The sequence below is a fragment of the Streptomyces sp. NPDC048182 genome, from assembly GCF_043202555.1.
GTDB lineage: Bacteria > Actinomycetota > Actinomycetes > Streptomycetales > Streptomycetaceae > Streptomyces.
The window spans coordinates 54791-111747 of the sequence record NZ_JBIDAQ010000016.1 but is presented as its reverse complement, the minus strand read 5'-3'; the positions used below and the strand labels follow the sequence as shown (position 1 = coordinate 111747).

Here is a 56957-nt window from a genome sequence, read left to right as displayed (position 1 = left end):
GAGAAGTGCAGGTTGACCCAGCCGTGCGCCGGCACGTCGAGGGCGACCCGGGGCAGCAGCGCCCCGTAGGCGACCACGGGGCAGCAGTCGGGCGCGATGGCGCGCAGCCGCTCCAGGAACTCCGGATCGCGCGGCTTGGCCGGCTTCAGCACCTCGATGCCGGCCTCCTCGGCCCGCTCGGCCACGGGAGAGGCGACCAGCCGGCGCCCCCGCCCGGCCGGCGCGTCGGGCCGGGTGACGACGGCGGCCACCTCGTGCCGCCCGGAGGCGATCAGGGCGTCCAGGGCGGGAACGGCGACCTCGGGGGTACCGGCGAAGACCAGCTTCATGTGCGGCGGGGGCCTCTCGGACGGGGAGGGGAGAAGAACAGCGGTTCAGTCTAGAACTCCGCTCCCCGCCCCGGTCCGCCGCAGGGAGCGTCAGGTGGCGAGGGCGGCCACCGGCGCGCGCTCTGGGACTGCGGCTGCTGGACATCCCGATGCCGCTGCCGCCGCTGAGGATCGGCATGGCCTGGCATCCGCGCCACGACGCCGCCGGGGCCCACGAGTGGCTGCGCGGCACCGTGCGGCGGGTGCTGCGCTCGGCCCGGGAGCGGTAGCGCTCCGCCGTCACCACCGGGGCGCACGTCCGAACCCGCACGCCCCCCACCCCGTGACCAGCGGAGCGTTACCGCGTTGACAAGGACGAGTTGATCCCTGCCCACGCCGGTTCGAGAGGCTTGCCCATGGCCGACCACGCAACCCATGACGCCCAGGCACGGGCCAGCCTGCACCTCCTGGTGCGGGACATCGAGCGGGTCCGCCGGCAGGTGGACGCACTGCGCACGCTCACCGCCCAGCTGGGCAACGTCTACCGCCCCCGGCGCACCGGCCCCGCCGCGGGCTTCGTCGTCTACGGGCGCGCCCCCGCCCCGACCGTGCGCCTCGCGCAGGAGCTGCGGGACAGCGTCGAGACGCTGGTCACCGCCGCCGTGGACTTCGACCGCTCGCTCGGCTTCTCGTGGGACGCGGTGGGCTCAGCGCTCGGCGTCACCAAGCAGGCCGTGCACCGCCGCTACGGCGCCCGCCGGGCCGCCGCCGCGAGCGCCACGGAGGTCGCCGAACACGCCTCGGCGCCGACGCCGACGGTGCCCGCGGCCCGCTCGATGCCGACGCAGCCGACGGCGGGCAGTCCGGTCCTGCGCGACGACATCAGACCGACGTCCTTTCCCGGCCCGCGCAACGGCTGACCGCGGGCCCCGGGAGGCACAGGTCGGCAGCCGGGCCGCCGGTCACCCGATGTCGGCCGGGTCGATCCGCACCCAGACCGCCGACCCCTCACTCCCCCGCGCCGTCCGTGCCATGCGCGCGGCCTGCGCCGCCTTCAGCGCCCCGGCCAGCGCCGCCCCGCTGCCGGGCGGCACCCGCACCAGCGCCCGCTCCCAGTGCTCACCGGCGGGCGGCGCCCCCACCCGCCGGGGCCGCCCGGGCTCCGTGACCGGCAGCGGCACCGGGCCAAGGACCTCGGCCTCCCGCGGCAGCTCGACCGCGCCGAGGAAGCCGGCCACCGCCTCGGGCGGCCCGGAGACGGCCGCCATCCGCGACACCGGCGGGAAGCCCAGCTCGGCCCGCTCCGCCAGCTCGCGCAGGGCGTGCCCGGAAGGGTCCCAGCGCACCAGCGCCTGCACCGGGCGCAGCGTCGGCTCGGCCACCACGACCACGGTGCCGCCGTCGCTCTGCGGCCTGACCAGGGCGGCGGCCGCCAGCCAGCGGCGCAGCGCGTCCTCCCCGGCCCGCAGGTCGGGCCGGCCGAGCATGGCCCAGCCGTCGAGCAGCAGGGCCGCCGCGTACCCGCCCTCGGCCACCGGTTCGGCGCCCGGGGTGCTGACGACGAGCGCCGGCGCGTCCGGCACGGTGTCGAGGACGTGCTCCCGGCCCGAGGTGCGTACCGGCACCGCGGGGAAGGCCCGCCCCAGTTCTTCGGCGGTACGGCGGGCCCCGACGACCTGGGCGCGCAGCCGGAAGCCGCCGCACTCCGGGCAGTGCCAGCCGGGCTCCTCCCGCCCGCACCAGCCGCAGCGCGGAGCAGGACCGGCCTCCTGGCCCTCCAGTGGACCGGAGCAGTGCCGGCACCGCGCGGGCGTCCGGCAGGCGGCGCACGCCATCCGGGGCACGTAGCCGCGCCGGGGCACCTGTACCAGGACAGGACCGTGCCGCAGCCCGTCCCGGGCCGCCTGCCAGGCGAGGGTCGGCAGCCGCGCCGCCCGGGCGGCCTCGTCCCGCGCGAGGTCGCCGTCGCCGACGGTGCGCACCAGCGGGGCGGCGGCCCGCACCCGGCCCCTGGTGGCGACCAGGGGCCGGGCCCAGCCAGTCTCCACCAGCTGGGCGGCCTCCACGGTGCAGTTCCAGCCGCCCACCAGGAAGGCGCACCGGTCCTGGGCAGCGCGCAGCAGCAGCACCTCGCGGGCGTGCGGCTGCGGGGCGTGCGGCTCGCCGTGGCTGTCGTCGCCGTCGTCCCAGAGGGCGACCAGGCCGAGGTCGCGCACCGGGGCGAACATGGCCGCGCGGGTCCCGACGACCGCGCGCACGGCGCCCCGCCGCACCGCGAGCCACTGCGCGTACCGCTTCTCGGGCCCGGCGTCGGCGGTGAGCACCGCGTGCCGCCCGGCCCCCAGCAGCGCGGTCAGCGCGGCGTCGGCCCGTGCGACGGCCCGCCCGTCGGGCAGCACGACCAGCGCGCCCCGCCCGGAGGCCAGCGTCGCCGCCACGGCCCGGGCCAGTTCGTCGCTCCACCCGGGCCCCGGCAGGGCGTTCCACACCGCGCGCGGCGCCCCGCCCGCGGCGAGGGAGGCGAGGAAGGCGGCCCCTTGCTCGTACCGCTCCCAGGACCCCGCCTCGGGAACCGGCGGCGGGGGCAGCGGAGCCGCCGACGCGCGCTTCTCCGCCCGGGCGTTGCGCGGCGGCACGGCGATCTGGAGGACGTCGGCGAGGCTGCCGGCGTACCGGTCGGCGACCGCCCGCGCGAGGCCGAGCAGCTCCTCGTCCAGGACCCGCTCCGGGGAGACGACCTGCGCCAGCGCCGCCAGCGGCCCGCTGTAGTCGGACTCGGCGAGCCGCTCCACGAGGAAGCCGTCCACCAGCCCGCCGCCCTCGCGCCGCCCTCCCCGCACCCGCGACCGCCCGGCCCCGAACCGCACCCGCACCCGCACGCCGGGCTGCGCGTCGGCGTCCAGCTCCTCGGGCACCGCGTAGTCGAAGTACCGGTCGAGGTGCAGCACCCCCTTGTCCACCAGCACCCGCGCCACCGGCAGCTCCGGCGCCAGCGCGGCCCCCCGCCAGGTACGCGGCTTCGCCCGCGGCGCCTTGGCCTCCCGCACACTCTCCCGAATCAGCGCGAGCTGCTCCGGCGGCGCCCCCTGCGCGTCGCCGTCCCCGGATCCGTCCTCGCTGCTCACGCCTGCATTCTTACCAAACCCCGCCGACATCGCCGTCGCCCTCTCCCGCGCAGCGACAGCCGTTCGATGGCCGGAACTGCCTTCTCGACGCGGGGGGCATCGTTCGGTTTCCCTCGCGGATGTGGAAACGGGAAACGCCCGTTTCGCCTTGTCCGGCTCACGCCGTCCGGCGCACGCTGAGTCCGCGTCGCGCTCCGGCTGCCGGCTGGAGAGCAACGGAGGTCGATGTGCTGGAGCAGTCGTACGACTTCGGGCGCGAGCTGCGCAGACGGCGCCTCGTGGCCCGGCTCTCCCTGCTGCAACTGGGGCAGCGGGTGCATTACAGCAAGGGCCACTTGAGCAAGGTGGAGCGGGGACTCAAGCGTCCCACTCTCGAACTGGCACGACTGTGCGACGCGGAGCTGGGCGCCGGAGGTGAACTGTCCAGCTTGGTCGCTCTTCCGCACGGACGACCGTGCTTACCCGTTCCCGGCAACGACGAAGAGGTGTGGCTGATGCAACTCCGCAAGGACGGTTCGAGCTCGTTCGAGCCCGTCACACGTCGTGACCTCATCGCGGCCGGTGCGGCGACGGCACTGAGCCTGCAGATCGGCACCCCATTGGTGCCCGGCCCGGTTCTCGAAGGTGCGGCGACCCTGGTCGACGCCTCACGATCGATTTTCGAACAACTCCGCAGACTGGGACAGGCCTCGGGGCCCTCCTATGTCCTGCCGCCGCTGATAGCCCAGACGCACAGCCTCGAGCAGTTGGCGGTGAGCAGCGGCCCCCGGACCCGTACGGCACTGCTGGTGCTGGCCTCTCGCTATGCCGAATACACGGGCTGGATGGCACAGGAAACGGGAGATGACGCGGCCGCCCTGTGGTGGACGGATCGCGCGGTCCGTCTCGCGACGGCGGGCACGGACAGCGGGCTCGCGGTCTACGCCCAGGTGCGACGGTCCCTCGTGAGCCTCTACCGCGGAGACATCGCGGAATCCATGGAACTGGCCACACTCGCTCTGCGGAGCACCGCACCGGATCGGATACGTGGCCTCGCCGCCCAGCACCTGGCCCAGGGCAGGGCGGTGGCGGGCGATCATGCAGGCTGTCTGCGGAGCCTCGACCGGGCAAGAGAGCTGCTGGAGAGGGACGGAGCGGATCCCTCGCAGCCCGTGCTCGGCGCCTCCCACCTGCCGGACGTCGTCTCGATGTTCACCGGCTGGTGCCTGTTCGACCTGGGACGGCCCCGGCAGGCCGCCGCGATCCTCGACAAGGAACTGGCCCGGGTCCCCGGGCACGCCCTGCGGACCCGGACGCGCTACGGGGTCCGTGGGGCACTGGCACACGCCACGGCCGGTGACATCGACCAGGCATGCCGGCTCATCGCGGAGTTCCTCCCCTCGCTGCGTCTCATCTCCTCCGCGACGGTCTCGGCGGACGTACGGCGCCTCTCCCGCGTCCTCGGCAGGCGCAGCCGGTCCTCGGCCGTGCGGGAGCTGCTGCCGGAGCTGACGGCCACTGCCGCTCGCACACGCCGTTCCTAGTGCGGCACAACGCGTCGCATCGAGAAGGGATCCGTACATGCACGAGATCTTCGTCAACTACCGGACCGAGGGCGGGAAGCCCCTCGCCCACATGTGCCACGGAATGCTCGAGGACCGATTCGGTGAGGGCAGTGTCTTCCTCGCGCGGAGGTCGATCGATGTGGGGGCCGACTTCGCCGACGCCCTGATTCGCGGAGCACGCGGGTGCCGGGTGCTGTTGGCCCTGATCGACGACAAGTGGCTGGACGCCCCGGATCGGCGGCGTCCCGGGAGACGGGCCCTGGACAACCCCGACGACTGGGTGCGCCGCGAGATCGAAGAGGCCCTGAAGTCGGGCGCACTGGTCGTCCCACTCTTCGTGAGCCGGAAGGTGGAGCAGTTGGATGCACGCCGTCTGCCGCGGACGCTCGCCGAACTGGCGGAGTGCCAGTACCTCCGCGTGGGGCTGGACACCCTGGAGGCGGATCTGAGGCGGCTGGCGGACAGCCTCGCACGCCGGGTCCCCGCGCTCGCGGCCCTGGACCGTACTCCTCCGCGAGCAGGCGCCGAGGACGCCCGGCAGGACCCGCGTACTCACACCCAGTACCAAAGCGGCGGTATCGGAAGCGTCGGCGGCTCGGTGGGAACGTACGTGCAGGAGGCACACGCCCCCTTCCACTCCGGCCGCGGCGACATCCACAGCGGCCCGCGCATAGAGGGAGACGGAACCAACTATGTGGCGGGCGACAACCATGGAGGGATCCGACAGGGGTTCGGGACCCGTGCCCCACGCGGAGGCGAGAACCGGTGACGGAGACCATCGGCTCCTTCGTGGGAGAGGCCTACGGGTCCGTCCACAGCGGTGACGGCAACCAGTACAACTTCTACTTCGAGAAAGCCGCGCACTGGCTCCGGAGCGAGGCGCGAAAGCGCCCTCGCTCGATCGCCGAGCAGGACCGGCGACATCTTGCCGAACGCTTCGTGCCCCCACCGGGCCTCCAGCGCGCCCGGGCGCGCCTGCACGTCGAACGCACGGTTCTGGTCGACGGCCTTTCGGGCAGCGGGCGTCGGGCGGCGGCTCTGATGCTGCTGCACGAGCTGCCTGCCGGCGAGGGCACTCTCCACGAGTTGCCGGACACCTCGGACGACGACACCGGACCGGCGCTCGACGCCCGGTACATCGGCCGGGACGACCGGTTGCTGCTCGATCTCTCCGAGACGGACGAGGCCAGGTATCTGGCGGTGCAGAACGCCCTGTCGGACTTCAGGAGCGCCGTGGTCGCCAGAGACGCCCATCTCGTGGTGATCGGGCCGCATCACCTCAACTACCTCCTTCGCGAGGAGTTGCGGCACCTCACGACAGAGCTGGGGCGCCCGGGTGCCGGACGGGTCCTGGCCGTGCACCTCAAGTGTGCGGGCATCCAGCCCGACGAGGCGGCACTCGGCGGCACGGAACTCGCCGGCTTCCTGACGCGGGCGCCCCTGCGGGACGTGGCGGCGCTGGCCGACCGCATCAGGCGGTTCAGGGACACGTCGTCGGCCGACCGCGGGCTTGCGGACTGGCTCAGGCGGTCGCTCGAAGATCAGCACGACCAGAGCGGACGAGTGGCCGCCGACTTCGCCGCAGCACACAGCGGACGCCATCGAGCGCTACAACTGGCCGTCGCCATGTTCCACGGGGCCACTCCGGACATGGTCCTCCAAGCGGCGAACGCGCTGCTGGAACTGCTCAGCCATCCGCCCGACCCCACCCCTCGCCTGGACCAGGCGGACCTGGCGGCGGAGCTTGCGGCCGTGCAAGCCGCAGGTGACCCGGACGGCCGGGTCCGCTTCACCATCGCCGGTTACGGCCGTGCCGTGCGACAGCACTTCTGGACGTTTCTCCCGGACATCCGGCGACAGCTGCGTGACTGGCTCATGCGGCAGGCGGCCGACCCTGCGCTGGATCCAGAGGTCAGGCGCGTCGCCGTCGGCCATTTCGTCCAGCAGACGTTGCGCGTGGCGCACCCCGAGGACCTCGCCTGGGTGGTGGAACGCTGGACGTCGTCGGGGGCCCCGGCGCGTCTCATTCCCGAGGCCGCCCGCGTCCTCGCGCTGGGGCTCGACAACGAGCACCACGGCCGCTTCTTCCGGCAGCGCGTCTACGACTGGGCGACGTCCGCGGACACCAGTGTGCACTGCAGCAGAGTGCTGGTCATGGTGTGTGAGCAGACCATGGCCGGTTCACATCCCGATCAGGCTCTCGTCCGTCTGCATCACCTGGCTCGCGGTCGCGACGACGGTGTGCGGTCGGCGGCCCGGCAAGCGGTGCTCAGGCTGACGGCCTGCGACGACCGGCTGTACCAGCTGATGCTGAAGCGGCTCGAGACCGGTATCACATACCGATTGTCGGCCGCTGACCTCGGCCTTTTCGTTGAGCTTGCCGACCCCGGTCGTCTCCTCGGCCGCCACAGCGTACGCGCCTCGCTGGCCGCCTGCTGGGCGGGCGTGCTCCGCGGCCGGGCCGACTGGACGACGCTCGTAGGCCTCTGGCTCGACGCCGGCCGCACCGGCCGGGGCCGGGACCTGGTCGCGGATGTGCTGGTGACGGCCTGTGCCAGGGACCCTCGCCTACTCGGCCGGCTGTATCGAGTGACCCGCGACTGGCTCGGCCTCCGGCCGGATGCTGACAGGACCGACATGGTGTCCAGGCTCTTGCGGACGATCAACGCCGCTCAGGGTCTCGAGGACTACGACCGGACGGGTTGACTCCGCTCTCCGGCACCCTTGATCTCGACAGGAGCTACTCATGAGTTCCGGCCACAGGGCCATGACCTTCTTCGTCGCCCTCCTCCTCGGCCTCGTACTCGTCATACTCGGGCTGGCCATGAGCTGGCCCGGATGGGCCTGGCCTGCCGCGGGCGGGGTGCTGCTGCTCGCGGCGGTGGCGGTCGGCAAGCTGCTCATCCCCAGGCACCCGGCGCGTGTCCCCGAGCTGCTCGCACATCCCGATCTGCCGCTGCCGCAGGCGCAGCGCCAGGAGTACCGGATCACGCATGTGGCACTGCCGAGCTGCGTGCCGGACTACGACTTCTCGTTCTCCGCCACCGTGCAGTGGCAGGTGCTAGACATGCCCGACGACGCGCCGGTGATCAATCCGGCGGGGCTCGCGGTCGACGCCGTACTGGAGCGGGCCCGTGTCGTCACCGCGCTCCAGCCGCCTCATCGCAGCAGCCTGGCCCAGCACCAGCTCGACGGTGCCCTGGCGACGATGTACGCGGATGACACGGGGCGGGTGACGGCTATGGCGCACAGCGTCGAACTCGGCCTCCCCCAGCAGGACCGGGAGCGGCTCTCCCGCCTGTCGAACGTACGCAAGGACGAGGACGTCTGGGAGCACGAGCGCCATTACGAACGGAACAAGCGGGCATACCTGGGCGACGACGTCCTCAAGGACACGGGCAGTGCGGTCGTCTGGTGGCTCTCACGCAACGACGAGGAGATCGAGGGCGCGGTCGAGCGCATCGGCATGCTCGCGCAGTTGTCGGCAGCGGCGCGGAACGAACCGGTGGCGCCACTCTTCGAGCACCTGGCATATCCGCAGGACAGCCCGGTGTCCGGAAGTGGCGAAGGCCACGAGACCGGAACGGGGTCGGAGGGCCCGGATGCCGGGCAGGACGGCCCTGCTTTCGAACCGCTCTTCGCGACGGACACGTTGTTGTCCTGGTTCGGCGTCGCGCCCGACGATCCCGACCGGGACCTGTTCGCCACCCGGCTCGCCGACGTGGCGAGGGCGCACGGCAAGACGCATGCCGAGGAAACTCTGATGAAGAGCAGCGCGACGGCTGAGCCGCCCGTGGACGACAGCGAGGACCGCGCGGGCCCCCAGCCTCCCGACGCCGCTGAACCGTCCCCCTAGGCACGCCGAGGCCCGGCGCCCCCGGACAGGGGACACCGGGCCTCGGTGCGGTGTGGGTTACAGGCCCGTCGCCTCGCGCAGGGCGTCCACGCGGTCCGTGCGCTCCCACGTGAAGTCGGGGAGTTCGCGGCCGAAGTGGCCGTACGCCGCGGTCTGGGCGTAGATCGGGCGGAGCAGGTCGAGGTCGCGGATGATGGCGGCCGGGCGGAGGTCGAAGACCTCGTCGATGGCCTTCTCGATCTTCTCCGGGTCGACGGTCGCCGTGCCGAAGGTCTCCACGAAGAGGCCGACCGGCTCGGCCTTGCCGATGGCGTAGGCCACCTGGACCTCGCAGCGGGAGGCGAGGCCCGCGGCGACGACGTTCTTCGCGACCCAGCGCATCGCGTAGGCGGCGGAGCGGTCGACCTTGGACGGGTCCTTGCCGGAGAAGGCGCCGCCGCCGTGGCGGGCCATGCCGCCGTAGGTGTCGATGATGATCTTGCGGCCGGTGAGGCCGGCGTCGCCCATCGGGCCGCCGATCTCGAAGCGGCCGGTCGGGTTGACCAGGAGGCGGTAGTTCTCGGTGTCGAGCTTGATGCCGTCGTCGAGCAGCGCCTTCAGCTCCGGCTCCACGACGAACTCGCGGATGTCGGGGGCGAGCAGCGACTCCAGGTCGATGTCGCTGGCGTGCTGGGAGGAGACGACGACGGTGTCCAGGCGGACCGCCTTGTCGCCGTCGTACTCGATGGTGACCTGGGTCTTGCCGTCGGGGCGCAGGTAGGGGATGGTCCCGTTCTTGCGGACCTCCGAGAGGCGGTTGGACAGCCGGTGCGCCAGGAAGATCGGCAGCGGCATCAGCGTCGGCGTCTCGTCGGAGGCGTAGCCGAACATCAGGCCCTGGTCGCCGGCGCCCTGCCGGTCCAGCTCGTCCTCGTCGCCCTCGACGCGGTTCTCGTACGCCGTGTCGACGCCCTGCGCGATGTCCGGGGACTGCGCGCCGATGGACACGGAGACGCCGCAGGAGGCGCCGTCGAAGCCCTTCTTCGAGGAGTCGTAGCCGATCTCCAGGATCTTGCCGCGGACCAGCGTGGCGATGTCCGCGTAGGCCTTGGTGGTGACCTCGCCGGCCACATGCACGAGGCCGGTCGTGATCAGGGTTTCGACGGCGACCCGGGACGTCGGGTCCTCGCGCAGAAGCGCGTCGAGAATCGTGTCGCTGATCTGGTCAGCGATCTTGTCGGGGTGACCTTCGGTCACCGACTCCGAGGTGAACAGGCGACGGGACACAACGCTCCCTGGGGTTGCAGCGGCTGCTGGCTGATCATTGGTGGACGGCACGGGGAGCTGCACCCGGAGACGTCCGCGAACAGTTTATCGGTCGCATCGCACCACGGGCCCACCCGTCTCGCCTCTCGGAAGGGCTGTGACCTGCGGCACGCGCATTGTGCCCAATGGCGCCCGCTCTTGACCAGAGCCGCCACGCCAGGACACACGGCGTTCACCGGCACCGCGCGGGGAATCGGTCATTCAGCCCAGCCTCCGGACCACGAGGTCCCAGACGATGTCGGCCAGCGCCTCCTTGGGCCCGTGCGCCACCGGCGTGTCGGTGCCGTCGGCGCCGAGCACCACCGCCTCGTTCTCCTCCGCGCCGAAGGTCTTGCGCTCCCCCACCTCGTTGACCACCAGCAGGTCGCAGCCCTTGCGCTTGAGCTTCGCCCGGCCGTTGGCCAGCACGTCGTCCGTCTCGGCGGCGAAGCCGACGACCACCTGCCCGGGCCTGGGCCGGTCGGCGGAGACCTCGGCGAGGATGTCCGGGTTGCGCACCAGGGCGATGGGCGCCGGCTCCTGGTCGTCCTTCTTCTTGATCTTGCCGGCGGCGTACGCGGCCGGGCGGAAGTCGGCGACCGCGGCGGCCATGACCACCGCGTCGGCGTCCGCCGCGGCGCTCAGCACGGCCGTGCGCAGCTCCTCGGCGGTGCCCACCGCGACCACGTCCACTCCGGCCGGGTCCGGCAGCGCGGCGTTGGCCGCGACCAGCGTGACGCGGGCGCCGCGGGCCGCGGCGGTGCGGGCGAGGGCGTAGCCCTGCTTGCCCGAGGAGCGGTTGCCGAGGAAGCGGACCGGGTCGAGGGGCTCCCGGGTGCCGCCGGCGCTGACCACGACGTGCCGGCCGGCCAGGTCGGGCTCCGCGGCGCCCCGGGCGAGGACGCGGCGGCAGACCTCGAAGATCTCGCCGGGGTCGGGCAGCCGCCCCTTGCCGCTGTCGGCGCCGGTGAGGCGGCCGACGGCCGGCTCGACGACGCGGGTGCCGCGGCGGCGCAGCGTCGCCACGTTCTCCCGGGTGGCGGGGTGCTCCCACATCTCGGTGTGCATGGCGGGGGCCAGGACGACCGGGCAGCGGGCCGTGAGCAGGGTGTTGGTGAGCAGGTCGTCGGCGAGGCCGTGGGCCGCCTTGGCCAGCAGGTCGGCGGTGGCCGGGGCGACCACGACCAGGTCGGCGTGCTGGCCGATGCGGACGTGCGGCACCTCGTGCACGTCGTCCCACACCTCGGTGGAGACGGGGTTGCTGGACAGCGCCGACCAGGTGGGGGCGCCGACGAAGCGCAGCGCGGAGGCGGTGGGGACGACCTGGACGTCGTGCCCCGACTCGGTGAGTCTGCGCAGCAGCTCGCAGGCCTTGTAGGCGGCGATGCCGCCGCTGACCCCCAGAACGACCTTGGGCTTGTGCACCGTCTCTCCCCGGACCTCGGACTTCCTGCGTCTTTCCGTCCCCATCACACACCACAGGCCCGGCGGACGCGCCGCCGGGCCTGTGGAAAACTCGCGATGAAGCTGACGAACTGACGGTACTACTGCGCCGGGCCCTCGATGGCCTCGGAGGTCAGCAGACCGGCGTTGATCTCACGCAGGGCGATCGAGAGCGGCTTCTCGTGGACGTGGGTGTCGACGAGGGGGCCGACGTACTCCAGCAGGCCCTCACCGAGCTGCGAGTAGTACGCGTTGATCTGGCGGGCCCGCTTGGCCGCGTAGATCACGAGGCTGTACTTCGAGTCCGTGGCCTCGAGCAGCTCGTCGATCGGCGGGTTGATGATGCCCTCGGGCGCGGAGATGGAAGAGGACACGCTCTACCTTCCGATGGATGGGAAAGATTCGATCGTGCGGATCACACCGATCACACGATCACGGGTGACGATCACACGACGTCCGTCAAGGCTAGCAGCTCGCGCGCCACGTCCTCGACGGAGGTGTTGACCAGGGTCTCGTCGAACTCCGACTCGGCGGCCAGTTCCACCCTGGCCGTGGTGAGCCGGCGTTCGATGACCTCCGGCGGTTCGGTGCCGCGGCCGGTGAGCCGGCGCACCAGCTCCTCCCAGGAGGGCGGGGCCAGGAAGACCAGCCGCGCCTCCGGCATGGACTCCCGCACCTGGCGGGCGCCCTGGAGGTCGATCTCCAGGAGGACCGGCGCGCCGGCCTCCAGGCGCTCGAGCACGGCCGCGCGTGGCGTGCCGTAGCGGTTGCCGGCGAACTCGGCCCACTCGAGCAGCTCGCCGTTGGCGATCAGCTTGTCCATCTCCTCGTCGGAGACGAAGAAGTAGTGGACGCCGTGCCGCTCACCGGGGCGCGGGGCGCGGGTGGTCGCGGACACCGACAGCCAGAGCTCGGGGTGTTCCTTGCGCATATGAGCGACGACCGTGCTCTTGCCGACCCCGGAGGGGCCGGAGAGCACGGTCAGCCGCGGACGAGCGTCCGGGGGCGCGGGGGTCGTCCCCCGGGGTGTTGCAGCCATGCAGCGATTATTCCAGCAATACCGCAGTGGTCCTGACTCAGCTGCCGGTGCTGCCGAACTCGCGCTCCAGGGAGGCGATCTGGTTGGACCCGAGGCCGCGGACCCGGCGGCTCTCGGAGATTCCCAGCCGCTCCATGATCTGCTTGGCGCGGACCTTGCCCACGCCCGGCAGGGACTCCAGGAGGGCCGAGACCTTCATCTTGCCGATGACCTCGTTCTCCTGGCCCTGCTTGATGACCTCGTGGAGGGAGGCGCCGGAGTGCTTGAGTCGATTCTTGACCTCGGCCCGCTCCCGGCGAGCCGCGGCGGCCTTTTCGAGCGCGGCTGCGCGCTGTTCAGGGGTAAGGGGCGGAAGAGCCACGCCTACGTCACCTCGGATGTCGAACTGTCGGATACGGACCGGTGAGGAAGCTGGTCGCCCCACACCAGGTGAGCCGCGAGCAACACACTCACCCACGGGCTCTCGACGGAGACTAGCGGTCAAGTCCGCCAGAGTCAGCGAGAACAGCGGAAAAGTCCTGGTCAGCCTCCAGGAGGCCGGGCATTTAGGACATACTGCCTCGGAAATCCGGATCGAGCCAGACTCTAGGCCCCCGCGACGGCCGTTCCGATCTCCTCGGCGAGGCGTTCCGCGGCCGTACGCAGGGCCGTCACGTCCGGTCCGTGGCGCAGCACGCCCCGGCTGGCGTTCGGCACCACGTTGCGCACCGCGGCGCCGAAGACGCGCGGGAGATCCGCGGGGGTGGCGCCCTGGGCGCCGATTCCGGGGGCCAGCAGGGGGCCGTTCACGTCCAGGTCGTAGGAGGAGAGGTCGCCGAGCGTCGCGCCGACCACCGCGCCGAACGAGCCCAGCGGCTCCTCTCCCGCGTTCTCGGCGGCCAGGTGCGCGAGCATCGTCGCCGCCACGTTCCGCCCGTCCGTCCGGACGGCGTGCTGGACCTCGCCGCCCTCGGGGTTCGAGGTGAGCGCGAGGACGAACAGGCCGGAGCCGTGCTCCCGGGCCAGCTCGACGGCGGGCTTCAGGGAGCCGTAGCCGAGGTAGGGCGAGACGGTGAGCGCGTCGGAGAACAGCGGGGCGTCCTTGTGCAGGAAGGACTCGGCGTAGGCGGCCATGGTGGAGCCGACGTCGCCGCGCTTGGCGTCCATGACGACCAGCGCCCCGGCGGCCCGTGCATCCGCGACCGACGTCTCCAGGACGGCCACCCCGCGCGAGCCGAAGCGCTCGAAGAAGGCGCTCTGCGGCTTGAGCACGGCGACCCGGTCCGCGACCGCCTCGACCACGGTGCGGCTGAACCGCTCCAGGCCGGCCACGGTGTCGTCCAGGCCCCACTCGGCGAGCAGCGAGGCGTGCGGGTCGATGCCGACGCAGAGCGGGCCGCGCTCGTCCATCGCTCGGCGCAGTCGGGCGCCGAAGGGCTCGGTCATGCGTTCTTCCTCACGTCGGAGTGCTTCGTCACGTCGGAGCGCTTCCTCACATCGGCGCCCACCGCGTCGGCGAGGGTGGCGTACGGGCTCTGCCGCAGCCGGGCCGCGAGGCCCTTGTGCACGGCGCGGGCCCAGAAGGGTCCCTCATAGATGAAGGCGCTGTAGCCCTGGACCAGCGTGGCGCCGGCCAGGATGCGCTGCCAGGCGTCCTCGGCGGTGGTGACGCCGCCGACGCCGACCAGGGTGATCCGGTCGCCCACGCGCGCGTAGAGGCGGCGCAGCACCTCCAGGGAGCGCGCCTTGAGCGGGGCGCCGGAGAGGCCGCCGGTCTCCTGGACCAGGGCCGGCTCGGAGCGCAGCCCCAGTTCCTCGCGGGCGATGGTGGTGTTGGTGGCGATGATGCCGTCCAGGCCCAGCTCCACGGCGAGGTCGGCGACCGCGTCCACGTCCTCGTCGGCGAGGTCGGGCGCGATCTTGACGAGGAGCGGTACCGGGCGCCCCGGCACGGCCCGGTCTGCGGCCTCGCGCACCGCGCCGAGCAGCGGGCGCAGCGCCTCGGTGGCCTGGAGGTTCCTGAGGCCCGGGGTGTTCGGGGAGGAGACGTTGACGACCAGGTAGTCGGCGTGCGGGGCGAGGCGCTCGGCGGACTTCACGTAGTCGGCGACGGCCTCGTCCTCGGGGACGACCTTGGTCTTGCCGATGTTGACGCCGACGACCGTGCGGAAGACCGGCGTGCGGGAGGCCAGGCGGGCCGCGACGGCGAGCGAGCCATCGTTGTTGAAGCCCATGCGGTTGATCAGCGCGCGGTCCGCGACCAGGCGGAACAGCCGCTTCTTGGGATTCCCGGGCTGCGGCTCGCCGGTCACGGTGCCGATCTCGACGTGGTCGAAGCCGAGCATGGACAGGCCGTCGATGGCGACGGCGTTCTTGTCGAAGCCTGCGGCGAGGCCGAAGGGGCCGTGCATGCGCAGCCCGAGCGCCTCGGTGCGCAGTTCCTTGTGGCGGGGCGCGAGGGCGGCGGCGGCGAAGGTGCGCAGGACGGGGACACGGGCGAAGAGCCGGATCCAGCGGAAGGCGAGGTGGTGGGCGCGCTCGGGGTCGAGGCGGCGGAAGACCTGGCGGAAGAAGAGTTCGTACATCTCTCTCGGTGTCCTCGGCGAAGCTCGGGAGGGGCGTCGAGCCCGAAGGGGCTCATGAAGAGGGGGACACCGTGAGCCGGTGTCCCCCTCGTCTGCCGCTAGTCGCGGGCCGCGGTCAGGAAGGCCGCGTGCTCTTGCAGCGAGCGCACTCCCACGTCGCCGTGGTTGAGGGCGTCGATGCCCTGGACCGCCGCGGCGAGCGCCTGCACGGTGGTCAGGCAGGGCACGGAGCGCGAGACGGCCGCCGTGCGGATCTCGTAGCCGTCGAGGCGGCCCCCGGTGCCGTACGGGGTGTTGACGATGAGGTCGACCTCGCCGTCGTGGATGAGCTGGACGATGGTCTTCTCGCCGTTCGGTCCGGTGCCCTCGGACTGCTTGCGCACCACGGTGGCGCTCAGGCCGTTGCGGCGCAGCACCTCGGCGGTGCCGGAGGTGGCGAGCAGCTCGAAGCCGTGGGCGACCAGCTCGCGGGCCGGGAAGATCATCGAGCGCTTGTCCCGGTTGGCGACCGAGATGAAGGCCCGGCCCTTGGTGGGCAGCGGCCCGTAGGCGCCGGCCTGCGACTTGGCGTAGGCGGTGCCGAAGACCGAGTCGATGCCCATGACCTCGCCGGTGGAGCGCATCTCCGGGCCGAGGACGGTGTCGACGCCGCGGCCGTGGATGTCCCGGAAGCGGGACCACGGCATGACGGCCTCCTTGACGGAGATCGGCGCGTCCAGCGGCAGCTCGCCGCCGTCGCCGTTGGCCGGGAGCAGGCCCTCGGCGCGCAGCTCGGCGATGGTGGCGCCGAGCGAGATGCGGGCGGCGGCCTTGGCCAGCGGCACCGCGGTCGCCTTGGAGGTGAAGGGCACGGTCCGCGAGGCGCGCGGGTTGGCCTCCAGGACGTAGAGGATGTCGCCGGCCAGCGCGAACTGGATGTTGATCAGGCCGCGCACGCCGACGCCCTTGGCGATGCCCTCGGTGGAGGCGCGCAGCCGCTTGATGTCGAAGCCGCCCAGGGTGATCGGCGGCAGGGCGCACGCCGAGTCGCCGGAGTGGATGCCGGCCTCCTCGATGTGCTCCATGACGCCGCCGAGGTACAGCTCCTCGCCGTCGTAGAGGGCGTCCACGTCGATCTCGATGGCGTCATCGAGGAAGCGGTCGACCAGGACCGGCCGGGAAGGGCTGATCTCGGTGGACTCCGCGATGTAGGACTCCAGGCGGGTCTCGTCGTAGACGATCTCCATGCCGCGCCCGCCGAGCACATAGGACGGCCGCACCAGGACCGGGTAGCCGATCTCGTCGGCGATGGCCTTGGCCTCGGCGAAGGTGGTGGCGGTGCCGTGCTTGGGAGCGGGCAGCCCCGCCTCCTTCAGGACCCGGCCGAAGGCGCCGCGGTCCTCGGCGGCGTGGATGGCCTCCGGGGAGGTGCCGACGACCGGCACGCCGTTGTCCTTGAGCGCCTGGGCGAGGCCGAGCGGGGTCTGGCCGCCGAGCTGCACGATGACGCCGGCGATGGGCCCGGCCTGCGCCTCGGCGTGCACGATCTCCAGGACGTCCTCCAGGGTGAGCGGCTCGAAGTAGAGCCGGTCGGAGGTGTCGTAGTCGGTGGAGACGGTCTCCGGGTTGCAGTTGACCATCACGGTCTCGTACCCGGCGTCGCTCAGCGCGAAGGAGGCGTGGACGCAGGAGTAGTCGAACTCGATGCCCTGGCCGATGCGGTTCGGGCCGGAGCCCAGGATGATCACCGCGGGCTTCTCGCGGGGCGCGACCTCGTTCTCCTCGTCGTAGGAGGAGTAGAAGTACGGGGTCTTCGCGGCGAACTCCGCGGCGCAGGTGTCGACCGTCTTGTAGACCGGGCGGACGCCGAGCGCGTGCCGGACCTCGCGGACGACGTCCTCGCGCAGGCCGCGGATCTCGGCGATCTGGTGGTCGGAGAAGCCGTGCCGCTTGGCCTCGGCGAGCAGGTCCGGGGTCAGCTCGCGGGCGGCGGCCAGCTCGTCGGCGATCTCCTTGATGAGGAAGAGCTGGTCGGTGAACCAGGGGTCGATCTTCGTGTACGCGAAGACCTCCTCGGGTGTGGCGCCGGCCCGGATGGCCTGCATGACGGCGTTGATCCGGCCGTCGGTGGGCCGGACCGACTCCTCCAGGAGGGCCTGCTTGTCGCCGGGGTCGCCGACGAAGGTGAACTGGCTGCCCTTCTTCTCCAGCGAGCGCAGCGCCTTCTGGAACGCCTCGGTGAAGTTGCGGCCGATGGCCATGGCCTCGCCGACCGACTTCATGGTGGTGGTGAGGGTGGAGTCGGCGGACGGGAACTTCTCGAACGCGAAGCGGGGCGCCTTGACGACCACGTAGTCGAGCGTGGGCTCGAAGGAGGCCGGGGTCTCCTGCGTGATGTCGTTGGGGATCTCGTCCAGGGTGTAGCCGACGGCCAGCTTGGCGGCGATCTTCGCGATCGGGAAGCCGGTCGCCTTGGAGGCGAGCGCCGAGGAGCGCGAGACGCGCGGGTTCATCTCGATGACGATGACCCGGCCGTCCTCCGGGTTCACCGCGAACTGGATGTTGCAGCCGCCGGTGTCCACGCCGACCTCGCGGATCACGGCGATGCCGATGTCCCGCAGGATCTGGTACTCGCGGTCGGTGAGCGTCATCGAGGGCGCGACGGTGATCGAGTCGCCGGTGTGCACGCCCATCGGGTCGAAGTTCTCGATGGAGCAGACGACCACGACGTTGTCGTGCTTGTCGCGCATCAGCTCCAGCTCGTACTCCTTCCAGCCGAGGATGGACTCCTCCAGGAGCACCTCGGTGGTCGGCGAGAGGGTGAGGCCCTGCCCGGCGATGCGGCGCAGCTCCTCCTCGTCGTGGGCGAAGCCGGAGCCGGCGCCGCCCATGGTGAAGGACGGGCGGACGACGACCGGGTAGCCGCCCAGCTCCTCGACACCGCGCAGGACGTCGTCCATGGAGTGGCAGATGTAGGAGCGGGCCGACTCGCCGTGGCCGATCTTCTTGCGGACCTCCTCCACGACGCCCTTGAACAGGTCGCGGTCCTCGCCCTTGTTGATCGCCTCGACGTTGGCGCCGATCAGCTCGACGCCGTACTTCTCGAGGGTACCGGCCTTGTCGAGGGAGATCGCGGTGTTGAGCGCGGTCTGGCCGCCGAGGGTGGGCAGCAGGGCGTCGGGGCGCTCCTTGGCGATGATCTTCTCGACGAACTCGGGGGTGATCGGCTCGACGTAGGTGGCGTCGGCGATCTCCGGGTCGGTCATGATCGTGGCCGGGTTGGAGTTCACCAGGACCACGCGCAGGCCCTCGGCCTTGAGCACGCGGCACGCCTGGGTGCCGGAGTAGTCGAACTCGGCGGCCTGCCCGATGACGATCGGGCCGGAGCCGATGACCAGGACGGACTGGATATCGGTGCGCTTAGGCACGCTGGCCCTCCATCAGGGTGACGAAGCGGTCGAACAGGTAGGCGGCGTCGTGCGGACCCGCCGCCGCTTCGGGGTGGTACTGGACGCTGAAGGCCGGCTGGTCGAGCAGCTGGAGGCCCTCCACCACGTTGTCGTTGAGGCAGACGTGGGAGACCTCGGCGCGGCCGTAGGGGGTGTCGGAGACCTTGTCGAGCGGGGCGTCGACGGCGAATCCGTGGTTGTGCGCGGTGACCTCGACCTTGCCGGTCGTACGGTCCTGCACCGGCTGGTTGATGCCCCGGTGGCCGTACTTCAGCTTGAAGGTGCCGAAGCCGAGGGCGCGGCCGAGGATCTGGTTGCCGAAGCAGATGCCGAACAGCGGGGTGCCGCGCTCCAGGACGCCGCGCATCACGGAGACCGGGTGGTCGGCGGTGGCGGGGTCGCCGGGGCCGTTGGAGAAGAACACACCGTCGGGCTGGACGGCGTAGACGTCCTCGACGGTGGCGGTGGCCGGCAGGACGTGCACCTCGATGCCGCGCTCGGCCATCCGGTGCGGGGTCATGCCCTTGATGCCGAGGTCGACGGCGGCGACGGTGTACTTCTTCTCACCGACCGCCGGGACGACGTACGCCTCGGTGGTGGCGACCTCGGCGGCGAGGTCGGCGCCGGCCATCTCGGGGGCCTCGCGGACCTTGGCGAGGAGCGCCTCGTCGGCGGCGAGCGCGTCGCCGGAGAAGACGCCGACGCGCATCGCGCCGCGCTCGCGCAGGTGGCGGGTGAGGGCGCGGGTGTCGACGCCGGAGATCCCGACGACGCCCTGGGCAGCCAGCTCCTCGTCGAGGGAGCGGGTGGAGCGCCAGTTGGACGGCACGCGCGCGGGGTCGCGCACGACGTAGCCGGAGACCCAGATCTTGCGGGACTCCATGTCCTCGTCGTTGACGCCGGTGTTCCCGACGTGCGGGGCGGTCATCACCACGACCTGGCGGTGGTAAGAGGGGTCGGTGAGGGTCTCCTGGTAGCCGGTCATGCCGGTGGAGAACACGGCTTCGCCGAAGGTGGCCCCCACGGCCCCGTAGGCGCGGCCCCGGAAGATCCGGCCGTCCTCCAGGACGAGTACGGCGGGAGCCTTCGCGGCTCCCCTGGTGGAGGTCGTCATCGTGCGCCTTCCGTTTCCGTCTTCTCGATCATGTCGTTCAGGATGTCGACCCACTCGCGGTGCTCGGCCGCGTGGTCCGAGCGGAAGCCGGAGTCGATCAGCTTGTCGCCGTGCGCCCAGGTCACCACCAGCAGGCCGCCCTCGGTGAGGACCTTGCCGGCGATGCCCTTGTCGAGCCGGGCGCCGCGCAGTGCGGCGGTGGGGACGAAGAAGTCGTCCGCACCGGGGCGTACGACGTCCAGTCCCGCGTCGGTCAGCGTCAGCTCGGCACGGCTGCGGGTGCCCAGGCCGCGGGCCACGATGCGGTCCAGCCACTGCCCTGCGGTGGTGGAGCCGTGGTAGCGGCCGCTCATCGTCAGTCTGGCCTCGCCCGGGGCTTCCGGCGACGCGGGCAGCTCCGGGAGGTCGCCCTGGAGGGTGCCGCGCCACTTCCAGCCCTCGCGCATCAGCCAGTAGACGAGCGCGACGAAGAGGCCGAGGCCGACCACCCAGCCGACCCGGGCGGCCCAGTCGGTCACGTCCGCCGATTTCTGCTCGGCGGCCAGCAGGATCACAGGGGTCACGTGAGCTTCCCGTCGACGAGGGTGGCCTTGCCCCGCAGCCAGGTGTGCGTGACACGGCCCGGCAGCTCGCGCCCCTCGTAGGGGGTGTTGCGGCTGCGCGAGGCGAAGCCCGCGGGGTCCACCTGGCCACGGTATGCCGCGTCGACCAGGGTGAGGTTGGCGGGCTCACCTGCCGAGACGGGACGGCCCTGGCCGGCGGCCTGCCCGATGCGGGCCGGGGCGAAGGACATGCGGTCGGCGACGCCGGCCCAGTCCAGGAGGCCGGTGGCCACCATGGTCTCCTGCACCACCGACAGGGCGGTCTCCAGGCCGACCATGCCCATGGCGGCGGCGGCCCACTCGCAGTCCTTGTCCTCGTGCGGGTGCGGGGCGTGGTCGGTGGCGACGATGTCGATGGTGCCGTCGGCCAGCGCCTCGCGCAGCGCCATGACGTCGCGTTCGGTGCGCAGCGGCGGGTTGACCTTGTAGACCGGGTTGTACGAGCGCACCAGCTCGTCGGTGAGCAGCAGGTGGTGCGGGGTGACCTCGGCGGTGACCTGGATGCCGCGGGACTTGGCCCAGCGCACGATCTCCACCGAGCCGGCGGTGGAGAGGTGGCAGATGTGCACGCGGGAGCCGACGTGCTCGGCGAGCAGCACGTCCCGCGCGATGACCGACTCCTCGGCGACGGCCGGCCAGCCGCCCAGGCCCAGCTCGGCGGAGACGACGCCCTCGTTCATCTGGGCGCCCTCGGTCAGCCGGGGCTCCTGGGCGTGCTGGGCGACAACGCCCCCGAACGCCTTCACGTACTCCAGGGCGCGGCGCATGATCACCGCGTCGTGGACGCACTTGCCGTCGTCGGAGAAGACGGTGACGCCGGCCGCCGACTCGTGCATGGCGCCCAGCTCGGCGAGCTTGGCGCCCTCCAGGCCGACGGTGACGGCGCCGATGGGCAGCACGTCGCAGTAGCCGGACTCCTTGCCGAGCCGCCAGACCTGCTCGACCACGCCGGCGGTGTCGGCGACGGGGAAGGTGTTGGCCATGGCGAAGACGGTGGTGTAGCCGCCGCTCGCCGCGGCGCGGGTGCCGGTCAGCACGGTCTCGGAGTCCTCGCGGCCGGGCTCGCGCAGGTGGGTGTGCAGGTCGACCAGGCCGGGGAGGAGCACCTTGCCGCCGGCCTCGACGACCTCGGCGCCGTCCGCCGACAGGCCGGTGCCGACCTGGGCGATGGTCTCGCCGTCGATCAGCACGTCCTGCGGCTCGCCGCCCAGCACCTGCGCACCGCGGATCAGGATCTTGCTCATGGGTCTTACTTCTCCTCGGTGGGGCGGGCGTGGGTGACGGCGGGCTCATTGCCGCCGAGCAGCAGGTAGAGGACGGCCATGCGGATGGAGACGCCGTTGGCGACCTGCTCGACGACCGTGCAGCGGTCGGAGTCGGCGACCTCGGCGGTGATCTCCATGCCGCGCACCATCGGTCCTGGGTGCATGACGATGGCGTGCTCCGGCATCCGGGCCATCCGGTCGCCGTCCAGGCCGTAGCGGCGGGAGTACTCGCGCTCGGTGGGGAAGAACGCGGCGTTCATGCGCTCGCGCTGCACCCGCAGCATCATCACCGCGTCGGACTTGGGGAGCGTGGAGTCGAGGTCGTAGGAGACCTCGCAGGGCCAGTTCTCCACGCCGACCGGCACCAGGGTGGGCGGGGCGACCAGGGTGACCTCGGCGCCCAGGGTGTGCAGCAGGTCGACGTTGGAGCGGGCGACCCGGCTGTGCAGGACGTCCCCGACCAGGGTGATGCGCCGCCCGGCGAGGTCCCGGCCGAGCCCGGCGTCGCGGCCGACCAGGCGGCGGCGCATGGTGAAGGCGTCCAGGAGGGCCTGGGTGGGGTGCTGGTGGGTGCCGTCGCCGGCGTTGATCACGGCCGCGTCGATCCAGCCGGAGGTGGCGAGGCGGTAGGGGGCGCCGGAGGCGCCGTGCCGGATGACGACGGCGTCGACGCCCATCGCCTCCAGCGTCTGCGCGGTGTCCTTCAGGGACTCGCCCTTGGAGACGCTGGAGCCCTTGGCGGTGAAGTTGATGACGTCGGCGGAGAGCCGCTTCTCGGCGGCCTCGAAGGAGATCCGGGTGCGGGTGGAGTCCTCGAAGAACAGGTTGACGACGGTACGGCCGCGCAGGGTGGGCAGTTTCTTGATCGGCCGGTCGGCGACCCGGGCCATCTCCTCGGCGGTGTCGAGGATCAGGACGGCGTCGTCGCGGGTGAGGTCGGCGGCCGAGATGAGATGGCGCTGCATCTGTCAGGCTCCGTAGGACGGTTCGAATCGGGAGGACTCGGAAGGACTGGGGCGGATCAGCGGGCGCGCGGGCATGCCGAAGCGGCCCGGCGTGCGCGGTTCGCTACTGCTCGGCCTTCACACCGAGCAGCACGGTGTCGCGACCGTCCTCCTCGGCGAGCTGGACCTTGACCGCCTCCCGCAGCGACGTGGGGAGGTTCTTGCCGACGTAGTCGGCGCGGATGGGCAGCTCGCGGTGGCCGCGGTCGACCAGGACGGCGAGCTGCACGGCGCGGGGGCGGCCGAGGTCGTTCAGCGCGTCCAGGGCGGCGCGGATGGTGCGGCCGGAGAAGAGCACGTCGTCGACGAGGACCACCAGGCGGCCGTCGAGCCCGTCGCCGGGGATCTCGGTGCGGGCCAGCGCGCGGGGCGGGTGCATGCGCAGGTCGTCGCGGTACATGGTGATGTCCAGCGAGCCGACCGGGACCGGGCGCTCGGTGATCTGCTCCAGCTTGTCGGCGAGCCGCCGGGCGAGGTAGACGCCCCGGGTCGGGATGCCGAGGAGCACCACGTCGTCGGCGCCCTTGGCGCGTTCGACGATCTCGTGGGCGATGCGGGTCAGTACCCGCGCGATGTCGGGGCCCTCCAGAACGGGCCGGGCATCGGTCGCAGCCGCGTGGGCTTGCGGGTTCGCGTGCGTGTCCATACGAAACGGACCTCCTTCTCCGCCTCACGGGACGGCTCTTAAAGGACGTCGGATTTGCGCCACCTACGCTACCAGGCCCGCCGGGCACCCCGCGCCGCACCCCGGCGGCCCCGCCTCACCCGTTCGCCGCAGCGCCGTCACCCGGGTGCAGCAACGGGGTGCGGTTACCACGGAAGCGTCGGTGTGGACCATTCGGCTTGACGCAGCAGAGTAACGCTGCGTAACCTCACAGTGAGTTACCAGCCGCGCGGGCTCGCACCACAGCACACCGCACCGCACACCGCGTCGACACCTTGTCCGGGGAGCCATATGTCCAGCGAATACGCCAAGCAGCTCGGGGCCAAGCTTCGGGCCATCCGCACCCAGCAGGGCCTTTCCCTCCATGGTGTCGAGGAGAAGTCCCAGGGCCGCTGGAAGGCCGTCGTGGTGGGTTCGTACGAGCGCGGCGACCGTGCCGTGACCGTGCAGCGCCTCGCCGAGCTGGCGGACTTCTACGGCGTCCCCGTGCAGGAGCTGCTGCCGGGCACCACCCCGGGCGGCGCCGCCGAGCCGCCGCCGAAGCTGGTCCTCGACCTGGAGCGCCTCTCCTCGGTCCCGGCCGAGAAGGCGGGCCCGCTGCAGCGCTACGCGGCCACCATCCAGTCGCAGCGCGGCGACTACAACGGCAAGGTGCTCTCGATCCGCCAGGACGACCTGCGCACCCTCGCCGTCATCTACGACCAGTCCCCCTCCGTCCTCACCGAGCAGCTGATCAGCTGGGGCGTGCTGGACGCGGACGCCCGCCGCGCGGTGTCCCACGAAGAGGTCTGAGCGCCAGGCGCGCACCGACGCCGAGGGGCCCGCAGCAGGGATGCTGCGGGCCCCTCGGCGTCTCGGGGTGTCCGGAAGCGCCGGTCAGTCCTCGTCGCGGCGCAGCGAGGGCTTCAGCTCCTTCAGCCGGCCGAGGAGGCCGTTGACGAAGGCGGGCGACTCGTCGGTGGAGAACTCCTTCGCCAGCTGCACCATCTCGTCCAGGACGACGGCGTCCGGGGTCGCGTCGACCCAGATCAGCTCGTAGGCGCCGAGCCGCAGGATGTTGCGGTCGACGACCGGCATCCGGTCGAGCGTCCAGTCCACCGCGTACTGGGCGATCAGCTCGTCGATGCGCCGGGCGCGCTCGGCGTAGCCCTCGACCAGCTCCATGGTGTACTCGCTCACCGGCGGCTGCCGGGTGTCGGACCGGGAGTGCCGCACCCAGTCCGCGAGGACGGTCAGGACGTCGGTGCCCCGCTGGTCGCCCTCGAAGAGGATCTGGAAGGCGCGCTTGCGGGCCGTGTTGCGGGCGGCCACGGTTAGCTGTTCACCCGGCCGAGGTAGTCGCTCGTGCGGGTGTCGACCTTGATCTTCTCGCCGGTGGTGATGAACAGCGGGACCTGGATCTGGTGCCCGGTCTCCAGGGTGGCCGGCTTGGTGCCGCCGGTGGAGCGGTCGCCCTGGACGCCCGGCTCGGTCTCCTGGATGGTCAGCTCGACGGCGGCGGGCAGCTCGACGAAGAGCACCTCGCCCTCGTGCTGCGCGACGGTGGCGGAGAAGCCCTCGATGAGGAAGTTGGCGGCGTCGCCGACGGCCTTGCGGTCGACCATCAGCTGGTCGTAGGTCTCCATGTCCATGAAGACGAAGTAGTCGCCGTCCATGTACGAGAACTGCATGTCGCGCTTGTCGACAGTGGCCGTCTCGACCTTGACACCGGCGTTGAAGGTCTTGTCGACCACCTTGCCGGAGAGCACGTTCTTGAGCTTGGTGCGCACGAAGGCCGGGCCCTTGCCGGGCTTGACGTGCTGGAACTCGACGACGGACCAGAGCTGGCCGCCTTCGAGCTTGAGCACCAGGCCGTTCTTGAGGTCGTTCGTGGAAGCCACGGTTGCGGAATCTCCTGGACTGACGTGGACGACCCCGGAGGTTGCGCACAGCGCGTGGCTAGAGCGCGAGCAGCTCCTTGGTCGTGATGGTGAGTAGCTCGGGTCCGCCGTCCGCCTCGGGGCGCACGACGAGCGTGTCATCGATCCGGACACCGCCCCGGCCCGGGAGGTGGACCCCCGGTTCGACGGTGACCGGCACACAAGCGTCCAGTTTACCCATGGCCGCCGGGGCCAGTTGCGGGTCCTCGTCGATTTCCAGTCCGACCCCGTGCCCGGTGAGCGCCGGGAGGTTCTCGGCGTACCCGGCGGAGTCCAGCGGCTGCCGGGCGGCGCGGTCCACGTCCCGGCAGACGGCGCCGGGGACGAGGGCCTCGCGGCCGGCCCGCTGGGCGGCGAAGACCAGCTCGTACAGCTCGATCTGCCAGTCGGCCGGCGAGGTGCCGATGACGAAGGTGCGGCCGATCTCGCAGCGGTAGCCGCGGTAGGTGGCGCCCAGGCACACGGAGAGGAAGTCGCCCTCCTCCACCCGCCGGTCGGAGGGGCGGTGGCAGCGGCGGCCGGAGTTGGGTCCGGTGCCCACCGAGGTCATGAAGGCGGGGCCGTCGGCGCCGTGGTCGACCAGACGGCGCTCCAGCTCCAGGGCGAGATGCCGCTCGGTGCGGCCGACGAGGATGGACTCCAGGAGTTCGCCGAGGGCCTGGTCGGCGATCTCCGCGCCGATCCGCAGGCAGGAGATCTCCTCCTCGTCCTTGACCACCCGCTGCTGCTCCACCGCGCCGCCGAGGTCGGTCAGGCGCAGCCGCGGGGCGACCGAGCGCATCGCCCGGTGCCGGGCCACGGTGAGGTGGTGGTCCTCGGTGGCGAGCGAGTCGGCGCCCTGCGCGGCGGCGAAGCCCGCGGCGGCCACCGCCGCGTCGCCCCCGGGGCCTGGCAGCGCCCTGACCGGCAGCGATTCGTCGGGCCTGCCCTGGACCGGCCGGTCGTCGGGCGGACCCGAGCAGACCAGCACGTCCTCGGTGCGGCCGAGGAGGAGCACGGCGCCGTGCGGGGCGGCGCCCGCGAGGTAGCGCACGTTGGCGGGCCGGGAGACGAGCGCCGCCGCGCTGCCGCCCGCGTTGCAGCGTTCTCTTAGGCGCGTCCGGCGGGCCTCGTACACCTCTGACATGAGCCGAGCGTACGAGCGGCGGCGGGATGGCGCCGGTCGAGCGGGTCCGAGTGGGGTGCGGCCCGGGGTACGGCCGTCAGCCCCGGTCCGTCACCACTGGGGCGGGCTGGCGAGGGAGCGGACCAGGATCTCGTCCAGGACCCGGGCCGTCTCCGCCACGTCCAACTGGGAGTTGTCGATGATCGGCAGCCCGGAGCCGAACCAGCCCGCCATCCGGCCGTGGATGCGGGCGACCTCCTCGTCGGTCAGCCGCCGGTTGCCGCTGCGCAGGGCGTTGCGCTCCAGGACGACGTCCAGCCCTGGCAGCAGCACGACGGGGAGCAGGCCGGGCCCCACGTGCCGCTTCCAGCCGCCGAGCCCGACGACCGGGCGGTCCGGGAAGACCGCGTCGTCGAGGATGCAGGAGATGCCGTTGGCCAGGAAGTTGCGCGCGGAGAAGCCGCAGGTGCGGCGGGCCAGGCGGTACTGGGCCTCGGAGTTGTCGTTCCACCCCGCCTGGGGGTCGGCGAAGCCCGAGCGGACCCATTCGCGCACGTCGTCCAGGCTGATGTGGGCGGTGGGCACCCGGCGGTGGCTCGCCCAGTGCTGGGCGACGCTGGTCTTGCCGGCGCCGGCCGGGCCGATGAGCAGCACCGCGACGGTGGCCGTGGCCGGGTCGGGCACGAGGGCCTGGGCGGCGCCGGGGCCCGGGGCGGCGAAGGGGGCGCCGGGCGGCAGCACGACGCGCCCCGTGCTCTCGGGGACGGCGGGCGGGACCGGCGCCGGCACCTGGGGGTGCGGCTGGGCTTGGGGCTGCGGCTGCGGGACGTGCTGCTGCCCGGGGTAGGGCGGGGGTACCGCGGGAGGCCCCTGGTGAGGGCCGGGATGGTGTGCGGCCGGGGACCAGCCGGGGGTTGGTCCGTGCCCCGGCTGGTGGGGCGGCGGCAGCGGAGGACCCACTGCGTGCTGCATCCGGTGCCACTCCGTCTCGTCGTACAGGCGATGGGCGCTGACAGCGGGGCGGCCCCGCTGCTACCGAACGGTACCGTCCCCGGCCGTCGTTCGGTGCAACGGCCGGGGGCGGTGGGAAGTGCCCGTTCGCGGGGGCGCGTCAAGGAGTGGCCCTCCCAGGGACGCTACTCCCCCACCTCGCCGTAGGCGGCGAGCAGGACGGCCGGGTCGGGGCCCTCCAGGACGGTGGGGCGGGCCAGGCCGTCCAGGACGATGAAGCGCAGCAGGTCGCCGCGGGACTTCTTGTCGACCTTCATGTTCTCCAGGAGCTTGGGCCACTGGTCGTGCCGGTAGTGCAGCGGCAGCCCGACCGCTTCCAGGACCGTGCGGTGCCGGTCGGCGGTGGCGTCGTCCAGGCGGCCGGCGAGGCGGCCCAGTTCGGCGGCGAAGTGCATGCCGACGGCGACGGCGGCGCCGTGCCGCCACTTGTAGCGCTCGTTCTTCTCGATGGCGTGGCCGAGGGTGTGGCCGTAGTTGAGGATCTCCCGCAGGCCCGACTCCTTCAGGTCGGAGGAGACGACCTCCGCCTTGACCCGGATGGAGCGCTCGATCAGCTCGGCGGTGTGCGGCCCGTCGGGGGTGCGGGCGGCGGCGGGGTCGGACTCGATGAGGTCGAGGATCGCCGGGTCGGCGATGAAGCCGGCCTTGATGATCTCGGCGAGCCCGGAGACGTAGTCGTTGACCGGCAGGGAGTCCAGGGCGGCCAGGTCGCACAGCACCCCGGCCGGCGGGTGGAAGGCGCCCACCAGGTTCTTGCCCTCGGCGGTGTTGATGCCGGTCTTGCCGCCGACGGCCGCGTCCACCATGCCGAGGACGGTGGTCGGTACGGCGATCCAGCGCACCCCGCGCAGCCAGGACGCGGCGACGAAGCCGGCCAGGTCGGTGGTGGCGCCGCCGCCGACGCCGACGATGACGTCGGTGCGGGTGAACCCGGACTGGCCGAGCGCCTTCCAGCAGTAGGCGGCGACCTCGGCGGTCTTGGCCTCCTCGGCGTTGGGGACCTGCACGGCGACGGCCTCGTAGCCCTGCTCGGCGAGGTCGGCGCGGAGCGCGTCGCCGGTCTCGGCGAGCGCCTCGGGGTGGATCACGGCGACCCGGCGGGCCCGGTCGCCGATCAGGCCGGCCAGCTCGCCGAGCAGCTGACGGCCCACCAGGACCTCGTACGGGTCGGACCCGGCGGTGCCGGCGATCGCGATCCGGGTGACTGCCTCGGTCATACGTCCTTCAACTCCACTGCTTCCAGGGCGGCTCGGGCGACGTCCTCCGGCGTCCGGCCGTCGGTGGCCACGACGACCGTCGCGACCGCCTCGTACAGGTGACGGCGGGCCTCCATCAGCTCGCGCCACTGCTTGCGCGGGTTGACCGCGAGCAGCGGGCGCGCGGCGTTCAGGCCGGTGCGCTTCACCGCCTCCTCGACGTCCATCGAGAGGTAGACCACGCGGTGCCCGGCGAGCAGTTCGCGCGTGCCCTCGTCGAGGATCGCGCCGCCGCCGAGGGCGAGGACCCCGTCGTGTCCGGCGAGCGCGGCGCGCACCGCGTCCTTCTCCAGGGCGCGGAAGGCGGCCTCCCCGTCCTCCAGGAAGATGTCCGCGATGCTGCGGCCCTCGGCGGTGACGATGTCCTCGTCGGTGTCGCGGTAGCCGGTGCCCAGGCGGTCGGCGAGGAGCTGCCCGACGGTGGACTTGCCGACGCCCATCGGACCGACCAGGACGATCACCGGGGTGCTCATCGGATGGCCAGCGCGTCGAGGTAGGAGCGCACGTTGCGGCGGGTCTCGGGGACCGAGTCGCCGCCGAACTTCTCGGCCACCGCGTCGGCGAGGACCAGGGCGACCATCGCCTCGGCAACGATGCCGGCCGCCGGGACGGCGCAGACGTCGGAACGCTGGTGGTGGGCCTGCGTCTCCTCGCCGGTGGCGACGTCGACGGTCTTCAGGGCGCGGGGCACGGTGGCGATGGGCTTCATCGCGGCGCGCACCCGCAGCAGCTCACCGGTGGTCAGGCCGCCCTCGGTGCCGCCGGAGCGGCCCGAGGCGCGCTTGATGCCCTCGGGGCCGGGGACGATCTCGTCGTGCGCCTGGGATCCCGGCACCCGGGCGAGATCGAAGCCGTCGCCGACCTCGACGCCCTTGATGGCCTGGATGCCCATCAGGGCGGCGGCGAGGCGGGCGTCCAGGCGCCGGTCCCAGTGCACGTGCGAGCCGAGGCCGACGGGCACGCCGTACGCCAGCACCTCGACCACGCCGCCGAGGGTGTCGCCGTCCTTGTGGGCCTGGTCGATCTCCGCGACCATCGCCTCGGAGGCGGCGGCGTCCAGGCAGCGCACCGGGTCGGCGTCGAGGCGCTCGACATCGGCCGGGGTGGGGTGGACGCCGTAGGGCGCCTTGGCGGCGGCCAGCTCCACGACGTGGCTGACCACCTCGATGCCGGCCGTCTCCTTCAGGTACGACCGCGCGACGGCGCCGAGCGCCACCCGGGCCGCGGTCTCCCGCGCGGAGGCGCGCTCCAGGATCGGGCGGGCCTCGTCGAAGCCGTACTTCTGCATGCCGGCGAGGTCGGCGTGTCCGGGGCGGGGGCGGGTGAGCGGGGCGTTGCGGGCGAGGCCGGCGAGGATCTCCGGGTCGACCGGGTCGGCCGCCATGACCTGCTCCCACTTCGGCCACTCGGTGTTGCCGACCATGACCGCGACCGGCGAGCCCATGGTGAGGCCGTGGCGCACGCCGCCGAGGAAGGTGACCTCGTCGCGCTCGAACTTCATCCGCGCGCCGCGCCCGTAGCCCAGCCGCCGCCTCGCCAGGTGATCGGCCACCATCTCGGTGGTGATCGGTACGCCGGCGGGCAGGCCCTCCAGCGTCGCGACGAGTGCGGGACCGTGGGACTCCCCCGCGGTCAGCCAGCGCAACCTGCTCAACGGTGCTCCTCAGTACTCGCGCCCCGGTATGCCCTGCGTACGCGACTCGTGCGCGTACGGCGACGGCGTGACCGGGTGCGCGGGCCCGGGTCCGCCGCCTCCGATCCTCCCACGTCCGGGGCGCGGGCCCGGCCGCCGGTCCACCTGGCGGACCGGGGCGCCGGGGGCGGTCAGCGGGGCGTGCCGTCCGCGTCGCGCTGCGGGGCGTACGGCCCGAGGTAGTCGGCACCGCGCCCCTGCCCGTGCGGCAGAACCACATGGACGGGCTGCCCGCTGCGACGCGCCCGCCGCTGGTCGAGCTTCCGCTTGCCCTTGACGACCCAGTTGGCGACGACGGCGAGCAGCACCAGGCAGAGCACGGTGATCTGCACCCACTGCGGCGTGAACTTCAGGGCGAACTCGAAGATCTCGCCCTTGCCGGACGCCAGCGGCGTACCCATGGCCATGTTTCCTTCTCCCCCTCACGGCCCCGCCCCCTGCGGAACCGGACGGAGTCTAGCGGTCGGCGAGCGCCCGCTCACCCGCGTTCCGCATGGCCGTGAGCGGGGCCGGAGCCCGGCCCGTCATCTGCTCCACCTGGAGCACCGCCTGGTGCACCAGGAGGTCCAGGCCGCCGACCACCGCGCCGCCGCCCGCCGACCAGCGGGCGGCGAGGGCGGTGGGCCAGGGGTCGTAGAGGACGTCGAAGAGGGTGGCCGGCGCCTCCGGGACGGCGGCGGCCAGGGCGTCGGTGGTGCCGCTGGGGGTGGTCGCCACCACGAGCGGGGCGCTCAGGGCCTCCTCGGCGCGGGACCAGTCGGCGATGCGCACGGCCACCTCCAGGCGCTCGGCCCAGCCGCGCATCTCGGCGGCCCGGGCCTCGCTGCGCACGTAGCAGGTGATCTCGCCGGTGCAGATCCGGGCCAGCGCGGCCAGCGCGGAGGACGCGGTGGCGCCGGCGCCGAGCACGGCCGCGCTCTCCACCTTCTCCGCGCCGTGCTCGCGCAGGGCGGCGACCATGCCGGGGATGTCGGTGTTGTCGCCGGTGGCGCGGCCGTCCTCGGTGAACACCACGGTGTTGACCGCGTCGACGGAGGCCGCGGTCGGGCTGATCTCGTCGAGCAGCGGGATGACGGCCCGCTTCAGCGGCATGGTCAGCGACAGCCCCGCCCAGCCCTCTCCCAGCCCGGCGACGAAGCCGGGCAGCGCCGCCTCGTCCACCTCGAAGGCGTCGTACGTCCAGCCGGTGAGGCCCAGTTCGGCGTAGGCGGCGCGGTGCAGGACCGGGGAGAGGGAGTGGGCGATGGGCGAGCCGAGCACGGCGGCCCGGCGGGGGTCAGTTGCCGGTGCTGCTGGCATCGAACTTGTCCTTGAGCTTCTGGAAGTCCGCGTAGTTCTTGGCGAACTCGGTCTTGTTCATGCCGTCGGTCGCCACGAAGTAGATCCAGCCGTCCGTGGTGGGGTCGAGCGCGGCCTGGAGGGCCTCGTCGCCGGGGTTGCCGATGGGACCGGGCGGCAGGCCCGTGTTGGTGTACGTGTTGTACGGATCCTTGTTCTTGAGGATCTCGCCCTGGCGGATGTGGATGTTGCTCTGGCCCTTGAGGTAGTTGTACGAGGAGTCGAACTGGAGCAGCCGGTTGGTCTCGGTGTTGTCCGGCTTGAGTCGGTTGTAGACGACCTCGGACATCATGCGGAAGTCCGCGTGGGTCTTGCCCTCGGCCTGCACCAGGCTCGCCACCGTGAGCAGCTCCCACGGGCCGTCGAGGCCGAGGCCCTTCGCCTTCTGCTCCAGGCCCAGCTTCGCGTACTGCTCGTCGGCCCGGGCCACCATCTGCTTCAGCACGTCGGCGGGCTTCTGGCCCTTGGCCACCGAGTAGCTGGACGGGTAGAGGAAGCCCTCCAGCGGGTCCTTGACCTTCGCGTGGTTCAGCGCCCAGGTGGGCAGGCCGAGGCTCTTGTACTGGTCCTTGGCGACCTTGGCCGTGGTGCCGTCGGCGACCTCTAGGCGCTTGTCGATCAGCTTGTAGACGTCGATGTTGCGCTTGCCCTCGGCGATGATCAGATTGCTGCGGCTCTTGGGGCTGAGCAGCAGCTCGACCGCGCTGGCCGCGGACATCTGCTTCTGCAACGTGTAGACGCCGTCCTGGATGCTCTTGCCCTGCGGGTTGCTCTGCTGGGCGGAGATGAAGGCGTCGACGCTCTTGACCACGCCGACGCGCTTGAGCTCCTGGCCGATGTCCGAACCGCCGGCGCCCTTCGGGATGGTGACGGTCACCTGCTGGCCGTTGCCGTCGCCCGCGAAGTCCGGGGCCGCGCCGAAACGGTCCTGGTAGAACTGGTATCCGAAGTACCCGACGCCCGCCAGGCCGCCGCCGAGCACGAGGGCGACGACCAGGCACGCGCAGCCGTTGCGGCGCCCCCGCGGCTTCTCGGTGCGGCCTCTGCGGTCGGCGCGACCGCGGCCCGCGCCACCCTCGTCCGCGCCCTCGTCATCGCCGTTCGCTCCCGCGAAGAAGGCGTGCTGGTCCTCGTCGGTGCCGGGGTCCCAGTCGGTGCGCGGCGGCTCGGGCTCGGTGCGCCGACCGGGGGGCCGCGGCGGCGGGTACGCCTCGGGGGTGCCGTAGAAGTCGGGCTGCTCGCCCGGGTAGGGGGCGGCCTGCTGGTTGTAGGGGTCCGACGGGTCGGTGGGGTACTGGGCCGAGGGGTGCGACCCGGTGCCGTAGCCGCCGTCGCCCTGGCCGTAGCCCTGCGAGGGCTGCTGCGCCTGTGCGGCGTACTGCTGGCCGTACTGCTGCTGACCGTATGGCTGCTGGGCGCCGTAGGGGTCGTAGGAGTGGGCGGGCTGCTGGGCGTACGGGTCGTAGCCCTGCTCGCCGTATCCGCCGGCCGCGACGTCACCACCCCACTCGCCGTACGAGGACTGCTGCGGCTGCTGCGGGTAGTACTGCGGCTGGCCGCCGTAGGGGGGCTGCCGGCCGTCGTCGGCCTGCTGCCCGCCCCATCCGCCGTCCCCGTACAACGGGTCCTCCGGATGCCACGGTTCGGAGCCCTGGCCCCGGCCATACTCAGTCATCGATCCCCTAGAGCCGCGAGGCGACGGGGTGGGCGCGGCTGAGGGGGGCCGGCTTCCGTTCCGCCTCTTGCTGTGCGGTGGCTGTTCGAATGCCTCCGCATCGCGCGAGACGTTACCGTATCGCGATCAGATGACCACTTCGACGCCCTCACCGGGCGGCCTGCCTGACACCCGTTCGGATTCCAGTGCCTGCTGGAGGATGACGACCGCGGCGGCCTGGTCGATGACGGCGCGGCCCTTCTTGGAGCTGACCCCGGAGGCGCGCAGCCCCTGGGTCGCCGTCACCGTCGTCATGCGTTCGTCGACCAGGCGGACCGGGACGGGCGCGATGCCCTTGGCCAGCTCCTGCGCGAACCGCCTGACCTTGGCCGCGGCCGGGCCCTCGCCGCCCTTGAGGGAGCGCGGGAGGCCGACGACCAGCTCGATCGGCTCGTACTCCGCCACCAGTTGCCGCAGCCGGCGGTGCGCGGCCGGCACGTCCCGGCCCGGTACCGTCTCGACCGGCGTGGCGAGGATCCCGTCGGGGTCGCACGAGGCGACCCCGATCCGGGCGTCCCCGACGTCCACCGCGAGCCGGCGGCCCCTACGCAGCGCGGGGGTCTCCCGCTCGTCGGCGTTCACTTGGCGGTGTCCGCCACGAGCCGCTCGACGGCGTCGATGGCCTCGCCGACGGCGCCGGCGTGCTGGCCGCCGCCCTGGGCGACGTCCGGCTTGCCGCCGCCACCGCCGCCGAGGGTCTTGGCGGCGGTGCGGACCAGGTCACCGGCCTTGAGACCGCGCTCGCGGGCGGCCTCGTTGGTGGCGATGACCGTCAGCGGCCGGCCGCCCGCCACGGTGAACAGGGCGACGACGGCGGCCCGGCCGCCCTGGATGCGGCCGCGCACGTCGAGGACCAGCTTGCGCAGGTCGTCGGCGGTGGTGCCGTCCGGGACCTGGCCGGTGACCAGGGCGACGCCGCGCACGTCCTTGGCGGAGTCGGCGAGCCCGCCGGCGGCCTGGAGGACCTTCTCGGCGCGGAACTTCTCGATCTCCTTCTCGGCGTCCTTGAGCTTGCCGAGCATGGCGGAGACCTTCTCCGGCAGCTCCTCCGGGCGGCCCTTGATCAGCTCCTGGAGCTGGGCGACGACCGTGTGCTCCCGGGCGAGGAAGTTGTAGGCGTCCACGCCGACCAGGGCCTCGATGCGGCGCACCCCGGAGCCGATGGAGGACTCGCCGAGCAGCTTGACCAGGCCGAGCTGGGCGGTGTTGTGCACGTGGGTACCGCCGCACAGCTCCTTGGAGAAGTCGCCGATGGTGACCACGCGCACCCGGTCGCCGTACTTCTCGCCGAACTCGGCGATGGCGCCCTGCTTCTTCGCCTCGTCGATGCCCATCACGTCGGCCCGGACGTCCAGGTCGCGGGCGAGCACCTCGTTGATCTTCTGCTCGACGTCGCTCATCACGGCCGTCGGCACGGCGGACGGCGAGCCGAAGTCGAAGCGGAAGCGGCCCGGCTGGTTCTCGGAGCCGGCCTGGGCGGCCGTCGGGCCGAGGGCGTCGCGTAGCGCCTGGTGGGTGAGGTGGGTGGCGGAGTGGGCGCGGGCGATGGCGTGCCGGCGCCGGCTGTCGATGGCGGCGTGGGCCGTGGCGCCGACGGTGACCTCGCCGACCTGGACGACGCCCTTGTGGACGTACACCCCGGGCACCGGCTTCTGGCAGTCGCGCACCTCGATGACGGCACCGGAGTCGGTCCTGATCCGGCCGGTGTCGCCGATCTGGCCGCCGCCCTCGGCGTAGAAGGGCGTGCGGTCCAGGACGATCTCGACCTCGTCGCCCTCGGTGGCGGCCGGCGAGGAGATGCCGTCGACCAGGATGCCCACGACCTGCGACTCGCCCTCGGTGGCGCCGTAGCCGATGAAGTCGGTGGCGCCGGTCCGGTCGGCGATGGCGCGGTAGGCGCCGAGGTCGGCGTGGCCGGTCTTCTTGGCCCGGGCGTCGGCCTTGGCGCGCTCGCGCTGCTCCTTCATCAGGCGCCGGAAGCCGTCCTCGTCCACGGAGACGCCCTGCTCGGCGGCCATCTCCAGGGTGAGGTCGATCGGGAAGCCCCAGGTGTCGTGGAGCAGGAACGCCTTGTCGCCGGCGAGGACGGTGCCGCCGGCGGCCTTGGTGTCGGTGACGGCGGTGTCGAGGATGTTGGTGCCGGCCTTGAGCGTCTTGAGGAAGGCATTCTCCTCGGCCAGGGCGACCCGCTCGATCCGCTCGCGGTCGGTGATCAGCTCGGGGTACTGCTGGCCCATCATGCCGATGACGACGTCGATGAGGTCCTTGACGACCGGTCCGGTGGCGCCGAGCAGGCGCATGTTGCGGATGGCGCGGCGCATGATGCGGCGCAGCACGTAGCCGCGGCCCTCGTTGCCGGGGGTGACGCCGTCGCCGATGAGCATCACGGAGGTGCGCATGTGGTCGGTGACCACGCGCAGCGAGACGTCCGAGTCGTGGGCCTCGCCGTAGGCCACGCCGGTCAGCTCGGTGGCCTTGTCGATGACGGCCATCGAGGTGTCGATCTCGTACAGGTTCTGCACGCCCTGCAGGATCATGGCGAGGCGTTCCAGGCCGAGGCCGGTGTCGATGTTCTTGCTCGGCAGGTCCCCGAGGATCTCGAAGTCCTCCTTGCCGGTGCCGGCGCCGCGCTCGTACTGCATGAAGACCAGGTTCCAGATCTCCACGTACCGCTCGTCGTTGACGGCCGGGCCGCCCTCGACGCCGAACTCGGGGCCGCGGTCGTAGTTGATCTCGGAGCACGGGCCGCAGGGTCCGGGGACGCCCATGGACCAGTAGTTCTCGCTCTTGCCCAGGCGCTGGATCCGCTCGGCGGGCACGCCGACGACGTCGCGCCAGATGCGCTCGGCCTCGTCGTCCTCCAGGTAGACGGTGATCCACAGGCGCTCGGGGTCGAGGCCGTAGCCGCCCTTGTCCAGGGGGCTGGTGAGCAGCTCCCAGGCGAGCTTGCAGGCGCCTTCCTTGAAGTAGTCGCCGAAGGAGAAGTTCCCGCACATCTGGAAGAACGTGCCGTGCCGGGTGGTCTTGCCGACCTCTTCGATGTCGGGGGTGCGCACGCACTTCTGCACGCTGGTGGCGCGGTCGTACGGCGGCTTGACCTCGCCGAGGAAGTAGGGCTTGAAGGGCACCATGCCGGCGTTGACCAGCAGCAGAGTCGGGTCGTCCGCGATGAGCGACGCCGAAGGGACGACGGTGTGCCCGCGCTCCTCGAAGAAGCTCAGCCAGCGGCGGCGGATCTCAGCCGACTCCATCAGTGGTCCTCATTCCGGTTGTGCGGGTACGTCGGCCTGTTCCTGCGGCCGGCGTACCTCGGGTCGTTGCGGTTCTCGATGGCGGCGGGGCGCCGGGGCGGGTTCAGTTCGGGGTCGACGGGTGCGCTCAGGCCGAGCGCGTCGTCCAGCTCCGCCTCGCGCTGGGCCATGTTCTCCCGGACGTCGACGGCGAAGCCCACCGCGCGGTCCTTGAGCCGGTTGCCCACGTCGAGCGCCTTGTTCGCCGCGGTCGCGGCGAGGCTCTCGGGGGTGAGCTGCTTCAGCTTCCGGTTGACCTTGGTGGTGGCCCAGACACCGGCGGCCATGCCGGTGCCGAACCAGAACGTACGGCGGAACATCGCTGGATCAGTCCTTCTTCCGCTTCGTCCGCCGCGCGGCCGGGATCGTCCGGCCGACGATCACGGTGCGCCGCGGCTCCTTGGCCGGCAGGTCCTCCTTGCGACCGCCGAGTGCCCTGCGCACGCCGTATCCGAACGCCGCGACCTTGACCAGGGGGCCGCCGAAGGTGGAGGCCACGGTGGTCGACAGCGCCGAGGCGTTCGACGTGACCTCCTGGACGTCGGAGGCGATCGCGTCGACCCGGTCGATCTGGGTCTGCGCCGAGCGCACCGCCCGGGAGGCGTCGGAGAGCAGCGGGACGGCCTGGTCGGTCACGTCCGCCACCAGCTTGGTGGTCGCCCTGAGCGACTGGGCCAGCCTCGCCAGCGCTACGGCGAGGAAGGAGACCAGGATCGCCCAGAAGACGGCCACCAGGATCCCGGCCACCTCACCACCGGACACCGCGCACCCGCTCCCTGAAACATCGAGCCCTGAACTTCGAGCCCTCAACATCGAGAAAATCGTCCACCGAGCCTATCGCGCCGGGCGCGGGGCTCCGTACCGGATTTGCGCGCGCGGCGGCGGAGTTCGGGGAAGCGATTGTACGGATTGATTACGGGTCAGTACGCTCCGTGTCCCATGCAGGACGAACGGCCCGACGGCCCCTCACTCGGCAATCTCCCGCTGGACCTCGACCCCTTCGTGGGGCGGTCGGCGGAACTCGCGGAGCTGGCGGGCGCCTTCGCCGAGGCACGCCTGGTGACGGTGACCGGGACCGGCGGGGTCGGCAAGTCGCGGCTCGCGGCCCGGGCCGCGGCCCGGTGCGCGCCGGCCGGCGGGGTGTGGCGGGTGGAGCTGGCGCCGGTGCGCGATCCGGAGTTCGTGGACTACGCGGTGGTGGCCGCCCTCGGCCTGACCGACCACACCACCCGCACGCCCCGCGAGACGCTGCTCGCCCGGCTCGCGGAGCGGGAGGTGCTGCTGGTCCTGGACGGAGTGGAGCACCTGGTCGAGCCCTGTGCCGCACTGGTGGCCGAGCTGCTCGGCCGGCTGCCCGGGCTGCGGGTGCTCGCGGTGGGGCGCAGGCCGCTGGGCGTGGCCGGTGAGCGGCTGCTGCCGCTGGCGCCGCTGGCGCCGGACGAGGCCCTGGAGCTGCTCAGGGTGCGGGCCGCCAGGCGGCGGGCGGTGCTCGGGCCGGAGGGGGACCTGCGCGAGCTGTGCCGTCGGCTCGACGGGATCCCGCTGGCCGTCGAACTGGCCGCGGGGCGCCTCGGCGCGCTGTCGGCGGCCGAGCTGCTCGGGCGCGTGGACGACCGCTTCCGGGTGCTGACCGGCGGGGACACCGCGGCGCTGCCCCGGCACCGCACGCTGCGCACGGCGGTGGGCTGGAGCCACGAGCTGTGCACGCCGGCGGAGCGGCTGCTGTGGGCCCGGCTGTCGGTGTTCGCGGGCCCGTTCGACCTGGAGGCCGCCGAGTACGTGTGCGGCGGGCACGGGCTGCCCGCCGACGACGTGCTCGACGTGCTGTGCGCGCTCCTTGAGCAGTCGGTGCTGACCCGCGAGGAGACCCCGGCCGGCGTGCGCTACCGGTTGCTGGACACGCTGCGGGCGTACGGCGCCGGCTGGCTGGCGGCCTCCGGTGAGGCGGCGCGGCTGGGGCGCCGGCACCGGGACTGGTACGTGGGGCTGACGACCTGGTGCGAGCTGGAGTGGTTCTCGCCGCGCCAGGACGAGGTGGCGGTCCGGGTGGACGTGGAGCTGCCGAACCTGCGCGCCGCCCTGGAGCACTGCCTGACCGACCCGGAGGGTGTGCACTTCGGGCGGTACCTGGCGGGCGCCCTGTGGTTCCACTGGGTGGGCTGCGGGCGGCTGTCGGAGGGGCGGCGCTGGCTGGAGCGGGCGGTCCGCCCGGCGGCGGGTCCGGCTTCGGGTTCGGCGGTGGGCGAGCGGGCCCGGCTGAAGGCGCTGTGGGTGCTCGGCTACGTGGCCATCCTCCAGGGCGACACGGCCGCCGCCCTGCGCGCCCTCCAGGAGTGCCGCCGGGAGGCCGAGCGCTCGGCGGACCCGATGGCGGTGGCGTACGCGGAGCACCGCACCGGCTGCCTGGCGCTGGTCACCGACGACATGGCGGGCGCCGAGGAGCTGCTGCGCTCGGCGCTGGTGCGCTACCGGGAGATCGGGGAGCTGAACAGCAATGTGCTGATGGGCCAGGTGGAGCTGGCCATGGCGCGGGCCTTCCAGGGCGATCTGCCGGACGCGGTGCGCAGATGCGAGGAGGTCCGCCGGACCTGCGAGGACCACGGGGAGCGGTGGGCCCGGGGCTACGCGCTCTACGTGCTGGGCTACGCCGCCTGGGCCGAGGGCGACCTCGCGCGGGCGCGGGAGCTGCTGGCGGACTGCCTGGGCGGCGCCCACCGCTTCCGGGACCAGCTGGGCTCGGTGCTCGCGGTGGAGCTGCTCGCCCTGGTCACGGTGGCCGAGGGCGACGCGGCGGAGGCGGCGGTGCTCCAGGGCGCGGCGGCCCGGATCTGGCCGTCGGTGGGGCTGCCGCTGTTCGGCTCGGCGCACTACAACGCCCCGCACGAGCGGTGCGAGCGGGCGGCGCGGGAGCGGCTCGGGGACGAGCGGTACGAGGAGTGCGTGCGGCACGGTGTGCGGCTAGGCCCCGAGGAGGCGGTGCGGCGGGCGCTCGGCCGGCCGGGGGCGGTGGTGTCGCCGCCGGCGCCGCGCGGGACCGGCGCGCCTGCCGTGGCCGGCGCCGGAACGGCGAAGCCCGCCGCCTCGCCCACCAGGAAGGGCGGGGAGACGGCGGGCTGAGGCGCTGCGCCGGGGCTGAGTGGGATCAGCGGGCGTAGTACTCGACGACGAGCTGCTCGTCGCAGATCACCGGGATCTCCTTGCGGTTCGGCTCACGGTCCAGGCGGAACGCCAGGGACTTGAGGTTCACCTGCAGGTAGCGCGGGGTCTCGCCGTCGGGGGCGAAGCCGCCCTCACGGGCGATGGTGAAGAGCGTCTTCTCCTTGGAGCGGTCGCGGACCTGCACGACGTCGTCGGGGCGGACGCGGAAGGACGGCTTGTCGACCTTCTGGCCGTTCACCTGGATGTGGCCGTGGACGACCATCTGGCGGGCCTGGTAGATGGTGCGGGCGATGCCCGACCGCAGGACCAGGGCGTCGAGGCGGCGCTCCAGCTCGATGACCAGGGCCTCACCGGTCTTGCCCTGGGTCTTGGCGGCACGCTCGTAGGCGCGGACGAGCTGGCGCTCGGACACGTCGTACTGCGCGCGCAGGCGCTGCTTCTCCAGCAGACGGACCTTGTAGTCCGAGTTCTGCTTGCGGCCGCGGCCGTGCTCGCCCGGCGGGTAGGGGCGGGCCTCGAAGTACTTGACGGCCTTCGGGGTCAGCGCGATGCCGAGGGCACGCGACTTCTTGACCTTGGGGCGGGACTGGTTCGCCACTTCTGATCTCTTTCGTAGTCTTCGGCTCGTCAGGGTTATGGGAGGTCGCAATCCGCAGCCGGGAAGACCCGCGGGTCCGCAAGGGACCTTCGGGCAGCCGCTTCCCTGATCTGGGCACATACGTGCAGCACGCGAGTGGCCCACCGACCGCTTCCGGGGCTACCGGGTGGTGGTGGGCTGCCCGCGACACCGTTCGACGGTGCGCGACGCTCCTGGAGCCGACCCCTGAGGACCGGGGCTCCGGCCGGGTGTCCCGCTCTGACGGCACGGGACTCGGCACTTCGGGGCAGTCTACAGGGTGCTCAGGGCCGGTCTCGACCGAGGTGCTTGCGGGTCCACTCGGCCGCGTCCGCGTACCGGGCCTCCGCGCCGTGCCGGGTCGGGGTGTAGTAGGTGCGGTCCTTCAGCTCGTCCGGCGCGTACTGCTGGGCGGCGATGCCCTCGGGCAGGTCGTGCGGGTACACGTACCCCTGGCCGTGGCCGAGCTTGCCGGCGCCCTGGTAGTGGCTGTCGCGCAGGTGGGCGGGGACGGAGCCGGCCAGGCCCTTGCGGACGTCCTCCAGGGCGGCGCCGATGGCGGTGGTCGCGGCGTTGGACTTCGGGGCGAGGGCCAGCGCGATGGTGGTGTGGCTGAGGGTGAGCGCGGCCTCGGGGAAGCCGATCATGGCGACGGCCTGGGCGGCGGCGACGGCCAGCGGCAGCGCGTTCGGGTCGGCGAGGCCGATGTCCTCGCTGGCGGAGATCATCAGGCGGCGGGCGATGAAGCGGGGGTCCTCGCCGGCCTCGATCATCCGGGCCAGGTAGTGCAGGGCGGCGTCCACGTCGGAGCCGCGGATGGACTTGATCAGGGCGCTGGCCACGTCGTAGTGCTGGTCGCCGTCGCGGTCGTACTTCACCGCGGCCCGGTCGACCGTCTCCTCCAGGGTGGTCAGCGAGATCTCCGGCTCGCCCTTGTCGAGGGCGGCGCCGGCGGCGGCCTCCAGGGCGGTCAGGGCCCGGCGGGCGTCGCCGCCGGCGATGCGCAGCAGGTGCTCCTCGGTGTCCTCGGGGAGGGTGACGGAGGCGGCGAGGCCGCGCTCGTCGGCGAGGGCGCGGCGGAGCAGGCCGCGGACGTCGTCGTCGGTGAGCGGCTCCAGGGTGAGCAGCAGGGAGCGGGAGAGCAGCGGGGAGATCACCGAGAAGTACGGGTTCTCGGTGGTGGCGGCGATCAGGGTGACCCAGCGGTTCTCCACGGCGGGCAGCAGGGTGTCCTGCTGGGCCTTGCTGAAGCGGTGGATCTCGTCCAGGAAGAGGACGGTCTCCTTGCCGTATCCGCCGACGGCGCGGCGGGCGCCGTCGATGACGGCGCGGACCTCCTTGACACCGGCGGTGATGGCGGACAGCTCCACGAAGCGCTTGTTGGTGGCCTTGGAGACGACGTACGCCAGGGTGGTCTTGCCGGTGCCGGGCGGGCCCCAGAGGATCACGGAGGAGGGCCCTGCGGGGCCGGTGCCGCCCTCGCCGACCAGGCGGCGCAGTGGTGAGCCGGGCTTGAGCAGGTGCTGCTGGCCCACGACCTCGTCGAGGGTGCGCGGGCGCATCCGCACGGCGAGGGGGCTGCCGGTCGGGTCCTTCTCCTGGCGTTCTTCTGCGGCTGCGGTGAACAGGTCGGGCTCCACGTACGAAACCCTAAATCACCGCACTGACAGCCCGACGGCGGTCAGCTGGTCCAGAAGTCCCACCAGCGGGTGAGGATCATCATCCCGATGATGCCGATGTGCAGCACCGGCAGCACCCAGGTGAACTCGCCGAAGAAGCCGCGCAGCCAGCCCGGCGCCGGCAGGAAGCCCTTGCGGACGTTGAAGCTGGTCAGGTACCAGAACATGAGGATCGTGGCGACCCAGGCGAGGCAGCACCACAGGCACAGGGCGTTGATCCGGTACAGGGACTGGAACTGGAGCCAGGTGACGAAGCCGACGCCGAAGAGGGTGCCGGCGTTGAAGGTGAGCCAGTACCAGCGCGGGAAGCGCGCCCCGGCGAGCAGGCTGACGCCGACGCAGATCACGATGGCGTAGGTGGCGAGGCCGAGCATCGGGTTGGGGAAGCCGAAGGCGGCGGCCTGGTCGCTCTCCATGACGCTGCCGCAGGAGACGACCGGGTTCAGGCTGCACCCGGGGGTGAAGGTCTTGCCCTCGGCCTTGGCCTCGAGCAGCTTGAACTTGTCCAGCGTGATGACCCAGGCGGCCAGCAGCCCGGCGGCACCGGTGATCACGAGCAGCAGCGCGAAGGCGCGGCTGCCGCCCTCCTTGCGCTGCGTCCCGGCCTCGGGGCCGGGTGCGGGACCGGTCACGGTGGAGGCGTCCTTCACTGTCGTCTTGCTCATCACGCCGATTCCGTCACTCGAGACGCGGACCTGCTTCGGGCAGGGCCATTGTGCCGCACGCGCGCGTAGGAGCACCGTTCACTGAACATATGAACGCACCGGAGGTCGCCCGCAGGCGTCGTCTTTCGGCCGCCCTCTGTTCGGAGGGGGCACACACGGCCGAACGCGCCGAGTGCGCCCCTCCCGCCCGGACGCGGTCAGGCGAGCCGGGTCTCCAGCTCCGCCACGATCTCGTTCACGCCGATCGCGTGCTGCTCGCCGGACTCCATGTCCTTCAGCTGCACGACGTTCTCGGCGAGGTCGCGCTCGCCGAGCACCAGGGCGTAGCGGGCGCCCGACCGGTTGGCCGCCTTCATCGCGGCCTTGAGGCCCTTGCCGCCGTAGGCGAAGTCGGCGGCGACGCCGTTCTTGCGCAACTCGGTGACCTTGGCGAAGAGGATGCGGCGGGCCTCGTCGCCGAGGGCGACGGCGAAGACGGAGGTCGTCGCGGGCAGGTCGAGCTCGACGCCCTCGGCCTCCAGGGCGAGGACGGTGCGGTCGACGCCGAGCGCCCAGCCGACGGAGGGCAGGGCGGGGCCGCCGATCATCTCGGACAGCCCGTCGTAGCGGCCGCCGCCGCCGACCGCGGACTGCGAGCCGAGGCCGTCGTGGACGAACTCGAAGGTGGTGCGCGTGTAGTAGTCCAGGCCGCGCACCAGGCGGGGGTCGTCCTCGAAGACGACGCCGGCCGCGGTGATCAGCTCGCGCACCTCCTCGTGGTACGCCTTGCAGGCGTCGCACAGGTAGTCGCGCAGCAGCGGGGCGCCGGCGAGCTGCTTCTGCACCGACTCGCGCTTGTCGTCCAGGACCCGCAGCGGGTTGATCTCGGCGCGGCGCAGGGTGTCCTCGTCCAGGTCGAGGCCGCGCAGGAAGTCCTGCAGCGCGGCCCGGTAGACGGGGCGGCACTCCTGGTCGCCCAGGCTGTTGAGCAGGATGCGGAACTGGCGCAGGCCGAGGGCGCGGTACGCCTGGTCGGCCAGGATGATCAGCTCGGCGTCCAGGGCGGGGTCCTCGGCGCCGATCGCCTCGGCGCCGACCTGCGAGAAGTGGCGGTAGCGGCCCTTCTGGGGGCGCTCGTAGCGGTAGTACGAACCGGAGTACCAGACCTTCACCGGCAGGTTGCCCGCCTTGTGCAGGTTGGCCTCCAGGGCCGCGCGCAGCACGGAGGCGGTGCCTTCGGGGCGCAGGGCGAGGCGGTCGCCGCCCTTGGTCTCGAAGGCGTACATCTCCTTGGTGACGATGTCGGTGGACTCGCCGACACCGCGCGCGAACAGCTCGACGTTCTCGAAGCCGGGCGTCTCGATGTAGCCGTAGCCGGAGTTGCGCAGCGGGGCGGCGATCGCCTCGCGCACCGCCAGGTACTTCGCGGACTCCGGCGGCAGCAGGTCGTAGGTGCCCTTGGGGGCCTTGAAGGTGCTCACGGAAGGTCTCTCGTCACATTCCTCGTCGGGGAGCCCGGGGGGCTTCCTGGCCGGCCGCCACCTGCCGCAAATACGGGTTGGTGGCGCGCTCCTGGCCGATGGTCGTCTGGGGGCCGTGGCCGGACAGCACCACGGTCGAGTCGTCGAGCGGCAGGCACACACGGGCCAGTGTCTCGAGCATCTCGGCCATGTCGCCGCCGGGCAGGTCGGTGCGTCCGATGGAGCCGGCGAACAGCGTGTCGCCCGCGAAGAGGACCGGCGGGATGTCCGCGGCCTCGGGCAGGGCGAAGGTCACCGACCCCTTGGTATGGCCCGGCGCGTGCGCCACGGTCAGCTCCAGGCCGGCCAGCTCCAGCTTCGCGCCGTCGGTCATCTCCCGGACGTCGTCCGGCTCCCCCACGGTCAGCTCGCCCATCAGCGGCATCCCGATCGACCGGCCGAGCGCCTTCTCGGGATCGCTCATCATGTACCGGTCCTCGGGGTGGATCCAGGCGGGCACGTCGTGCGCGCCGCACACCGGGACGACCGAGGCCACATGGTCGATGTGGCCGTGGGTGAGGACGACGGCGACGGGCTTCAGCCGATGCTTGGCGAGTGCCTCCTCGACGCCCTGGGCGGCCTGGTGGCCGGGGTCGATGATCACGCACTCCTCACCGGCGGCGGGGGCGACGAGGTAGCAGTTCGTCCCCCAGGCCCCGGCGGGGAACCCGGCAATGAGCACGATCGTCCTTCGTTTGTGGTGGTACGGGGGCATGCGGGCGGGCCGCGCCCGCGGTCAGAGCCTACCGGCGGTGCCGAATCCTCAGCGAACCCATATACGGTACGGGGCTACACGCAGACACGAAGACGCTTCACGTAGACGCTTGAGGAGACAACCCGGTGGTCAGCCAGGAGCAGCGGCGGCGTCAGCTCGCCCGGGAGAAGTTCTTGCGGCAGCAGCAGCGGCGCACCGACGCGCGGCGCAAGGCGCGTATGCGCAACGCGGCGATCGCGTCGGTGCTCGGCGTGATCCTGATCGGCAGCGTCGCGCTGTACACGACCGGGGTGGTCCTCAAGGACGACGACGACGGCAAGAAGGACACGGCCGCGCAGTCCACCCCGAGCGCGCCGCCCTCCTCCAGCAAGGCGGCGGATCCGTGTGACAAGCCCGCCGCGGGCAAGGTCAAGACGCAGTCGTGGAAGAAGGAGCCGGCGCTCACCGTCGACAAGTCGGCGAAGTACACCATGAAGCTCGCCACGACCTGCGGCGACATAGACCTCGCCCTGAAGGCGTCGGCGGCGCCGCACACGGTCAACTCGTTCGACTTCCTGGCCGGCAAGGGCTTCTTCGACCACACCAAGTGCCACCGGCTCACCGACAGCGGCATCTACGTGCTGCAGTGCGGCGACCCGACCGGCCAGGGCACCGGCGGACCGGGCTACACCATCCCGGACGAGAACCTGAAGGACAAGAGCCTCAAGGACAACGTCTATCCGGCGGGCACGGTGGCGATGGCCAACACCGGCCAGCCGAACTCCGGCGGCAGCCAGTTCTTCCTCGTCTACCAGGACAGCCAGCTGCCCCCGAGCTACACGCCCTTCGGCACGGTGTCCGCGTCCGGGATGAAGGTCCTCAAGAAGATCGCCGCCGCCGGCGCGGCTCCGGCCGACCCGACGACCCAGAACACGGCGCCCAACGCGACCGTGGTGATCGACAAGGCGACGGTCGCCAAATCCTGACCTCTAGCTGGGCAAGTTCGGTCGCGCGGGATGCGGACAGGCCGCCCGCCGGTCGCCTATGTTGGCCGTGACGAAACTGTGGACGATGCCCGGGGGTGGCGAAGCCCCCCGCCGGCATCATGTGGAGGAGGCGCTGTGAGCAGCGACCCGTGGGGCCGCGTCGACGAGACGGGGACCGTGTACGTGCGTACGGCCGACGGCGAGCAGGTCGTCGGCTCCTGGCAGGCCGGCTCTCCCGAGGAGGCGCTGGCCTACTTCGAGCGCAAGTACGAGGGCCTAGTGGTCGAGATCGGCCTCCTCGAGAAGCGCGTGAAGACCACCGACCTGGCGCCGAAGGACGCCCTGACCGCCGTGGAGCACCTGCGCGAGCAGGTCGACGCGCACCACGCGGTGGGCGACCTGGAGGCGCTCAAGGGCCGGCTCGACAAGCTGGTCGCCTCGGTGGAGTCCCGCCGCGAGGAGCGCAAGGCGCAGCGGGCCAAGCAGTCCGACGAGGCGCGCACCGCCAAGGAGGCGCTGGTCGCCGAGGCCGAGGAGCTGGCGCAGTCCGAGCAGTGGCGGTCCGCCGGCGAGCGGCTGCGCGCGCTGGTGGACACCTGGAAGGGCCTGCCCCGGCTCGACCGCAAGTCCGACGACGAGCTGTGGCACCGCTTCTCGCACGCCCGCTCGGCGTTCTCCAAGCGCCGCAAGCAGCACTTCGCGCAGCTGGACTCGCAGCGCGAGGACGCCCGCCGGACCAAGGAGCGCCTGGTCGCCGAGGCCGAGTCGCTCTCGGGCTCCACTGACTGGGGGCCGACGGCGGCCCGCTACCGCGACCTGATGACGGAGTGGAAGGCCGCGGGCCGCGCCCAGCGCGAGCACGAGGACGACCTGTGGAACCGCTTCCGCGGCGCCCAGGACGTCTTCTTCGCCGCCCGCGGCTCGGTCTTCGCCGAGCGGGACGCGGAGCAGGCGGACAACCTCAAGCTCAAGGAGGAGCTGGCCGGCGAGGCCGAGAAGCTCCTGCCGGTGCACGACCTGAAGGCGGCCCGCGCCGCGTTCCGGTCGGTCAACGAGCGCTGGGAGGCCATCGGCCACGTGCCGCGCGACGCCCGCCCGAAGGTCGAGGGCCGGATGCACGCGGTGGAGCGGGCGCTGCAGGAGGCCGAGGAGTCGGAGTGGCGCCGGACCAACCCGGAGGCACGCGCGCGTGCCGCGGGTCTGACCGGTCAGCTCCAGGCCGCCGTGGACAAGCTGCGCGGCCAGGTCGAGCAGGCCCGCGCCCAGGGCAACAACGCCCGCGCCGACAAGCTGGAGCGCGAGCTGGAGGGCCGCCAGGCCCTGCTCGACCAGGCGCTCAAGGGCCTGGAGGAGTTCGGCGGCTGACACCCCCCGACGACACTAGGAGGGGCTCCCGTACGGTGCGTACGGGAGCCCCTTCCGTGTGCCCGCGGCCGCTAGGAGGGCCTGCGTGCCGACGTCACCCGGTACACGTCGTAGACGCCCTCCACGCCGCGTACGGCCTTCAGGACGTGGCCCAGGTGCTTGGGGTCGCCCATCTCGAAGGTGAAGCGGGAGGTGGCCACCCGGTCACGGGAGGTCTGGACGGCCGCGGACAGGATGTTGACATGCTGGTCGGACAGCACCCGGGTCACGTCCGACAGCAGCCGGGAGCGGTCGAGCGCCTCGACCTGTATGGCGACCAGGAAGACCGAGGACTGGGTGGGGGCCCACTCGACCTCCAGGATCCGCTCGGGTTCGCGGGAGAGCGAGTCGACGTTGACGCAGTCGCTGCGGTGCACCGAGACGCCGCTGCCCCGGGTGACGAAGCCGATGATCGGGTCGCCGGGCACCGGGGTGCAGCAGCGGGCCAGCTTGACCCACACGTCGTCGACGCCCTTGACGACCACGCCGGGGTCGGCGTTGGTGCGACGCTTCCGGCCCCGGCCGTGGGACGGCGGGACCGACTCGTCGATCTCCTCGGAGGCGGCCTCCTCGCCGCCGAGCGCCTGGACCAGCTTCTGCACGATGTTCTGCGCGGACAGATGGCCCTCGCCGATCGCCGCGTACAGCGCGGAGATGTCCGAGTAGCGCATCTCGTGCGCGAGCGTGACCAGCGAGTCGCCGGTGAGGATCCGCTGGATCGGCAGGTTCTGCTTGCGCATTGCGCGGACGATGGCGTCCTTGCCCTGCTCGATCGCCTCGTCCCGGCGCTCCTTGGAGAACCAGGCCCGGATCTTGTTGCGCGCCCGGGGCGACTTCACGAAGCCGAGCCAGTCGCGGGAGGGCCCGGCGCCGGCCGCCTTGGAGGTGAAGACCTCCACCAGGTCGCCGTTGTCCAGCGTGGACTCCAGCGGCACCAGGCGCCCGTTGACCCGTGCCCCTATGGTGCGGTGGCCGACCTCGGTGTGCACCGCGTAGGCGAAGTCGACGGGGGTGGCGCCGGCCGGCAGCGCTATCACGTCGCCCTTGGGCGTGAAGACGAAGACCTCGTTGCGCGAGAGGTCGAAGCGCAGGGACTCCAGGAACTCGCCGGGGTCCTCGGTCTCCTTCTGCCAGTCCAGGAGCTGCCGCAGCCACGCCATGTCGTTGATGGCGTCCTTGTCCTTGCCGACCCCCTTGGGCGCGTCCGTGCGCACCTTCGAGGCGCCGGCCACGGCCTCCTGCTTGTACTTCCAGTGCGCGGCGATGCCGTACTCGGCGCGGCGGTGCATGTCGAAGGTGCGGATCTGCAGCTCGACCGGCTTGCCGCCCGGCCCTATCACCGTCGTGTGCAGCGACTGGTACATGTTGAACTTGGGCATCGCGATGTAGTCCTTGAACCGGCCGGGGACCGGGTTCCATCGCGCGTGCACGGTGCCGAGCGCCGCGTAGCAGTCGCGGACGGTGTCCACGAGGACGCGGATGCCCACCAGGTCGTAGATCTCCGCGAAGTCCCGGCCGCGGACGATCATCTTCTGGTAGACGCTGTAGTAGTGCTTGGGCCGGCCGGTGACGGTCGCCTTGATGCGGGCGGCGCGCAGGTCCTGCTGGACCTCGTCGGTGACCAGGGCGAGGTACTCGTCGCGCTTGGGGGCGCGCTCGGCGACCAGGCGGACGATCTCGTCGTACATCTTGGGGTAGAGGATCGCGAAGGCGAGGTCCTCCAGCTCCCACTTGATGGTGTTCATGCCCAGCCGGTGGGCGAGCGGCGCGTAGATCTCCAGGGTCTCGCGCGCCTTCTTCTCCTGCTTCTCGCGCTTGAGGTAGCGCATGGTGCGCATGTTGTGCAGCCGGTCGGCGAGCTTGATGACCAGGACGCGCGGGTCCTTGGCCATGGCGACGACCATCTTGCGCACCGTCTCGGCCTGCGCGGCCTCGCCGAACTTGACCTTGTCCAGCTTGGTGACGCCGTCGACGAGCAGCGCGACCACGTCGCCGAAGTCGCGGCGCAGGTCGTCCAGGCCGTACTCGGTGTCCTCGACCGTGTCGTGCAGCAGCCCGGCCATCAGCGTGGCCGGGTCCATGCCCAGCTCGGCGAGGATGGTGGTGACCGCGAGCGGGTGCGTGATGTACGGGTCGCCGCTCTTGCGCTTCTGGCCGCGGTGCCAGCGCTCGGCGACCTGGTAGGCGCGCTCGATCTGGCGGAGGGTGGCCGTCTCGATCTTGGGGTCGTTGCCGCGCACTATCCGCAGCAGCGGCTCGAGCACCGGGTTGTACGGGTTCGCGCGCTGGACGCCGAGGCGGGCGAGGCGGGCGCGGACGCGGTTGGAGGAGCCGGAGCGGGGGGGCTGCCCCGGGGCGTTGCGCACCACGGCGCCGGCGTTGCGGTCGTGCTCGGGCGGGGCCGGCTTGGGGCGCGCCTGCTGCTCGGCCGGCTTGTCGACGGGCGCCGCGGGAGCGTGCTGGATCGGCCCGCCGGTGTCGTTCGTCGCGTGCGGCGCGCTCGGTGCGGGCTTCGCCGCCGCCTCCGAGGCGGACTCGGGCTTGGCGGCGGTCAGGTGCTGGGCCTCGTCTGGCAAGAGGGCTCCTCGTGCGCGGTCCGGGGCCCCCGGTCAGGCTCCGGAAACCCCATGGTAGCGATCCTGCCCCCCGGGATCGCCTTCAGGCCACTGCGGTGGACCTTCACCCCGGGAAACAGCGCGGGCGGGCGCCGGATTCCTCCGGGCCCGCCCGAGCCTGATGACCTGCGGTGTCAGACCGTGAGCAGCGCGGTCAGCGGTGCGCCGTCGAGCGCCGGTTCCAGCCGGGCCCTGCCGTGCAGGAAGCCCAGCTCCATGAGGACGGCGAGGCCGGCGACCTGGGCGCCGGCCCGGCGGATGAGCTGCACGGACGCCTCGGCGGTGCCGCCGGTGGCGAGGACGTCGTCCACGACCAGGACACGGTCGCCGGCGCTCAGGTCCTCGGCGTGCAGCTCGATCTCGGCCGAGCCGTACTCCAGGTCGTACGACTGGGAGAGCGTGGCTCCGGGGAGCTTGCCCGCCTTGCGTACGGGGATGAAGCCCAGGCCGGCCCGTAGGGCGACCGGGGCGCCGAGGATGAAGCCGCGGGCCTCCAGGCCGACGACCTTGGTGGCGCCGGTGTCCCGGGCCGCCTCCGCGAGGGCGTCGGTGAGGGCGGTGAACGCCGCCGGGTCCGCCAGGAGCGGGGTGATGTCCTTGAACACCACGCCCGGCTCCGGGTAGTCCGGCACGTCCCGGATGCGGCTGAGCAGCAGCTCCTGCACGCCGGTCATCGGCGCTTCCCCGAGGGACGGCCGCGGCCCCGGGCGCGGGAGGCGGGCTGGTTGCGGGGGCCGACGACCGCGTGGGCGCCGTCCTCCTCCGGCTCCTCCTCCGCGTACGGCTCCTCGTCGGCGCCGGGCTCCACCGGCTCGCCCTTGGCCGCGGCCTGGGCGCGCTTGGCGAGGACCCGCTTCTTGAGGGCCTTCATCTGCGGCTCGCGCTCCTTGAGGTCGGCGACGAGCGGCGTGGCGATGAAGATCGAGGAGTAGGCACCCGCGGCGAGGCCGACGAACAGCGACAGCGAGATGTCGTTGAGCATGCCGGCGCCGAGCACGCCGCCGCCGATGAACAGCAGGCCGCCGACGGGGAGCAGCGCCACCACCGTGGTGTTGATCGACCGCACCAGGGTGCTGTTGATCGACCGGTTGGCGATCTCGCCGTACGTGAAGCGGGTCTGCTTGGTGATGTCCCGGGTCTGCTCCTTGAGGCTGTCGAAGACGACGACCGTGTCGTAGAGCGAGTAACCGAGGATCGTCAGCAGACCGATCACCGTGCCCGGCGTGACCTCGAAGCCCACCAGGGCGTAGATGCCGACCGTGATGGTGATGTCGTGGATCAGCGCGACGAACGCGGCGAGCGCCATGCGCCACTCGAACGCGATCGCCAGGTAGATCACCACGAGGACCAGGAAGATCCCGAGGCCCTGCCAGGCCTTGTTGGCGATCTGGTCACCCCAGCTGGGGCCGACCAGGTCGGCGTTGATCTTCTCCGGGTCCAGCTTGAGGTCCTTGGCCAGGTCGTTCTTGATCTGGTCGGACTTGTCGGTCTCGATGCCCGCGATCTGGATGCGCAGGCTGTCGTCGCCGAGCTTCTGGACGATCGCGTCGTGGCCGGAGGACTCCTCCGCGTACCCCTCGGCCTGGGAGACCGAGGCGCTGACGCCCTTGGGGGTGGTGAAGACCGCGCCGCCCTGGAACTCGATACCCATGTGCAGGCCGCGCACCGCCAGGCCGACGATGGCCGTGATGGTGATCAGTATCGAGACGCTGTACCAGATCTTGCGGTTCTTGATGAAGTCGTATCCGACCTCTCCGTGGTGGAGCCGGGCGCCGAGCTTGCCGAGCTTCGACATCTCTCACGCCTCCTTCGGGTCGACGGGGCCGGCGGGGCGGGAGGGACGGCGGGTGCGGCGCAGCGGCGGCTTGGCACCCAGGCTCTTCGGGTCAAGGCCGGACCACTTGTGACCGCTCGCGAAGAACTTCCGGCGGGCCATCAGCGTCAGCAGCGGCTTGGTGAAGAGGAAGACGACCACCACGTCGAGCAGGGTGGTCAGACCCAGGGTGAAGGCGAAGCCCTGCACCTTGCCGACGGTGACGATGAAGAGCACCGCGGCGGCCAGGAACGACACGAAGTCGGAGACCAGGATGGTGCGCCGGGCGCGCGGCCAGGCCCGCTCCACCGCGGGGCGCAGGGTGCGGCCGCCGCGGATCTCGTCGCGGACGCGTTCGAAGTAGACGATGAACGAGTCCGCGGTGATGCCGATGGCGACGATCGCACCGCACACGGCCGGCAGGTTCAGCGCGAAGCCGATGGCCGGGCCGAGCAGCGCCATGATCACGTAGGTGAGGACGGCGGAGACCAGCAGCGAGGCCATGGCGATGAAGGACAGGCCGCGGTAGTACAGCAGCAGGTAGAGCACGACCAGGGCGAGGCCGATCGCGCCGGCGATCAGACCGGCGTGCAGCTGCTCACCGCCGAGCGCGGCGGTGACGGTGGTGACGCTGTCCTCCTTGAAGGTCAGCGGCAGCGCGCCGTAGGACAGCATGTTGGCGAGGCTCTGCGCCTCCTGCTGGCCGAAGCTGCCGGAGATCTCCGCGGTGCCGCCGTTGAGCGCCTGGCGGACGTAGGGGTCGGAGACGACCTCGTTGTCCAGGACGATGGCGAACTGGTTCTGCGGGGACTGCTTCTGGGCCAGCTGGCCGGTGATGTCCGCGAACTTCTTGCCGCCCTTGTCGGTGAAGTCCATGGTCACGGTCCAGCCCGCGCCGTTCTGCGTGTTCAGGACGGCCTTGGACTTGTCGACGTCGGTGCCGTCGACGGCGGCCGGGCCGAGCACGTACTTCTGCCACTGGCCCTGTGAGTTCTTGCCGCAGGCCACGATCGAGTCACTGGCCTTGGTGCCCTTGCCGGCCTTGGCTCGGTCGGCCTCCTTCGTGCAGTCCAGGGCGGCGTACTGGGCCTGGAGCTTGGCCACCGCGGGGTCGGCGGAAGCGCTCGGGGAGGGCTTGGCGCTCCCGGAGGCGGTCGGGGAGGGGGTGTCGGCGGCCTTCAGGCCCTCGGTGACGGCGCGGCCCTGGCTGGTGGCGCCGGCCGTGGGGGTGCCGGAGGGCTCGCCGGACGCCTTGTCGGTGGCCTCGGGGCCGCTCGCCTTGTCCGACGGCTTGTCGGTCGGCTTGTCACTCGGCTTGTCGGAGGCGCCGCCGGTGCCGCTGGGCGAGGGGGTGCCGGTCGCGCCGGGGCCGGAGAGCTCGGTGGCGATGACCGGGCGGAAGTAGAGCTTGGCGGTGGTGCCGACCTGCTCGCGGGCTTCCTTGGAGTTCGTCCCCTTGGGGATGTTGACGATGATGTTCCGGTCGCCCTGGGTCTGCACCTCGGCCTCGGAGACGCCCAGACCGTTGACCCGGCGGTTCATGATGTCGACCGCGGTGTCCATGTTGGTCTTGTTGATCGCCGACTCCTGGCCGGCCTCGGGGACCGCCCGGAGGGTGATGCTCGTGCCGCCGGCCAGGTCGATGCCGAGACGCGGAGTCGTGTGCCCGGAGGCGAACATGCCGCCGGTGAGCGCCGCGATGATGACCAGGATCAGGGCCAGCGAGCGCCCGGGCCTGCTCTGAGCGCTCGCACTCTTTCCCTTTTTAGGTGCTGCCACCTTTGCGTACTCCCTCTCGGGCCGCCCTGCGCCGGTCAGGCGTCAGCGGCGGCCATCACATGGTGTCGGGACCGTTGCGCGTCGCGCCGGGGCCCGGACCCGTGGTCCGCGCGGCCCCGGAGGGACGGCTACTTCGCCTCGGGACCGCCGTCGGACTTCTTCGGCTGCTCGTCCGGCCGCGCCTCGGCGGCCGGCTCGACGGGGGCGGCGTCGGCGGCCGGCTCGGCGGGGGCGGCGGGCCCGGGGGCCGCGTCCTTCTTGCCGAAGTCGACGGGCTTGTCCGCGGGGGCGGCGTCGGCGTCGGCGGCGGGGGCGTCGGTCCCGGTGAGGGAGGAGGCGTCGTCCGGGACGAGGTCGGCGTCGGACTTCAGGTCGTGCTCGATGCCGTGCACGATGCGGTTGTACTCGTCGTCGGTGAGGACGGCACCGATGGAGTTCTTGGCGAAGAGCAGGTCGACACCCGGACCGGCGTCGAGGAGGACCGTGTCCTCGTTGACCTCCTTGACCGTGGCGTACATGCCCCCGATGGTGCGGACCCCGGAACCGGGCTGCATCTCGTTCCGCATGGTGGCCGCCTGCTGCTGCTTCTTCTTCGCCGACCGGGTCATCAGGAACATGGCCCCGATGAGCACGACGAACGGGAGGAGGGTCACGAGACTCACGGGTCGGTACTTCCTTCACACGACCGCGGATGACGCAGCGGCCTGATGGTTGGGGGTGTGCGCCGCCGACTGGGGCGGCATCGGCGGAGTCTAAGCGAGTCCGCGCGCATGGAACAACGCTCAGCATGGCACCGGGGTTCCTGCCCTGGCCAATGCGGTGCGCGTGGCGCCGCCCGCACATCGTCCTCGTGCCGCCCTCACGCCCCGAACAGGTCCCCTTGTCCGTTTCCCGGCTGCCGGGAGGCCGGCGGGGTGAGGCCGAGGTGCGCCCAGGCGGCGGGGGTGGCCACCCGGCCCCGCGGGGTGCGGGCGAGCAGGCCCTCGCGGACCAGGAAGGGCTCGGCGACCTCCTCGACCGTCTCGCGCTCCTCCCCCACCGCGACGGCGAGGGTGGACAGGCCGACCGGGCCGCCGCCGAACAGCTTGAGCAGCGCCTCCAGGACGGCCCGGTCCAGGCGGTCCAGGCCCCGGCCGTCCACCTCGTACACCGCGAGGGCCGCGGCGGCGATCTCCTCGGTGATCAGGCCGTCCGCCTTGACCTGGGCGTAGTCCCGCACCCTGCGCAGCAGGCGGTTGGCGATGCGCGGGGTGCCCCGGGAGCGGCCGGCGATCTCGGCGGCGCCGGCCGGGTCGATCTCCACGTCGAGCAGGCCGGCGGAGCGGTGGACGACGCGCTCCAGTTCGGTGGGCGCGTAGAACTCCATGTGCGCGGTGAAGCCGAACCGGTCGCGCAGCGGGGGCGGCAGCAACCCCGCGCGCGTGGTGGCGCCGACCAGGGTGAAGGGGGGCAGCTCCAGCGGGATGGCGGTGGCGCCGGGGCCCTTGCCGACGATGACGTCGACGCGGAAGTCCTCCATCGCCATGTACAGCATCTCCTCGGCGGGCCGGGACATCCGGTGGATCTCGTCCAGGAAGAGGACCTCGCCCTCCTGGAGGGAGGAGAGGATCGCCGCGAGGTCGCCGGCGTGCTGGATGGCGGGGCCGGAGGTGATGCGGATGGGGGCGCCCATCTCGGCCGCGATGATCATCGACAGGGTGGTCTTGCCGAGGCCGGGGGCGCCGGAGAGCAGGACGTGGTCGGAGGTGGCCCCCCGCGCGCGGGCGGCGCGCAGCACGAGGTCGAGCTGCTCGCGGACCTTCTGCTGGCCGATGAACTCGCCCAGGTCCTTGGGGCGCAGCGCGGCCTCGACCGCCTGCTCCTCGCCGTCCGCGGACGCGCCGACGAGCCGCTCGGGGGCGGCGGCGTCGGTGGTCTCGTCCCAGTTCATGTGATGTGCCTCGGGGTGTGGTGGGGGCGGTCGGCCTGGGTCAGCGGGCGCGGTTGAGGGTCTGCAGGGCGGCCTTCAGGAGCGGGCCGACCTGGGGGGTGCCGGCGGCGGCCTCGGCCTGCGGGGCGACGGCGGTGACGGCCTCGTCGGCCTCCCGGGTGGCGTAGCCGAGGCCGATCAGGGCCGCGTGCAGTTGGTCGCGCCAGCCGGTGGAGACCGGGGCGCCGACCGCGGGGGCGCCGACCGGGGCGCCGAGGCGGTCCTTCAGTTCGAGCAGCAGCTTCTGGGCTCCCTTCTTGCCGATGCCGGGGACGGCGGTAAGCGCCTTCTCGTCGCCGGTGGCGACGGCTCTGCGCAGCGCGTCGGGGCGGTGCACGGCGAGCATCGCCTGGGCGAGGCGGGGGCCGACGCCGCTGGCGGTCTGGAGCAGCTCGAAGACCTGGCGCTCGTCGTCGTCGGCGAAGCCGTACAGGGTGAGCGAGTCCTCGCGCACCACCAGGGAGGTGGCCAGCTTGGCGGGCCTGCCGACCCGCAGGGTGGAGAGCGTGTCCGGCGTGCACTGCACGGACATGCCGACACCGCCCAGCTCGACCACGGCGGCGTCGGGTGCGAGGGCGGCGACGGTGCCGCTGACGAAGGCGATCATGCGGGGCGGCCTTTCGATGCGTGCGGGGCGTGCGGGGCGGTCGGCGTGCGCGGGGTCCGCGGCGCCCGGGCCGCGTGCAGGGCGGCGGCCTCCTGGAGGCGGTTCTTGGCGGGGGCGCGCCAGATGTGGCAGATGGCGAGGGCGAGGGCGTCCGCCGCGTCGGCCGGCTTCGGGGGCGCGGCGAGCCGCAGCAGGCGGGTGACCATGGCGCCGACCTGCGCCTTGTCGGCCCGGCCGCTGCCGGTGACGGCGGCCTTGACCTCGCTGGGGGTGTGCAGCGCTACGGGGATGCCGCGCCGGGAGGCGCACAGGATGGCGACGGCGCTGGCCTGGGCGGTGCCCATCACGGTGCGCACGTTGTGCTGGCTGAAGACGCGCTCCACCGCCACGTACTCGGGGCGGTGCTCGTCCAGCCACTGCTCGATGCCCCGCTCGACGGCGACGAGGCGGTGCCCGAGGCCGGCGTCCGCGGGCGTGCGGACGACTCCGACGCCGAGCATGGTCAGCGGCCGGCCGGCCACGCCCTCCACGACGCCGATCCCGCAGCGGGTCAGCCCCGGGTCCACCCCCAGTACGCGCACGCGGTGTGCTCCCTTCCCTCACCTGTTCGTGCAGGCTATCGGGTGCCGCCGACAAAGCGACGGGCCGACGGGTGTGTCCCCGTCGGCCCGGCTCGGTCGGTGCGCGCGTTACGCGTCGACCTTCTCCATGACCTCGTCGCTCACGTCGAAGTTGGCGAAGACGTTCTGCACGTCGTCGCTGTCCTCCAGGGCGTCGATCAGCTTGAAGATCTTGCGGGCGCCGTCCTCGTCCAGCTCGATCTGCATGGTGGGGACGAAGTTGGCGTCGGCGGACTCGTAGTCGATGCCGGCCTCCTGGAGGGCGGTGCGGACCGCGACCAGGTCG

52 protein-coding genes and 1 pseudogene (2 of these 53 running past the window's edge) are annotated in these 56957 nt (G+C 72.2%); 10 read left to right on the top strand and 43 right to left on the bottom strand.

The features are described 5' to 3' along the window. On the bottom strand, positions 1–329 hold the start of the coding sequence (fmt, locus tag ACGFZL_RS27105; protein ID WP_393695540.1) for a methionyl-tRNA formyltransferase. Its footprint begins 604 nt before the window's first position; only the first 329 of its 933 coding nucleotides appear in the window; its start codon is at positions 327–329; its stop codon lies beyond the left edge, outside the window. A gap of 113 nt (positions 330–442) precedes the next feature. On the opposite strand from fmt, the pseudogene ACGFZL_RS27100 reads away from it, so the two are divergent. Then, positions 443–598 (top strand): annotated as a pseudogene (locus ACGFZL_RS27100) (LysR family transcriptional regulator); the annotation flags it as partial. A gap of 126 nt (positions 599–724) precedes the next feature. Continuing rightward, positions 725–1228 carry a hypothetical protein gene (locus tag ACGFZL_RS27095; RefSeq protein ID WP_355173018.1) on the top strand — a complete coding sequence of 168 codons (504 nt, stop codon included), beginning with the start codon at positions 725–727 and terminating at the stop codon, positions 1226–1228. A gap of 42 nt (positions 1229–1270) precedes the next feature. Here ACGFZL_RS27095 and ACGFZL_RS27090 read toward each other — a convergent pair whose 3' ends face one another. Continuing rightward, positions 1271–3433 (bottom strand): primosomal protein N', encoded by a 2163-nt coding sequence (locus ACGFZL_RS27090; protein WP_393695538.1) that lies wholly within the window; start codon positions 3431–3433, stop codon positions 1271–1273. Between the two features lie 227 nt (positions 3434–3660). Here ACGFZL_RS27090 and ACGFZL_RS27085 point away from each other — a divergent pair, with 227 nt between their 5' ends. Genes ACGFZL_RS27085 through ACGFZL_RS27070 form a run of 4 tightly spaced genes read left to right on the top strand, consistent with a single transcriptional unit; the run spans position 3661 to position 8833 of the window. Further along, positions 3661–4956, top strand: coding sequence for a helix-turn-helix domain-containing protein (locus ACGFZL_RS27085; RefSeq protein WP_393695536.1), 1296 nt, complete (start codon positions 3661–3663; stop codon positions 4954–4956). Between the two features lie 37 nt (positions 4957–4993). Beyond that, on the top strand, positions 4994–5746 hold the full coding sequence (locus ACGFZL_RS27080; RefSeq protein ID WP_393695534.1) for a TIR domain-containing protein: 753 nt from the start codon (positions 4994–4996) through the stop codon (positions 5744–5746). Further along, on the top strand, positions 5743–7683 hold the full coding sequence (locus tag ACGFZL_RS27075) for an ABC transporter substrate-binding protein (RefSeq protein WP_393695532.1): 1941 nt from the start codon (positions 5743–5745) through the stop codon (positions 7681–7683). Before ACGFZL_RS27080 ends, ACGFZL_RS27075 begins: the two co-directional genes overlap by 4 nt. A 40-nt stretch (positions 7684–7723) precedes the next feature. After that, entirely contained in the window at positions 7724–8833 is a 1110-nt protein-coding gene (locus ACGFZL_RS27070; protein ID WP_393695530.1) for a hypothetical protein, read from the top strand. Positions 8834–8890: 57 nt separating this feature from the next. Here the strand turns inward: ACGFZL_RS27070 and metK are convergent, their stop codons facing one another. The 13 genes from metK to pyrR all read right to left on the bottom strand — a co-directional run bounded on the left by metK (position 8891) and on the right by pyrR (position 23222). Beyond that, positions 8891–10099 carry a methionine adenosyltransferase gene (gene metK / locus ACGFZL_RS27065; protein ID WP_355173014.1) on the bottom strand — a complete coding sequence of 403 codons (1209 nt, stop codon included), beginning with the start codon at positions 10097–10099 and terminating at the stop codon, positions 8891–8893. A gap of 240 nt (positions 10100–10339) precedes the next feature. Beyond that, positions 10340–11542, bottom strand: coding sequence for a bifunctional phosphopantothenoylcysteine decarboxylase/phosphopantothenate--cysteine ligase CoaBC (coaBC, locus tag ACGFZL_RS27060; RefSeq protein WP_393695528.1), 1203 nt, complete (start codon positions 11540–11542; stop codon positions 10340–10342). A 119-nt stretch (positions 11543–11661) separates the two neighbouring features. Continuing rightward, positions 11662–11934, bottom strand: a complete 273-nt coding sequence (rpoZ, locus tag ACGFZL_RS27055; RefSeq protein WP_003977348.1) for a DNA-directed RNA polymerase subunit omega — start codon at positions 11932–11934, stop codon at positions 11662–11664. Between the two features lie 71 nt (positions 11935–12005). Next, on the bottom strand, positions 12006–12599 hold the full coding sequence (gene gmk / locus ACGFZL_RS27050; RefSeq protein WP_355173010.1) for a guanylate kinase: 594 nt from the start codon (positions 12597–12599) through the stop codon (positions 12006–12008). 37 nt (positions 12600–12636) lie between these two features. Continuing rightward, entirely contained in the window at positions 12637–12960 is a 324-nt protein-coding gene (locus ACGFZL_RS27045; protein ID WP_030810589.1) for an integration host factor, read from the bottom strand. Positions 12961–13184: 224 nt separating this feature from the next. Then, a complete protein-coding gene (pyrF, locus tag ACGFZL_RS27040) occupies positions 13185–14024 on the bottom strand; it encodes an orotidine-5'-phosphate decarboxylase (RefSeq protein ID WP_393695526.1) in 840 nt (279 codons plus the stop codon). After that, positions 14021–15163 carry a quinone-dependent dihydroorotate dehydrogenase gene (locus tag ACGFZL_RS27035; RefSeq protein ID WP_393695524.1) on the bottom strand — a complete coding sequence of 381 codons (1143 nt, stop codon included), beginning with the start codon at positions 15161–15163 and terminating at the stop codon, positions 14021–14023. Before ACGFZL_RS27035 ends, pyrF begins: the two co-directional genes overlap by 4 nt. A gap of 98 nt (positions 15164–15261) precedes the next feature. Continuing rightward, a complete protein-coding gene (carB, locus tag ACGFZL_RS27030; protein WP_355173004.1) occupies positions 15262–18570 on the bottom strand; it encodes a carbamoyl-phosphate synthase large subunit in 3309 nt (1102 codons plus the stop codon). Further along, positions 18563–19705, bottom strand: coding sequence for a glutamine-hydrolyzing carbamoyl-phosphate synthase small subunit (carA, locus tag ACGFZL_RS27025; RefSeq protein WP_355173002.1), 1143 nt, complete (start codon positions 19703–19705; stop codon positions 18563–18565). The genes carB and carA overlap by 8 nt, the downstream gene beginning before the upstream one ends. Then, positions 19702–20268 carry a hypothetical protein gene (locus ACGFZL_RS27020; protein WP_393695521.1) on the bottom strand — a complete coding sequence of 189 codons (567 nt, stop codon included), beginning with the start codon at positions 20266–20268 and terminating at the stop codon, positions 19702–19704. Before ACGFZL_RS27020 ends, carA begins: the two co-directional genes overlap by 4 nt. Beyond that, positions 20265–21551 (bottom strand): dihydroorotase, encoded by a 1287-nt coding sequence (locus ACGFZL_RS27015; RefSeq protein WP_393695519.1) that lies wholly within the window; start codon positions 21549–21551, stop codon positions 20265–20267. The genes ACGFZL_RS27020 and ACGFZL_RS27015 overlap by 4 nt, the downstream gene beginning before the upstream one ends. Before the next feature lie 5 nt (positions 21552–21556). Further along, the gene (locus tag ACGFZL_RS27010; RefSeq protein ID WP_355172996.1) at positions 21557–22537 is read right to left on the bottom strand and encodes an aspartate carbamoyltransferase catalytic subunit; all 981 of its coding nucleotides are present in this window, start codon (positions 22535–22537) and stop codon (positions 21557–21559) included. 103 nt (positions 22538–22640) lie between these two features. Beyond that, positions 22641–23222 carry a bifunctional pyr operon transcriptional regulator/uracil phosphoribosyltransferase PyrR gene (gene pyrR / locus ACGFZL_RS27005; RefSeq protein ID WP_355172994.1) on the bottom strand — a complete coding sequence of 194 codons (582 nt, stop codon included), beginning with the start codon at positions 23220–23222 and terminating at the stop codon, positions 22641–22643. A 309-nt stretch (positions 23223–23531) separates the two neighbouring features. On the opposite strand from pyrR, the gene bldD reads away from it, so the two are divergent. Further along, the gene (gene bldD / locus ACGFZL_RS27000; RefSeq protein WP_355172992.1) at positions 23532–24032 is read left to right on the top strand and encodes a transcriptional regulator BldD; all 501 of its coding nucleotides are present in this window, start codon (positions 23532–23534) and stop codon (positions 24030–24032) included. 84 nt (positions 24033–24116) lie between these two features. On the opposite strand, the gene nusB is transcribed toward bldD, so the two are convergent. The 14 genes from nusB to ACGFZL_RS26930 all read right to left on the bottom strand — a co-directional run bounded on the left by nusB (position 24117) and on the right by ACGFZL_RS26930 (position 37328). Further along, positions 24117–24551 carry a transcription antitermination factor NusB gene (gene nusB / locus ACGFZL_RS26995; RefSeq protein ID WP_355172990.1) on the bottom strand — a complete coding sequence of 145 codons (435 nt, stop codon included), beginning with the start codon at positions 24549–24551 and terminating at the stop codon, positions 24117–24119. Positions 24552–24553: 2 nt separating this feature from the next. Continuing rightward, positions 24554–25120, bottom strand: coding sequence for an elongation factor P (efp, locus tag ACGFZL_RS26990; protein ID WP_355172988.1), 567 nt, complete (start codon positions 25118–25120; stop codon positions 24554–24556). Between the two features lie 58 nt (positions 25121–25178). Next, positions 25179–26285 carry an aminopeptidase P family protein gene (locus tag ACGFZL_RS26985; protein WP_355172986.1) on the bottom strand — a complete coding sequence of 369 codons (1107 nt, stop codon included), beginning with the start codon at positions 26283–26285 and terminating at the stop codon, positions 25179–25181. A gap of 90 nt (positions 26286–26375) precedes the next feature. Next, positions 26376–27236, bottom strand: a complete 861-nt coding sequence (locus ACGFZL_RS26980) for a Pro-rich N-terminal domain-containing protein (RefSeq protein WP_393695515.1) — start codon at positions 27234–27236, stop codon at positions 26376–26378. 164 nt (positions 27237–27400) lie between these two features. Further along, positions 27401–28492: a 3-dehydroquinate synthase gene (gene aroB, locus ACGFZL_RS26975; RefSeq protein WP_355172982.1), complete on the bottom strand. Its 1092-nt coding sequence runs from the start codon at positions 28490–28492 to the stop codon at positions 27401–27403. After that, positions 28489–29004, bottom strand: a complete 516-nt coding sequence (locus ACGFZL_RS26970) for a shikimate kinase (protein ID WP_393695512.1) — start codon at positions 29002–29004, stop codon at positions 28489–28491. The genes aroB and ACGFZL_RS26970 overlap by 4 nt, the downstream gene beginning before the upstream one ends. Next, entirely contained in the window at positions 29001–30185 is a 1185-nt protein-coding gene (gene aroC, locus ACGFZL_RS26965) for a chorismate synthase (RefSeq protein WP_393695510.1), read from the bottom strand. The genes ACGFZL_RS26970 and aroC overlap by 4 nt, the downstream gene beginning before the upstream one ends. 170 nt (positions 30186–30355) lie before the next feature. After that, positions 30356–30631, bottom strand: a complete 276-nt coding sequence (locus ACGFZL_RS26960) for a hypothetical protein (RefSeq protein WP_393695508.1) — start codon at positions 30629–30631, stop codon at positions 30356–30358. Between the two features lie 49 nt (positions 30632–30680). Further along, the gene (locus ACGFZL_RS26955) at positions 30681–31523 is read right to left on the bottom strand and encodes a shikimate dehydrogenase (protein WP_393695506.1); all 843 of its coding nucleotides are present in this window, start codon (positions 31521–31523) and stop codon (positions 30681–30683) included. After that, positions 31501–33237, bottom strand: a complete 1737-nt coding sequence (mltG, locus tag ACGFZL_RS26950) for an endolytic transglycosylase MltG (protein WP_393695504.1) — start codon at positions 33235–33237, stop codon at positions 31501–31503. Before mltG ends, ACGFZL_RS26955 begins: the two co-directional genes overlap by 23 nt. A 126-nt stretch (positions 33238–33363) precedes the next feature. Then, positions 33364–33858 (bottom strand): Holliday junction resolvase RuvX, encoded by a 495-nt coding sequence (gene ruvX / locus ACGFZL_RS26945; protein WP_393695502.1) that lies wholly within the window; start codon positions 33856–33858, stop codon positions 33364–33366. Next, positions 33855–36527, bottom strand: coding sequence for an alanine--tRNA ligase (alaS, locus tag ACGFZL_RS26940; RefSeq protein WP_393695500.1), 2673 nt, complete (start codon positions 36525–36527; stop codon positions 33855–33857). The genes ruvX and alaS overlap by 4 nt, the downstream gene beginning before the upstream one ends. After that, positions 36527–36886: a hypothetical protein gene (locus ACGFZL_RS26935; protein WP_393695498.1), complete on the bottom strand. Its 360-nt coding sequence runs from the start codon at positions 36884–36886 to the stop codon at positions 36527–36529. Before ACGFZL_RS26935 ends, alaS begins: the two co-directional genes overlap by 1 nt. 7 nt (positions 36887–36893) lie before the next feature. Then, a complete protein-coding gene (locus tag ACGFZL_RS26930; RefSeq protein ID WP_355172964.1) occupies positions 36894–37328 on the bottom strand; it encodes a DUF948 domain-containing protein in 435 nt (144 codons plus the stop codon). Positions 37329–37505: 177 nt separating this feature from the next. On the opposite strand from ACGFZL_RS26930, the gene ACGFZL_RS26925 reads away from it, so the two are divergent. Beyond that, positions 37506–39683, top strand: a complete 2178-nt coding sequence (locus ACGFZL_RS26925) for an ATP-binding protein (protein ID WP_393695496.1) — start codon at positions 37506–37508, stop codon at positions 39681–39683. A gap of 25 nt (positions 39684–39708) precedes the next feature. On the opposite strand, the gene rpsD is transcribed toward ACGFZL_RS26925, so the two are convergent. From rpsD to ACGFZL_RS26900, 5 genes are all read right to left on the bottom strand, one after another. Then, complete coding sequence (gene rpsD / locus ACGFZL_RS26920; RefSeq protein WP_355172960.1) at positions 39709–40323, bottom strand: 30S ribosomal protein S4; 615 nt, start codon at positions 40321–40323, stop codon at positions 39709–39711. Between the two features lie 302 nt (positions 40324–40625). Next, on the bottom strand, positions 40626–41981 hold the full coding sequence (locus ACGFZL_RS26915; RefSeq protein ID WP_355172958.1) for a replication-associated recombination protein A: 1356 nt from the start codon (positions 41979–41981) through the stop codon (positions 40626–40628). 41 nt (positions 41982–42022) lie between these two features. Beyond that, positions 42023–42685, bottom strand: a complete 663-nt coding sequence (locus ACGFZL_RS26910; protein WP_393695493.1) for a vitamin K epoxide reductase family protein — start codon at positions 42683–42685, stop codon at positions 42023–42025. Between the two features lie 197 nt (positions 42686–42882). Next, positions 42883–44145, bottom strand: coding sequence for a histidine--tRNA ligase (gene hisS, locus ACGFZL_RS26905; protein ID WP_393695491.1), 1263 nt, complete (start codon positions 44143–44145; stop codon positions 42883–42885). A 13-nt stretch (positions 44146–44158) separates the two neighbouring features. After that, positions 44159–44866: an MBL fold metallo-hydrolase gene (locus ACGFZL_RS26900; protein WP_355172953.1), complete on the bottom strand. Its 708-nt coding sequence runs from the start codon at positions 44864–44866 to the stop codon at positions 44159–44161. 158 nt (positions 44867–45024) lie between these two features. Here ACGFZL_RS26900 and ACGFZL_RS26895 point away from each other — a divergent pair, with 158 nt between their 5' ends. Together ACGFZL_RS26895 and ACGFZL_RS26890 are read left to right on the top strand one after the other, a co-directional pair. Next, on the top strand, positions 45025–45864 hold the full coding sequence (locus ACGFZL_RS26895; RefSeq protein WP_393695489.1) for a peptidylprolyl isomerase: 840 nt from the start codon (positions 45025–45027) through the stop codon (positions 45862–45864). Between the two features lie 135 nt (positions 45865–45999). Further along, positions 46000–47229: a DUF349 domain-containing protein gene (locus tag ACGFZL_RS26890; RefSeq protein WP_393695487.1), complete on the top strand. Its 1230-nt coding sequence runs from the start codon at positions 46000–46002 to the stop codon at positions 47227–47229. 71 nt (positions 47230–47300) lie between these two features. On the opposite strand, the gene relA is transcribed toward ACGFZL_RS26890, so the two are convergent. From relA to ACGFZL_RS26845, 9 genes are all read right to left on the bottom strand, one after another. After that, positions 47301–49844 (bottom strand): GTP pyrophosphokinase, encoded by a 2544-nt coding sequence (gene relA, locus ACGFZL_RS26885; protein ID WP_393695485.1) that lies wholly within the window; start codon positions 49842–49844, stop codon positions 47301–47303. A gap of 173 nt (positions 49845–50017) precedes the next feature. Next, on the bottom strand, positions 50018–50557 hold the full coding sequence (locus ACGFZL_RS26880) for an adenine phosphoribosyltransferase (protein ID WP_393695483.1): 540 nt from the start codon (positions 50555–50557) through the stop codon (positions 50018–50020). Continuing rightward, positions 50554–51678, bottom strand: coding sequence for a protein translocase subunit SecF (secF, locus tag ACGFZL_RS26875; RefSeq protein WP_355172943.1), 1125 nt, complete (start codon positions 51676–51678; stop codon positions 50554–50556). The genes ACGFZL_RS26880 and secF overlap by 4 nt, the downstream gene beginning before the upstream one ends. 3 nt (positions 51679–51681) lie before the next feature. Next, positions 51682–53475, bottom strand: a complete 1794-nt coding sequence (secD, locus tag ACGFZL_RS26870) for a protein translocase subunit SecD (RefSeq protein WP_393695480.1) — start codon at positions 53473–53475, stop codon at positions 51682–51684. 128 nt (positions 53476–53603) lie between these two features. Next, positions 53604–54137, bottom strand: coding sequence for a preprotein translocase subunit YajC (gene yajC, locus ACGFZL_RS26865; RefSeq protein ID WP_393695478.1), 534 nt, complete (start codon positions 54135–54137; stop codon positions 53604–53606). 197 nt (positions 54138–54334) lie between these two features. Beyond that, positions 54335–55405 carry a Holliday junction branch migration DNA helicase RuvB gene (gene ruvB / locus ACGFZL_RS26860; protein WP_355172937.1) on the bottom strand — a complete coding sequence of 357 codons (1071 nt, stop codon included), beginning with the start codon at positions 55403–55405 and terminating at the stop codon, positions 54335–54337. Positions 55406–55445: 40 nt separating this feature from the next. Continuing rightward, positions 55446–56051, bottom strand: a complete 606-nt coding sequence (ruvA, locus tag ACGFZL_RS26855) for a Holliday junction branch migration protein RuvA (RefSeq protein WP_355172935.1) — start codon at positions 56049–56051, stop codon at positions 55446–55448. Next, the gene (ruvC, locus tag ACGFZL_RS26850; RefSeq protein ID WP_393695475.1) at positions 56048–56632 is read right to left on the bottom strand and encodes a crossover junction endodeoxyribonuclease RuvC; all 585 of its coding nucleotides are present in this window, start codon (positions 56630–56632) and stop codon (positions 56048–56050) included. Before ruvC ends, ruvA begins: the two co-directional genes overlap by 4 nt. A 108-nt stretch (positions 56633–56740) precedes the next feature. Further along, positions 56741–56957: the final stretch of a YebC/PmpR family DNA-binding transcriptional regulator gene (locus tag ACGFZL_RS26845; RefSeq protein ID WP_355172931.1), read on the bottom strand. It continues 536 nt past the right edge of the window; only the last 217 of its 753 coding nucleotides appear in the window; its start codon lies off the right edge, out of view — the gene reads right to left on this strand; its stop codon occupies positions 56741–56743.

Excerpts from the sequence above, each read along its gene's own strand:
- ACGFZL_RS27095 (WP_355173018.1), top strand. The coding sequence starts at position 725 with ATGGCCGACCACGCAACCCATGACGCCCAGGCACGGGCCAGCCTGCAC.
- ACGFZL_RS27080 (WP_393695534.1), top strand. The coding sequence starts at position 4,994 with ATGCACGAGATCTTCGTCAACTACCGGACCGAGGGCGGGAAGCCCCTC.
- ACGFZL_RS27070 (WP_393695530.1), top strand. The coding sequence starts at position 7,724 with ATGAGTTCCGGCCACAGGGCCATGACCTTCTTCGTCGCCCTCCTCCTC.
- gmk (WP_355173010.1), bottom strand. The coding sequence starts at position 12,599 with ATGGCTGCAACACCCCGGGGGACGACCCCCGCGCCCCCGGACGCTCGT.
- pyrF (WP_393695526.1), bottom strand. The coding sequence starts at position 14,024 with ATGACCGAGCCCTTCGGCGCCCGACTGCGCCGAGCGATGGACGAGCGC.
- ACGFZL_RS27035 (WP_393695524.1), bottom strand. The coding sequence starts at position 15,163 with ATGTACGAACTCTTCTTCCGCCAGGTCTTCCGCCGCCTCGACCCCGAG.
- carA (WP_355173002.1), bottom strand. The coding sequence starts at position 19,705 with ATGACGACCTCCACCAGGGGAGCCGCGAAGGCTCCCGCCGTACTCGTC.
- ACGFZL_RS27015 (WP_393695519.1), bottom strand. The coding sequence starts at position 21,551 with ATGAGCAAGATCCTGATCCGCGGTGCGCAGGTGCTGGGCGGCGAGCCG.
- ACGFZL_RS27010 (WP_355172996.1), bottom strand. The coding sequence starts at position 22,537 with ATGCAGCGCCATCTCATCTCGGCCGCCGACCTCACCCGCGACGACGCC.
- pyrR (WP_355172994.1), bottom strand. The coding sequence starts at position 23,222 with ATGGACACGCACGCGAACCCGCAAGCCCACGCGGCTGCGACCGATGCC.
- bldD (WP_355172992.1), top strand. The coding sequence starts at position 23,532 with ATGTCCAGCGAATACGCCAAGCAGCTCGGGGCCAAGCTTCGGGCCATC.
- ACGFZL_RS26985 (WP_355172986.1), bottom strand. The coding sequence starts at position 26,285 with ATGTCAGAGGTGTACGAGGCCCGCCGGACGCGCCTAAGAGAACGCTGC.
- ACGFZL_RS26980 (WP_393695515.1), bottom strand. The coding sequence starts at position 27,236 with ATGCAGCACGCAGTGGGTCCTCCGCTGCCGCCGCCCCACCAGCCGGGG.
- aroB (WP_355172982.1), bottom strand. The coding sequence starts at position 28,492 with ATGACCGAGGCAGTCACCCGGATCGCGATCGCCGGCACCGCCGGGTCC.
- ACGFZL_RS26970 (WP_393695512.1), bottom strand. The coding sequence starts at position 29,004 with ATGAGCACCCCGGTGATCGTCCTGGTCGGTCCGATGGGCGTCGGCAAG.
- ACGFZL_RS26960 (WP_393695508.1), bottom strand. The coding sequence starts at position 30,631 with ATGGCCATGGGTACGCCGCTGGCGTCCGGCAAGGGCGAGATCTTCGAG.
- ACGFZL_RS26955 (WP_393695506.1), bottom strand. The coding sequence starts at position 31,523 with ATGCCAGCAGCACCGGCAACTGACCCCCGCCGGGCCGCCGTGCTCGGC.
- mltG (WP_393695504.1), bottom strand. The coding sequence starts at position 33,237 with ATGACTGAGTATGGCCGGGGCCAGGGCTCCGAACCGTGGCATCCGGAG.
- alaS (WP_393695500.1), bottom strand. The coding sequence starts at position 36,527 with ATGGAGTCGGCTGAGATCCGCCGCCGCTGGCTGAGCTTCTTCGAGGAG.
- ACGFZL_RS26935 (WP_393695498.1), bottom strand. The coding sequence starts at position 36,886 with ATGTTCCGCCGTACGTTCTGGTTCGGCACCGGCATGGCCGCCGGTGTC.
- ACGFZL_RS26925 (WP_393695496.1), top strand. The coding sequence starts at position 37,506 with ATGCAGGACGAACGGCCCGACGGCCCCTCACTCGGCAATCTCCCGCTG.
- ACGFZL_RS26910 (WP_393695493.1), bottom strand. The coding sequence starts at position 42,685 with ATGAGCAAGACGACAGTGAAGGACGCCTCCACCGTGACCGGTCCCGCA.
- ACGFZL_RS26880 (WP_393695483.1), bottom strand. The coding sequence starts at position 50,557 with ATGACCGGCGTGCAGGAGCTGCTGCTCAGCCGCATCCGGGACGTGCCG.
- secF (WP_355172943.1), bottom strand. The coding sequence starts at position 51,678 with ATGTCGAAGCTCGGCAAGCTCGGCGCCCGGCTCCACCACGGAGAGGTC.
- ruvB (WP_355172937.1), bottom strand. The coding sequence starts at position 55,405 with ATGAACTGGGACGAGACCACCGACGCCGCCGCCCCCGAGCGGCTCGTC.
- ruvA (WP_355172935.1), bottom strand. The coding sequence starts at position 56,051 with ATGATCGCCTTCGTCAGCGGCACCGTCGCCGCCCTCGCACCCGACGCC.